Origin of the sequence: Nocardia sp. NPDC047648 (assembly GCF_040642815.1) — a bacterium.
In the GTDB taxonomy this organism is placed as follows: domain Bacteria; phylum Actinomycetota; class Actinomycetes; order Mycobacteriales; family Mycobacteriaceae; genus Nocardia; species Nocardia gamkensis.
Genome location: NZ_JBEYSX010000001.1, coordinates 172,508 through 227,860 on the forward strand (window position 1 = coordinate 172,508; position 55,353 = coordinate 227,860).

At 69.9% G+C, this 55,353-nt stretch carries 59 protein-coding genes (2 of these 59 only partly in view); 30 read left to right on the forward strand and 29 right to left on the reverse strand.

The features are described 5' to 3' along the window. On the forward strand, window positions 1-172 hold the end of the coding sequence (locus ABZ803_RS00670; protein WP_062969107.1) for a metallophosphoesterase. Its footprint begins 548 nt before the window's first position; 172 of the gene's 720 nt are visible here — the last part of the coding sequence; its start codon lies off the left edge, out of view; the stop codon is at window positions 170-172. 13 nt (window positions 173-185) lie between these two features. On the opposite strand, the gene ABZ803_RS00675 is transcribed toward ABZ803_RS00670, so the two are convergent. Further along, window positions 186-605 (reverse strand): CBS domain-containing protein, encoded by a 420-nt coding sequence (locus ABZ803_RS00675; protein WP_357030863.1) that lies wholly within the window; start codon window positions 603-605, stop codon window positions 186-188. 195 nt (window positions 606-800) lie between these two features. Here ABZ803_RS00675 and ABZ803_RS00680 point away from each other — a divergent pair, with 195 nt between their 5' ends. From ABZ803_RS00680 to ABZ803_RS00700, 5 genes are all read left to right on the forward strand, one after another. Further along, window positions 801-1,142: a hypothetical protein gene (locus ABZ803_RS00680; protein ID WP_357030866.1), complete on the forward strand. Its 342-nt coding sequence runs from the start codon at window positions 801-803 to the stop codon at window positions 1,140-1,142. A gap of 86 nt (window positions 1,143-1,228) precedes the next feature. Continuing rightward, on the forward strand, window positions 1,229-1,687 hold the full coding sequence (locus tag ABZ803_RS00685; protein ID WP_357030869.1) for a hypothetical protein: 459 nt from the start codon (window positions 1,229-1,231) through the stop codon (window positions 1,685-1,687). After that, window positions 1,684-2,001 carry a hypothetical protein gene (locus ABZ803_RS00690; protein ID WP_062969099.1) on the forward strand — a complete coding sequence of 106 codons (318 nt, stop codon included), beginning with the start codon at window positions 1,684-1,686 and terminating at the stop codon, window positions 1,999-2,001. Before ABZ803_RS00685 ends, ABZ803_RS00690 begins: the two co-directional genes overlap by 4 nt. 303 nt (window positions 2,002-2,304) lie before the next feature. After that, window positions 2,305-3,240, forward strand: coding sequence for a glycosyltransferase family 9 protein (locus tag ABZ803_RS00695; protein WP_357030873.1), 936 nt, complete (start codon window positions 2,305-2,307; stop codon window positions 3,238-3,240). A gap of 52 nt (window positions 3,241-3,292) precedes the next feature. Further along, window positions 3,293-4,798, forward strand: coding sequence for an FAD-dependent oxidoreductase (locus ABZ803_RS00700; protein WP_357030876.1), 1,506 nt, complete (start codon window positions 3,293-3,295; stop codon window positions 4,796-4,798). Window positions 4,799-4,834: 36 nt separating this feature from the next. Here ABZ803_RS00700 and ABZ803_RS00705 read toward each other — a convergent pair whose 3' ends face one another. The 7 genes from ABZ803_RS00705 to ABZ803_RS00735 all read right to left on the reverse strand — a co-directional run bounded on the left by ABZ803_RS00705 (window position 4,835) and on the right by ABZ803_RS00735 (window position 11,851). Then, the gene (locus ABZ803_RS00705) at window positions 4,835-5,362 is read right to left on the reverse strand and encodes an AAA family ATPase (RefSeq protein ID WP_357030879.1); all 528 of its coding nucleotides are present in this window, start codon (window positions 5,360-5,362) and stop codon (window positions 4,835-4,837) included. A gap of 53 nt (window positions 5,363-5,415) precedes the next feature. Beyond that, window positions 5,416-6,276, reverse strand: coding sequence for an SDR family oxidoreductase (locus ABZ803_RS00710; RefSeq protein WP_357030882.1), 861 nt, complete (start codon window positions 6,274-6,276; stop codon window positions 5,416-5,418). A gap of 35 nt (window positions 6,277-6,311) precedes the next feature. Continuing rightward, window positions 6,312-7,349, reverse strand: coding sequence for a protein phosphatase 2C domain-containing protein (locus ABZ803_RS00715; RefSeq protein WP_357030885.1), 1,038 nt, complete (start codon window positions 7,347-7,349; stop codon window positions 6,312-6,314). A gap of 287 nt (window positions 7,350-7,636) precedes the next feature. Next, window positions 7,637-8,677 (reverse strand): AraC family transcriptional regulator, encoded by a 1,041-nt coding sequence (locus ABZ803_RS00720; protein WP_357030888.1) that lies wholly within the window; start codon window positions 8,675-8,677, stop codon window positions 7,637-7,639. 157 nt (window positions 8,678-8,834) lie between these two features. Then, the gene (locus ABZ803_RS00725; protein WP_357030891.1) at window positions 8,835-9,479 is read right to left on the reverse strand and encodes a pentapeptide repeat-containing protein; all 645 of its coding nucleotides are present in this window, start codon (window positions 9,477-9,479) and stop codon (window positions 8,835-8,837) included. Window positions 9,480-9,593: 114 nt separating this feature from the next. Then, the gene (locus ABZ803_RS00730) at window positions 9,594-11,216 is read right to left on the reverse strand and encodes a carboxylesterase family protein (RefSeq protein ID WP_357030894.1); all 1,623 of its coding nucleotides are present in this window, start codon (window positions 11,214-11,216) and stop codon (window positions 9,594-9,596) included. Between the two features lie 152 nt (window positions 11,217-11,368). Beyond that, window positions 11,369-11,851 carry a MarR family transcriptional regulator gene (locus ABZ803_RS00735; RefSeq protein ID WP_357030897.1) on the reverse strand — a complete coding sequence of 161 codons (483 nt, stop codon included), beginning with the start codon at window positions 11,849-11,851 and terminating at the stop codon, window positions 11,369-11,371. A gap of 109 nt (window positions 11,852-11,960) precedes the next feature. On the opposite strand from ABZ803_RS00735, the gene ABZ803_RS00740 reads away from it, so the two are divergent. The 3 genes from ABZ803_RS00740 to ABZ803_RS00750 all read left to right on the forward strand — a co-directional run bounded on the left by ABZ803_RS00740 (window position 11,961) and on the right by ABZ803_RS00750 (window position 15,324). Further along, window positions 11,961-12,491, forward strand: a complete 531-nt coding sequence (locus ABZ803_RS00740) for a phenolic acid decarboxylase (protein WP_357030900.1) — start codon at window positions 11,961-11,963, stop codon at window positions 12,489-12,491. A gap of 154 nt (window positions 12,492-12,645) precedes the next feature. Next, entirely contained in the window at window positions 12,646-13,980 is a 1,335-nt protein-coding gene (locus tag ABZ803_RS00745) for a lipase family protein (RefSeq protein WP_357030903.1), read from the forward strand. A 180-nt stretch (window positions 13,981-14,160) separates the two neighbouring features. Further along, window positions 14,161-15,324, forward strand: a complete 1,164-nt coding sequence (locus ABZ803_RS00750) for a serine hydrolase domain-containing protein (RefSeq protein ID WP_357030906.1) — start codon at window positions 14,161-14,163, stop codon at window positions 15,322-15,324. Window positions 15,325-15,438: 114 nt separating this feature from the next. On the opposite strand, the gene ABZ803_RS00755 is transcribed toward ABZ803_RS00750, so the two are convergent. Further along, complete coding sequence (locus ABZ803_RS00755; protein WP_357032584.1) at window positions 15,439-18,624, reverse strand: carboxyl transferase domain-containing protein; 3,186 nt, start codon at window positions 18,622-18,624, stop codon at window positions 15,439-15,441. A gap of 47 nt (window positions 18,625-18,671) precedes the next feature. Here ABZ803_RS00755 and ABZ803_RS00760 point away from each other — a divergent pair, with 47 nt between their 5' ends. Beyond that, on the forward strand, window positions 18,672-19,289 hold the full coding sequence (locus ABZ803_RS00760; RefSeq protein ID WP_357030909.1) for a helix-turn-helix domain-containing protein: 618 nt from the start codon (window positions 18,672-18,674) through the stop codon (window positions 19,287-19,289). 7 nt (window positions 19,290-19,296) lie between these two features. Here ABZ803_RS00760 and ABZ803_RS00765 read toward each other — a convergent pair whose 3' ends face one another. After that, the gene (locus tag ABZ803_RS00765) at window positions 19,297-20,805 is read right to left on the reverse strand and encodes an NAD(P)/FAD-dependent oxidoreductase (protein ID WP_357030912.1); all 1,509 of its coding nucleotides are present in this window, start codon (window positions 20,803-20,805) and stop codon (window positions 19,297-19,299) included. Between the two features lie 254 nt (window positions 20,806-21,059). Here ABZ803_RS00765 and ABZ803_RS00770 point away from each other — a divergent pair, with 254 nt between their 5' ends. Then, window positions 21,060-22,205 carry an LLM class flavin-dependent oxidoreductase gene (locus tag ABZ803_RS00770; protein WP_357030915.1) on the forward strand — a complete coding sequence of 382 codons (1,146 nt, stop codon included), beginning with the start codon at window positions 21,060-21,062 and terminating at the stop codon, window positions 22,203-22,205. Between the two features lie 103 nt (window positions 22,206-22,308). Next, window positions 22,309-23,730, forward strand: coding sequence for an amino acid permease (locus tag ABZ803_RS00775; RefSeq protein ID WP_357030918.1), 1,422 nt, complete (start codon window positions 22,309-22,311; stop codon window positions 23,728-23,730). Between the two features lies 1 nt (window position 23,731). Here the strand turns inward: ABZ803_RS00775 and ABZ803_RS00780 are convergent, their stop codons facing one another. The 3 genes from ABZ803_RS00780 to ABZ803_RS00790 all read right to left on the reverse strand — a co-directional run bounded on the left by ABZ803_RS00780 (window position 23,732) and on the right by ABZ803_RS00790 (window position 24,421). Beyond that, window positions 23,732-23,965 (reverse strand): hypothetical protein, encoded by a 234-nt coding sequence (locus tag ABZ803_RS00780; RefSeq protein ID WP_357030921.1) that lies wholly within the window; start codon window positions 23,963-23,965, stop codon window positions 23,732-23,734. A gap of 11 nt (window positions 23,966-23,976) precedes the next feature. Next, window positions 23,977-24,192 carry a hypothetical protein gene (locus ABZ803_RS00785; RefSeq protein WP_357030924.1) on the reverse strand — a complete coding sequence of 72 codons (216 nt, stop codon included), beginning with the start codon at window positions 24,190-24,192 and terminating at the stop codon, window positions 23,977-23,979. Between the two features lie 100 nt (window positions 24,193-24,292). Further along, window positions 24,293-24,421, reverse strand: a complete 129-nt coding sequence (locus ABZ803_RS00790; protein WP_357030927.1) for a hypothetical protein — start codon at window positions 24,419-24,421, stop codon at window positions 24,293-24,295. Between the two features lies 1 nt (window position 24,422). Between ABZ803_RS00790 and ABZ803_RS00795 the strand changes: the two genes are divergently transcribed. The 3 genes from ABZ803_RS00795 to ABZ803_RS00805 all read left to right on the forward strand — a co-directional run bounded on the left by ABZ803_RS00795 (window position 24,423) and on the right by ABZ803_RS00805 (window position 26,513). After that, window positions 24,423-24,683, forward strand: a complete 261-nt coding sequence (locus ABZ803_RS00795) for an Lrp/AsnC ligand binding domain-containing protein (RefSeq protein ID WP_357030930.1) — start codon at window positions 24,423-24,425, stop codon at window positions 24,681-24,683. A gap of 202 nt (window positions 24,684-24,885) precedes the next feature. Then, window positions 24,886-25,503, forward strand: coding sequence for an HAD family hydrolase (locus ABZ803_RS00800; protein WP_357030933.1), 618 nt, complete (start codon window positions 24,886-24,888; stop codon window positions 25,501-25,503). Between the two features lie 152 nt (window positions 25,504-25,655). After that, window positions 25,656-26,513, forward strand: a complete 858-nt coding sequence (locus ABZ803_RS00805) for a helix-turn-helix transcriptional regulator (RefSeq protein WP_357030936.1) — start codon at window positions 25,656-25,658, stop codon at window positions 26,511-26,513. On the opposite strand, the gene ABZ803_RS00810 is transcribed toward ABZ803_RS00805, so the two are convergent. Further along, entirely contained in the window at window positions 26,510-28,795 is a 2,286-nt protein-coding gene (locus ABZ803_RS00810) for an excinuclease ABC subunit UvrA (RefSeq protein ID WP_357030939.1), read from the reverse strand. The two genes, ABZ803_RS00805 and ABZ803_RS00810, sit on opposite strands and share 4 nt — an antisense overlap. Window positions 28,796-29,348: 553 nt before the next feature. Here ABZ803_RS00810 and ABZ803_RS00815 point away from each other — a divergent pair. Further along, window positions 29,349-29,753 carry a hypothetical protein gene (locus ABZ803_RS00815; RefSeq protein WP_357030941.1) on the forward strand — a complete coding sequence of 135 codons (405 nt, stop codon included), beginning with the start codon at window positions 29,349-29,351 and terminating at the stop codon, window positions 29,751-29,753. 15 nt (window positions 29,754-29,768) lie between these two features. On the opposite strand, the gene ABZ803_RS00820 is transcribed toward ABZ803_RS00815, so the two are convergent. From ABZ803_RS00820 to ABZ803_RS00830, 3 genes are read right to left on the reverse strand one after another with little or no spacing between them, the layout of a single operon-like run. Next, on the reverse strand, window positions 29,769-30,653 hold the full coding sequence (locus ABZ803_RS00820) for an LLM class F420-dependent oxidoreductase (RefSeq protein WP_357030943.1): 885 nt from the start codon (window positions 30,651-30,653) through the stop codon (window positions 29,769-29,771). A gap of 48 nt (window positions 30,654-30,701) precedes the next feature. After that, window positions 30,702-30,902: a hypothetical protein gene (locus ABZ803_RS00825; protein ID WP_357030946.1), complete on the reverse strand. Its 201-nt coding sequence runs from the start codon at window positions 30,900-30,902 to the stop codon at window positions 30,702-30,704. A gap of 10 nt (window positions 30,903-30,912) precedes the next feature. Further along, window positions 30,913-31,989: an aldehyde reductase gene (locus ABZ803_RS00830; RefSeq protein WP_357030949.1), complete on the reverse strand. Its 1,077-nt coding sequence runs from the start codon at window positions 31,987-31,989 to the stop codon at window positions 30,913-30,915. A 108-nt stretch (window positions 31,990-32,097) separates the two neighbouring features. On the opposite strand from ABZ803_RS00830, the gene ABZ803_RS00835 reads away from it, so the two are divergent. From ABZ803_RS00835 to ABZ803_RS00850, 4 genes are all read left to right on the forward strand, one after another. Next, entirely contained in the window at window positions 32,098-32,727 is a 630-nt protein-coding gene (locus tag ABZ803_RS00835; protein ID WP_357030952.1) for a TetR/AcrR family transcriptional regulator, read from the forward strand. Window positions 32,728-32,785: 58 nt separating this feature from the next. Then, window positions 32,786-33,097, forward strand: a complete 312-nt coding sequence (locus tag ABZ803_RS00840) for a nuclear transport factor 2 family protein (RefSeq protein WP_357030955.1) — start codon at window positions 32,786-32,788, stop codon at window positions 33,095-33,097. A gap of 43 nt (window positions 33,098-33,140) precedes the next feature. After that, entirely contained in the window at window positions 33,141-34,280 is a 1,140-nt protein-coding gene (locus ABZ803_RS00845) for an alkaline phosphatase family protein (protein ID WP_357030958.1), read from the forward strand. Between the two features lie 79 nt (window positions 34,281-34,359). Then, a complete protein-coding gene (locus ABZ803_RS00850; protein WP_357030961.1) occupies window positions 34,360-34,683 on the forward strand; it encodes a hypothetical protein in 324 nt (107 codons plus the stop codon). 4 nt (window positions 34,684-34,687) lie between these two features. Here the strand turns inward: ABZ803_RS00850 and ABZ803_RS00855 are convergent, their stop codons facing one another. Next, complete coding sequence (locus ABZ803_RS00855) at window positions 34,688-35,110, reverse strand: MmcQ/YjbR family DNA-binding protein (RefSeq protein ID WP_357030964.1); 423 nt, start codon at window positions 35,108-35,110, stop codon at window positions 34,688-34,690. A 142-nt stretch (window positions 35,111-35,252) separates the two neighbouring features. On the opposite strand from ABZ803_RS00855, the gene ABZ803_RS00860 reads away from it, so the two are divergent. Next, the gene (locus ABZ803_RS00860) at window positions 35,253-36,467 is read left to right on the forward strand and encodes a transcriptional regulator (protein ID WP_357030967.1); all 1,215 of its coding nucleotides are present in this window, start codon (window positions 35,253-35,255) and stop codon (window positions 36,465-36,467) included. 158 nt (window positions 36,468-36,625) lie between these two features. Next, window positions 36,626-37,030, forward strand: coding sequence for a DUF779 domain-containing protein (locus tag ABZ803_RS00865; RefSeq protein WP_357030970.1), 405 nt, complete (start codon window positions 36,626-36,628; stop codon window positions 37,028-37,030). A 64-nt stretch (window positions 37,031-37,094) separates the two neighbouring features. Here ABZ803_RS00865 and ABZ803_RS00870 read toward each other — a convergent pair whose 3' ends face one another. After that, on the reverse strand, window positions 37,095-38,648 hold the full coding sequence (locus ABZ803_RS00870) for a succinic semialdehyde dehydrogenase (protein WP_357030973.1): 1,554 nt from the start codon (window positions 38,646-38,648) through the stop codon (window positions 37,095-37,097). Window positions 38,649-38,897: 249 nt separating this feature from the next. Here ABZ803_RS00870 and ABZ803_RS00875 point away from each other — a divergent pair, with 249 nt between their 5' ends. From ABZ803_RS00875 to ABZ803_RS00890, 4 genes are read left to right on the forward strand one after another with little or no spacing between them, the layout of a single operon-like run. After that, window positions 38,898-41,255 (forward strand): nitrate- and nitrite sensing domain-containing protein, encoded by a 2,358-nt coding sequence (locus ABZ803_RS00875; RefSeq protein WP_357030976.1) that lies wholly within the window; start codon window positions 38,898-38,900, stop codon window positions 41,253-41,255. Between the two features lie 2 nt (window positions 41,256-41,257). Next, entirely contained in the window at window positions 41,258-41,671 is a 414-nt protein-coding gene (locus tag ABZ803_RS00880; protein ID WP_040866769.1) for a roadblock/LC7 domain-containing protein, read from the forward strand. Window positions 41,672-41,679: 8 nt separating this feature from the next. Next, window positions 41,680-42,054, forward strand: coding sequence for a DUF742 domain-containing protein (locus ABZ803_RS00885; protein WP_040866768.1), 375 nt, complete (start codon window positions 41,680-41,682; stop codon window positions 42,052-42,054). Next, a complete protein-coding gene (locus ABZ803_RS00890) occupies window positions 42,035-42,634 on the forward strand; it encodes an ATP/GTP-binding protein (RefSeq protein WP_040866767.1) in 600 nt (199 codons plus the stop codon). Before ABZ803_RS00885 ends, ABZ803_RS00890 begins: the two co-directional genes overlap by 20 nt. Before the next feature lie 27 nt (window positions 42,635-42,661). Here ABZ803_RS00890 and ABZ803_RS00895 read toward each other — a convergent pair whose 3' ends face one another. From ABZ803_RS00895 to ABZ803_RS00905, 3 genes are read right to left on the reverse strand one after another with little or no spacing between them, the layout of a single operon-like run. Further along, the gene (locus ABZ803_RS00895) at window positions 42,662-43,159 is read right to left on the reverse strand and encodes a hypothetical protein (protein WP_357030981.1); all 498 of its coding nucleotides are present in this window, start codon (window positions 43,157-43,159) and stop codon (window positions 42,662-42,664) included. A gap of 32 nt (window positions 43,160-43,191) precedes the next feature. Beyond that, window positions 43,192-43,605: an NUDIX domain-containing protein gene (locus tag ABZ803_RS00900; protein WP_357030984.1), complete on the reverse strand. Its 414-nt coding sequence runs from the start codon at window positions 43,603-43,605 to the stop codon at window positions 43,192-43,194. A gap of 52 nt (window positions 43,606-43,657) precedes the next feature. Continuing rightward, a complete protein-coding gene (locus ABZ803_RS00905; protein WP_357030987.1) occupies window positions 43,658-44,128 on the reverse strand; it encodes a helix-turn-helix domain-containing protein in 471 nt (156 codons plus the stop codon). Window positions 44,129-44,182: 54 nt separating this feature from the next. Here ABZ803_RS00905 and ABZ803_RS00910 point away from each other — a divergent pair, with 54 nt between their 5' ends. Then, the gene (locus ABZ803_RS00910) at window positions 44,183-44,983 is read left to right on the forward strand and encodes a thioesterase family protein (RefSeq protein ID WP_357030990.1); all 801 of its coding nucleotides are present in this window, start codon (window positions 44,183-44,185) and stop codon (window positions 44,981-44,983) included. A gap of 13 nt (window positions 44,984-44,996) precedes the next feature. After that, window positions 44,997-46,427: an MFS transporter gene (locus tag ABZ803_RS00915; protein ID WP_357030993.1), complete on the forward strand. Its 1,431-nt coding sequence runs from the start codon at window positions 44,997-44,999 to the stop codon at window positions 46,425-46,427. A 269-nt stretch (window positions 46,428-46,696) separates the two neighbouring features. Here the strand turns inward: ABZ803_RS00915 and ABZ803_RS00920 are convergent, their stop codons facing one another. The 4 genes from ABZ803_RS00920 to ABZ803_RS00935 all read right to left on the reverse strand — a co-directional run bounded on the left by ABZ803_RS00920 (window position 46,697) and on the right by ABZ803_RS00935 (window position 50,000). Then, window positions 46,697-47,806: a crosslink repair DNA glycosylase YcaQ family protein gene (locus ABZ803_RS00920; RefSeq protein ID WP_357030996.1), complete on the reverse strand. Its 1,110-nt coding sequence runs from the start codon at window positions 47,804-47,806 to the stop codon at window positions 46,697-46,699. 16 nt (window positions 47,807-47,822) lie between these two features. Further along, window positions 47,823-48,773 (reverse strand): M56 family metallopeptidase, encoded by a 951-nt coding sequence (locus ABZ803_RS00925; RefSeq protein WP_357030999.1) that lies wholly within the window; start codon window positions 48,771-48,773, stop codon window positions 47,823-47,825. Then, entirely contained in the window at window positions 48,770-49,150 is a 381-nt protein-coding gene (locus ABZ803_RS00930) for a BlaI/MecI/CopY family transcriptional regulator (RefSeq protein WP_040866763.1), read from the reverse strand. The genes ABZ803_RS00925 and ABZ803_RS00930 overlap by 4 nt, the downstream gene beginning before the upstream one ends. Before the next feature lie 139 nt (window positions 49,151-49,289). Beyond that, window positions 49,290-50,000, reverse strand: a complete 711-nt coding sequence (locus ABZ803_RS00935; protein ID WP_357032586.1) for a MerR family transcriptional regulator — start codon at window positions 49,998-50,000, stop codon at window positions 49,290-49,292. Window positions 50,001-50,114: 114 nt separating this feature from the next. On the opposite strand from ABZ803_RS00935, the gene ABZ803_RS00940 reads away from it, so the two are divergent. Both ABZ803_RS00940 and dinB read left to right on the forward strand, forming a co-directional pair. Next, window positions 50,115-51,332, forward strand: a complete 1,218-nt coding sequence (locus ABZ803_RS00940; RefSeq protein ID WP_357031002.1) for an erythromycin esterase family protein — start codon at window positions 50,115-50,117, stop codon at window positions 51,330-51,332. A 98-nt stretch (window positions 51,333-51,430) separates the two neighbouring features. Beyond that, window positions 51,431-52,666, forward strand: a complete 1,236-nt coding sequence (gene dinB / locus ABZ803_RS00945) for a DNA polymerase IV (RefSeq protein WP_357031005.1) — start codon at window positions 51,431-51,433, stop codon at window positions 52,664-52,666. A gap of 43 nt (window positions 52,667-52,709) precedes the next feature. Here dinB and ABZ803_RS00950 read toward each other — a convergent pair whose 3' ends face one another. The 3 genes in view from ABZ803_RS00950 to ABZ803_RS00960 are tightly spaced (at most 15 nt apart) and all read right to left on the reverse strand, a layout consistent with a single transcriptional unit that may run on beyond the window. Next, the gene (locus tag ABZ803_RS00950; RefSeq protein ID WP_357031008.1) at window positions 52,710-53,588 is read right to left on the reverse strand and encodes a phosphoribulokinase; all 879 of its coding nucleotides are present in this window, start codon (window positions 53,586-53,588) and stop codon (window positions 52,710-52,712) included. An 11-nt stretch (window positions 53,589-53,599) separates the two neighbouring features. Then, entirely contained in the window at window positions 53,600-54,688 is a 1,089-nt protein-coding gene (locus tag ABZ803_RS00955) for a class 1 fructose-bisphosphatase (protein WP_357031011.1), read from the reverse strand. Between the two features lie 15 nt (window positions 54,689-54,703). After that, a protein-coding gene (locus tag ABZ803_RS00960; RefSeq protein WP_357031014.1) for an AAA family ATPase crosses the window boundary here: on the reverse strand, window positions 54,704-55,353 show its 3' portion. It continues 355 nt past the right edge of the window; the window shows 650 of its 1,005 coding nt (coding positions 356-1,005); the start codon falls outside the window, past its right edge; the stop codon is at window positions 54,704-54,706.

The window sequence follows — 55,353 nt, forward strand, 5'->3', positions numbered from 1 at the left end:
CCTGCTCGGCGAGGCGATCGATGAACACGGCGCGGACCTGGCGTTGCACGGTCACGCGCACGCCGGGACCGAACGCGGCACCACTCCGGGCGGCATCCGGGTGCGCAATGTCGCCCAGCCGGTGATCCGAGCGGCGTACGCGGTCTACGACATGCACCCGGCCACGGTCTGAGGAAGCGCCGAACTCAGAAGTCGGTCGAGATGGCCTCCACCGTGCTGCCCGATTGCGTGTTGTCGACGGCGGTGGCCACGTCGGCCTGCGCGATGATGCCGACCAGCCGGCCCTGCTCCAGCACCGGTACGCGGCGTACCTGATGCTGCGACATGACCGACATGACCTTGCGCACGTCGTCGTCGGCTTCGACGGTGACCAGCTCCCCGCCGCCGAGTTCGCCCGCGTCGACGCCGAGCGGGTCCTTGCGCTGAGCGATCACTTCGACCACGATGTCGCGGTCGGTGAGCATTCCCTTCAGCTTGCCGTCCTCGCCGCAGATGGGCAGGGCGCCGATATTCAACTCCGCCATGCGCTGCGCGGCGGCGACCACCGTGTCGCTGGATCGGACGCATTCCACATTCGCGGTCATGATGTCCCGTGCTGTTGTCATCGGGATCCCTCCTGGGACTTCTTACCGGTAAGAGCGGCCCGAACCGGGCGGCTCGCTGAGGTCGTACCCCCGTTTCGGATCCGCTAACGCGGGCATCCGACCGGTACGGCCGCTCCGGACGGGCCCGGTTCGACCATTCGAGCCGCGGGCCGCCCATGCACCGAAGACGTTGCCGCTCAGCAGAAAGGACATCCGATGCTGCCAGCACCGAACGAGCCGACCGCGGGATCCGGCGCCGGAGAGCAGCACGCACCCCGGACCCACACGTTCCCGGACGACACCCGCACCAACCGCACACACGCCGGAGAATCCATCGAGGACGCCCGTAACTGGCCGGGGATCATCCTGGTCGCGGTCGGCATCGTGGCCATGGCGCTCACGCTCACCGCCGCCGGGTACGGATTCGCGGGCTGGGCGGTGATCGCGGGTGTCGTCTGCGGCGTCTGCATCATCGCGGGCGTCCTCGTGATCATCGCCGAGCATCGCCGGATCAAGTCGCGAGAAGGCAAGCGGCTGCGGGACGCCGCCGGGCACTGATCGCGAGTCCGCCCGCCCGGCTGAGGCCGTGCGGCCGCCCGTGACGCCGCCCGGAAAACGCGGCTTCGACATCCAGGAGAAACAGAATGACAAACCAGCCCAACCGGCCCTTGGGCCGCTTCGCGCTGCTCATGGGCGCGCTGGCGGCGGGCTCGGTGCTCACCGCGTGTTCGGCCGACGACGGCGATCCGGCCGCGGACACGCCCGCACCCGCGACCGTCTCGATCACCATGCCGGGACCGTCCAGCTCGCAGGTGCCGAATACCGACGAGATCACTCCCGCGGCGGCCGAGCAGCTGTGCGACATGATGCGCGCCGACATCGACACCTGGCGTGGCCAGGGCGCGACGGTCGCCAAAGTGACGTTCAACGGCACCGTGCACAACTGGGCCGCCCGCAACGGCGGTCTCAACGACGTGGTCGTCACCGACCGGGGCACGATCGACACCATCACCACGCAGAATTGCCCCGATGTCCGCGAGCAGGCGGTGCAGGCGCTGAACGTGCCGGACCTGGCCTCGGCTCTGGCGGGGTTCGGCCGATGAGCGCCGCGGGCCGCATGGGCATCGCCGCGCTCGCCGCGCTGGCACTCTGCGCGGGCGGATGCGGCGACGAGCCGAAGAAGATCGTGAACAAGGGCGGTGACACGCCGTGCAACGAATTCGTCGCCCAGGATGACGACAAGCAGCGCATCACCACCGAGAAGTTCCTCGAGCAGGAACGCGAGGGCGACGGCACGCCCGACGCCAGGACCGTCGATGCCTCGATCGCGGCGATCAAGCTGATGTGCGCGGCACAGGCCAATCCGGATACTCCGATCCGCAAGGCCGATCTCACCGGCATCTTCGTGCCGAAATAGCCAGGGTTTCGAATCAGGCAGAACGGGCATCTTCGGATGTAGCAAGGACTGCTCGTCCGATTTCCGAATGCCGCTCCCGCCGTGGGTGTCCAGGCGCCGAACCCCTTCGGGAGCACCGCCGCCATCCGTGCGTTCCCCTCGACAACGGCGTCGAGTACCGCACCACGGCGGCGGGCTTCGAGCCCCGTTTCGCGGCATTCCCGCGAACGACTCGAAGCTATGTGGCACACCCGCCCCGGGCCGCCGACGATGTCGGCCCGGGCGGCGGGGCCGTGCCCTCGGCACCGAAGTGGAGGCTTTTCCGTGACTGTGTTGCTCGCGCTGCGCGCGCACGGGCTGCGGGAGCTGCTGACCGCGGTTCCCGCGCTACGCGCGTTGCACGACGTCCGTCCGCGCCACCGGCTCGTACTCGCCGCCCCTGGATGGCTGCGTCCCGTCGTAGAACTGGCCGATTGCGTCGACGAACTCCATGCGACCCCGATGGCGGGCGGACTGCGCTGGAACGCCCCGCCGCCGTCCTTCGCGGTCAATCTGCACGACGCCGGGGCCGACAGCATACGCGCGCTGCTGGCGACCGATCCCGAACAGACGATCACCTTCCGCCACAAGGACTTTCCGCAGTTGCCGGGTGCGCTGTGCGAGCCGGGCCTGCACGAGACCGTGCGGTGGTGCCGGCTGCTGGAATGGGCGGGAATCGCGGCCGATCCAGCGCGACTGGACCTTACACCGCCGCCGGAGAGCGCGGGTGAGCGCCGCTGGATCGTCGTCTATCCGGGCGGGGCGCCTGCTCGGCGCTGGCCCGCGGAGCGCTTCGCGACGGTGGCGGCGGGCCTGCGCGAATGGGGGTACCCGGTGCGGGTCGTCGGCAGCGCGGCCGACCGTCCGCTCGCGCGCGGCGTGGCCGAAGCGGCCGGATTGCCCGAAAACAGCGTGCTGGCAGGCGAACTCACGCTGCGGCAGCTGGCCGTCACGGTGGCCGACGCCGCCCTCGTGCTCAGCGGCGACACGGGGGTGGGGCATCTGGCCACGGCGTTCGGCACCCCGTCGGTGCTCGTCTTCGGCCCCGATTCGCCCGCGGTGTGGGGACCGCCCCCGGAACGGATGGCCCATGTCGCCTTGTGGGCCGGACACGTCGGCGATTCCCGCTCGGACGCGCCGGCGCCCGGGTTGGCGATGATCAGCGCCGCCGAGGTGCTGGCCGCGGCGGATCGGCAGCTCAGCAGTCAGGTCCGGGTGTGACGAGGAAGCGACGCGGGCGTTTCAGGCCGCCGAGACCGGCTATCTCGGGCTTATGACGTCCCTATGGTTGCACGGCGCGCAGGTTCCGGCGCGGTTGCGGTTGACGCCGGGATCGCACTTCGACACGGTGGTGATCGGCGGCGGGCTCACCGGACTGGTGACCGCCCTGCTGCTGGTGGAGAACGGCGTCGAGGTGGCCGTGGTCGAAGGCAAGCGCGTCGGTGCGGGAACGACCGGGGCGACCACCGGGAAAGTCAGCCTGCTACAGGGGACCCGTGCCCAGCAGATCGCCAAGCACCACTCCGATGACGTCCTGCGCGACTACGTGGCGGCCAATCGCGAAGGCCAGGAATGGCTGCTGCGTTTCTGCGCCGCCCATGACGTCGCCGTCGAGCGGGCCGCGGCATTGACCTACGCGCAGACCGACGACGAGATGTCCGCCGTGCGAGCGGAATACGCCGCGACGCAGAAGGCCGGTCTGCCCACCGAACTACTCTTCGAGCTGGATACCCCCTTCCCGGCGCACGGCGCGGTCCGCCTCGCCGATCAGGCACAACTCGACCCGATGGCGCTGCTGGCGGCCTTGGCGGCCGACGTGGAATCGCACGGCGCGCCGATCTACGAATCCACCTCGGTTCGCGGCGTGCACCACGGCGGCCGCGGCGAGCTGGTCGTCGCCACCGAGCACGGTGACCTCGGCGCGCGGCGGGTGGTGCTGGCCACCGGGACGCCGATCCTCGATCGCGGCGGGTTCTTCGCGCGTCTGACTCCGCAGCGCTCCTACCTGACGGCCCTCCGCCTGGACCGCCCCGCTCCGCGCGACATGTACATCAGCGCGGGCAGCCCGACCAGGTCCCTGCGTCGCGCGCAGGGACCGGACGGCGAGCTGCTGCTGGTCGGCGGCAACGGCCATGTCGTCGGCCGCGGCGGGTCGACCCGCGAGAAAGTGGAGGATCTGGTGAGCTGGGCGCGAACCTGGTTCCCCGGCGCCGAACCGACGCACCGATGGTCCGCTCAGGACTACTCCCCCATCGGTGAACTTCCCTACGTGGGTCCGGTGCTGCCCGGTCAGAACGACATACAGCTGGCCACCGGCTACGCCAAATGGGGTTTGACCAATGGTGTGGCCGCGGCCATCGCGCTGGCCGGACGGCTCACCGGCACGCCGCCCCGGTGGGCGGGCGCCCTGGCGAGCTGGCGTCCGGACGAACTCAAGGCGCTACCGGCGGCCACGAAGATCAACAGTGCTGTGGCGCAGAAGCTCTCCGCGGGCTGGCTGCGGGTCGCGACCCACCACGACGGCGCCGCGCCGGAGGAAGGCTGCGGCACGGTACTGCGTGAGGGCCTGCACCCGACCGCCGTGTGCACGGTGGACGGCGTCACCAACCGGGTCTCGGCGGTGTGCCCGCACCTGTACGGCATCGTCAACTGGAACGACGCCGAACGCACCTGGGACTGCCCGCTGCACGGCTCGCGTTTCGCCGCGGACGGCACGCTGATCGAAGGACCGGCCACCAGTTCGCTCACTCCCCTGCACGTGCCGCGGGACACCCCCTGAGCGGACGGTCCGCCGGATCCGGATCGACCCCCCGAGTCAGTTCGTCAGCGGCTTGGCCTCGGTCAGGATTCGGTCGACCGTCTGCTCGACCGTCGACTCCGAGGTGTCCAGCCAGAGTCCGATCCGGGGCGTACTCTCGCGCAGCAGCGTGTCCAGCTCCGCCACGGTGAATTCGTCGTAGGCGACCTTGCCCCGCCCGGCCTCCCGCGCGGCGACCACCTCCGGGCGCGGTGCGAGCACCACGACATAGAGCGGGCGCGTGACGATGAGATCCGCCAGCCAGGGCAGGAAGTCGCCGAGCACGACGTCTTGCAGGACGGTCGTGAACCCGGATTCGGCGTAGGCGTCGGCCGTCGCGGCGGCCAGCCGGTAGCGCAATCGCAGCTGGGCCAGTGCCTCGGGCGATGGATCGGCGCTCATCTCCACCCGCCCGTGCACGACGAAACGGCGGAACACGTCCCCGCGCACGTGCGCCGAGCGCGGCAGCCGTTCGGCCAATGCCTGGGCCACGGTGGATTTGCCCGCCGCCTGGATTCCGGTGATCAGATAGACAGCCGATGTCATGACGACGATCATGGCGAATCCCGGCTCGACCGCCGGCGGGCGCCCTGCGGTGTTCAGTTGGCGGCGGCGCCTGCCTTCTGTTCGACGTAGCGGTTCATCGCCCAGTTCAACCCGCGCATCGCGACGTTGTATCCGGGCGGGAAGTAACGCTGCGCCCAGAAGCCCACGCGGATGTCCGGTGAGGTGAAGACCAGGTAGCGGTTGCGCTCGACGCCGCGCACGATCGACCGCGCCGCCGCTTCCGGCGTCACCGCGTGCCGCATGAACAGCGCCATTCCCCGCTGCACCGCATCGGCCGTGCGATCGACGCCCGCGATGTCGACGCTGTCCACCATGGGTGTCGCCATCGCCCCCGGACACACCAGGCTCACGCCGATGCGGTGGCGCGCCAAGTCGAAGCGCAGCACCTCCGACACCCCGCGCAGGCCGAACTTGCTCGCGCTGTACGGCGCATGCCAGGGCAGGCCGAACAGCCCCGCCGCCGACGACACGTTCACCAGATGGCCACCGCGCCCGGCCGCGATCATCGGCGGGACGAACGCTTCGATCACGTGGATCGGGCCCATCAGGTCGATGTCGATGGTGCGCCGCCATTGGCTGTGCGTCAGCCGGTCGACAGTGCCCCAGGTGGCGATGCCCGCCACGTTCATGACGATGTCGACGCTGCCCACCGCGTCGTGCACCCGCGCCGCCAGTGCGACGACCTGGTCGTAGTCACTGACATCGGCCGCCTCGGCCAGATGCACCGTGGCGCCCGCGGCACGTGCGTCCGCGGCGGTTCGCGCCAGGCCCTCCTCGGCGATATCGGTCAGCACGAGCGCGGCGCCCTCGGCCGCCGCCGCGAGCGCCGTGCTGCGACCGAGACCGCTGGCCGCCCCGGTGATCAGGCAGATTTTGCCGGCGAACTTCGTCATAGTGGACGACCATACGCAACCATGAACATCGCTGTCTATGGAACTGACGGACGGCTTCCCCACGGAACAGGCGCCAGCGCGACCGTGATGTTGTCCCCGCCGCCGCAGCGCAACGCGAACTCCGCGAGTGCGCGGGCCGCTGCCGCGGGCGACGCGCCCGCCATCTGCTCGGCCAGCGCGGACGGGGAGGGAGCGTAGTTCCACAATCCGTCGGAGCACAGCAGCAGCAGGCCGGGCCCCGAGACACGGACCGTCCGTACGCAGTTGTCCGCCCACGGCTCCGGCGGGCTGTCCGCGCCCAGCCAGCGGATCAACGTGTGCGCCCGGGGGTCGGCCATCGCCGCACGCTCGTCCATCGCGCCCGCGTCGACCAGCGCCTGGGCCCACGAGTCGTCGACGGTCAACCGTCGGGGCTGCTCGTCGGCCGGTCGTCCGTCCCGGCCGGTCGGCAACCAATAAGCGCGACTGTCACCGACATTGGCCACGGTGATCTCGGTTTCCTCGCCGTGGTGGGCGACGACGGCGGAGACGTAGGTGCACGAGGGCGCGGGGCCGTCGGGAACGTCGACGTCGCGGACCGCCTGCACCGCGGCCGTCAGTCCGGCCATGATCGCCTCTGCGACGGGCGCTCCGGTGGCGAGCGCGGCAGCGGTGGCACCGACCCCGGCGCGGACCGCCGCACCCGAAGCCACCTGTGGGCGCGATGAGGTCGACACGCCATCGCTGACCGCGATCACGACGGATGCGGCCGCTCCGGGCGCGGCACCTTCGAGCACCCCGGCAGCGACGGCGTCCTCGTTGCGCGCATGGGCGATGCCACGATCGGTGAGCACCGCGACCGCGCCGAGGTCGGCGTCGAAGCGATCCGGCGCCGTCCGGGCCCGGCCGCAGCGCGCGCAGCGCCCCTCCACGTCGAAGCGGTCTCCCCCGCACTCGACGCACGGCGTCGGATCGTCACCGGGCAGCGCGACGTACCGGTAACCGAGTTCCAGACCGCAGGACGGGCACCGCCGGCCGTCCAATCCGACAGCCGAGCATCCCGCGCAGCGTAGGTCGGCACCTTCATCGCTCACCGGTTCGCTCCCCCGGCCGACGATGCCGCGGATCCGGCATGCTCCCGAAGTCGTTGGCCCAACCGTAACCACAGTGGCTCGTTGCTGGTGCGAACTTCCACACCGTCCTCCTTCATCTCCCCGGCAGGCCGACTCCGATCGCGATAGTACGGGAGCGTCGCGAGCTTCCGTCCCAGTGCTGGAGCGACCGGCCGCTGCCCGGCGGCACGATAGCCGACGGTCTGCCCGCGGCTGCGCGCAGCAGCATGCTCCACCGGATGACCGGCTCGGCGGGGAGCCGCTGACGCTCAGACCAACTCGGGCGCGCGCTGCGGGCGCCGGCCGCGCGAGCGAAACGTCTGCGGCGGACAGCCCTGCCAGCGGCGGAAGGCACGGATGAAAGAGGCCGCCTCCGCGTAGCCGAGCCGTGCGGCGACCTGTTCGGTGGTCATATCGGTGTGTGCGAGCAACACCTCCGACATGGTTCGGCGCACCTCGTCCAGCAGTGCCCGGAACGACGTGCCTTCCTCGTGCAGCCGCCGAGACAGCGTGCGCGAGCTCATATACAGCCCGAGGGCGACCGTCGACTGATCGGGGATCTCACCCGGCGTGCGGACCAGGCGGTCGCGTACCGAAGCCGCGACGCCGGTGCGCGTCCGGTGCCGGTCGAGCAGATCGCGGCACAGTTGCCCGCAGTTGTCCCGCGCGGCGTCGTTCGCCGGGGGCAACGGCCGGTCCAGCACACCGCGGTCGAAGACCACCGCGCTCACCGGCGCACCGAATATCGGCGCGACCCCGAAGATGTCGCGATATCGCCGGATGTCGCGCGGAACAGCATGCCGGAAACTGACCTGCCGTACCGGCACACCCGCGGAGAACAGCTCACGATCGAAGGCGGGCAATCCGGCCAGGCTCGCTTCGGCGAAGAATGCCCGCGTCCCGGGCGGAATGTTCGAATCCTCGAACACCAGCCGCGCTTCGCCGCCCGCTTCCTCGACGGTCAATCGCCCGAACGGCACCGTACGACCGACGCAGCACAACCCGACTTCGATCAGCTCGCGCAGTGTCCGGCTGCCCAGCAGGGCGAGCCCCCACGGCCCGCGCGAGCGCAGCCGGTGCCGGACCGCCGCCGCGAGGCCGAGCCCGGGTTCGTCACCGAAGCGACCGAGCACCGCGTGCACTACCCGCAGTTCGTCGTGCGCGGTGATCTCGGCGGCCGGATCGTCCAGCTCGGCGGGCCCCAGCGCCGTTCCGGCCAGGCACTCGGCAGGCACCATGCCCCGCTCACCGGCGATGTGTACGAGAGCGCGCACGCCCGCGGCACTGCGGAGAGAATCCGGATCGACCATGGCTCGCATCCTCGATGAGCGGTACTACGCGGTATCGGCGCAATGTATCAATCGGGTGTCGCGCGCATCGGTGGTTCGCCGAAATGCCGGGTGCGCCACACCCTGGCGCACAGTATTTTTCGTCGCCCGAACAGCGGAATCCGATGCTCGCACGCGCTCAATCCCGCACGGTGATGCCGATGGAACGCGCGAAAGCGGGCGCCAGGTCGATCAGCTGCAAACCGGTGACCGTCGCCCCCCGCAGGCTGTCGAGCCCCTCGGTGAAGTCGAGGGCGGTCGCGCCGCGCAGATCCACTTTCGCCAGCCGTGTCTTGCGCAACGACAGCCGGACGAGCGCCGAGCCGGGCACCGTGACGTCGGTGAGCGCGGCCTCGGCGAAGTCGCAATCGCGCAGCACACAGTCGACGAAGGACACTTCGCGCAAGTGGGCGCCGCGGAAGTTGACCGAGTCGAATTTGCAGCCTTCGAACCGCACCCGCCGCAGGTTCGCTCCCGCGAAATCGACGCCGGACATCGCACCCGACACCATCTCCCCGTCGAGCCATCCCGTGTCGGCCAGTTCGGTGCCCACCCAGCGGACCTGACGCAGCCACACATCGGTGAACCGGCTGTAGCGCAGGCTTCCCCGGGTGAAAGTGATCGAGGTGAACGCCGACTCGGTGAACCGCGCGTGCCGCACATCGAGATCGTCGAGTTCACCGCCGTCCATCCGCACGCAGTCGTAGTCACCTTCCGCCTCGAGGTCGCCGTCCGGGGCCTCGAGGTACCGCGCGTAGGGCAGGTCGTCGAGTTCGCGCGCCATGCGCTCCTCCAGTTCGTCACGATGATCGGTCGGCGCCGAGTATTCCGGTGACCCACGACAGGTTCGCCGCCGATCCGATCGGAGGGTGCGCTCATCGGGCGACCGAACGTGCCGCTAGCCGATGTGGCCGATGTCCGACCAGAGATCGCACTGGTGTCGACTGGCGAAGGAGTCCGCGACGGTGATGTCGTCGCTGCCGAGTTCGAGGGTTCGGGTCGTGTCCGAGGCCGAGGGCCACGGGGCGAAGGCCGGCGTTTCGGGGTTCCCGGTGTGCGCGAACTGTGCCCAGCTCTGCTGGATCCGCTGGGAGAGACGGTCCGCCGCGGGTGGCAGCGGGATGGGCACGCCCAACAGTCCGGAGAAGACGTAGGGCACTTCGGCGCCGTGAAAGGCTCCGGGCAGGATCGGGTTGTGCCCCAGGGGCGCATCGTTGAACTGGTATTGCCACACCCGAGCACCGCCGCGACGGGCGGCTCGGGTCGTGAACAACGCCGGACAGGCGAAGAAACCGTCGGTGATCACGTGCTGCTTGGCCTCAGCCGGGGACGGGAAGGCCACGACGGGGTATCGCCGCAGCACGCGATCGGCGTTACCGGTGAAGATCTCTCGCGCCCAATCCACGTAGTCCGCCGAGTCCGGCACGGTGGCGTGAGCGAAATCGAGCAGCGCGAGAAACGTCGCCCCTTCGTCGGCGTTGCTGCCGACGACGAGCGGAATATCGCGTGCGGCCCCGTCGTCCAAAGCGTTCTCCGGCGAGGTGGTGACGACGACGTCGTCGCGCACCGGGGTCCAGGTGACGGCCATCGTGTGCAGAGTCGTCGTGGGCGAATCCAGCATCCGGTCGGCCGGTAGCGCGCGCAGGCACGCCAGGCGAGTCGCGGCCTCGGCGCAGCCGAGACCCGCGGCGTAGTCGGCCGAACGCTGATAGGCCTGTTCTTTCGAGGCGGGTGCGAGGGGGCTGCGTGCGCAGGAACCGCTTTCGATGATGGCTTTGGCGTAGAGACCGCGGGCGGTCGGTGAGGCCAGTTGTGTGCAGACGCTCATGCCGCCCGCGGATTCGCCGAACAAGGTGAGGTTCTCCGGGTTTCCACCGAAGGCCGCGGCGTTGTCCCGGATCCATCGCAGTGCTGCCTGCTGGTCGAGGGTGCCGTAGGTTCCGGTCATCCCGCCTTCGGTCGCAGCGAGTTCGGGCAGCGCCAGGAAACCGAACGGGCCGAGTCGGTAGTTGGGTATCGCGACGATGACCTGGCCGTCCCGAACGAGCCGGGCGGGTGAGTCGTACTGGGCGTTGGAACCGAGAACGAACGCACCACCGTAGAACCACACCATGATCGGAAGTTCGGTTCCGGCAGGATGTTCCGGCACGTAGACGTCGATGGAGAGGCAGTCCTCGCTCGCGGGCTGCACCGCCGGGGTCCAGGGCAACGGAGCGGATTGCGGGCATTGCGGGCCGTGCGCGGTGGCCGCGCGAACGCCCGTCCATGACGGCGCGGGCCGCGGCGGCGCGAAACGGTTGACGCCCCCGGTGGAGGCCGCGAACGGGACGCCCAGATACTGGACCACCCCGTCGACGCGCGCACCCCGGATCATCCCACCGGAAACACTCGTGACCGGACCCTCGTCGGCGCCTGCAGGTCCGGCGGCGGGGAAGCCGACCGCCCCGAAGACCAGGACCGCGACAACGATCAACCACCGTCGCGGGCGCACACGCTGGGATATCCCGACGTCGACCGGCATGAGAACACTCCTGCACACCTGAGGTCGGCGCCTGGCGCATCGCCACACCGACCCGGAATCTAATTTTGTGACAAAAGCAACTTACCGGGATGGTGGCACAATCGGAAGGAATTGGACGAATCGGATCGCGGACGGCTGACCGCGGACGGCTACTAGGCGGCGGGACCACTCGCCAGGATGCTCAGCAAGCGCTGCAGCGCGGGAAGCGCGGCGTCGATCGCCGTACGGTCGGCGACGGGCAGGGCGTCGAGGGCTTCGCGCAGCATCGCGGCGCTGGCCTGGTCGTACCGATCGAGCAGATGCCGCGCCCGCAAGGAGGCCACCAGCATCGCGCCGCGCCGGTCGGAAGGCAGCGGCTTGCGATCGACCAGCCCCGCCTCGGCCATCGTCTTGACGAGATTGCTGATCGTCGAGGGCGCCATTCGGAGTTCACTCGCGGCACGGGTGGGCGTCAAGCCACCGGTGGCCACCAGCAACCGGAGCAATTCGATCTGCGGTTCCGGCAAGTCCGGCAACCCCTCGGCGGCGCGCGTACGGTTGAGCACCGCACGCCGCAGCGGCCCCAGCAGAGCGCTGAGCCGAGCCTCGACATCGGGCTCCGATATCGCTCGGGCCCGGACGGTGATGGCATCCACGACCTCATTGTGCACTTGCGGCGCACGGCACCCGCTATTACTTTTGCAACAAAATCATTAGCCGCACGGGCGCGTACCGCCCCGGCCACCCCGCACAGGAGCCTTTCCGATGAGCGTCCCACGTCGCACCGAGGACAGCGAGCCGCCGATGGCCGAGTTGACCGGCCTCGTTGGGCATCGATTCCTCTACCGCTACGACAACGGGTGGCGGTACGAGATGTACGTGAAGAACAGCCACACCATCGACTACCGGATCCACTCGGGCATGGTCGGTGGACGCTGGGTCAAAGATCAGCACGTCGACGCCGTCCGGATCACCACCGGCCACTTCAAGGTCTCCTGGACCGAACCGACCGGCACCAGCGTCGCCGTGGACATCCTGCCCGCGCGGCGACTTCTGCACGGGGTCATCTTCTTCCCGCGCTGGGTACACGAGCACCCCGAGCGAACAGTGCTGTTCCAGAACGAGTTCCTCGACCGGATGGCTTCCTATCGCGACCAGGGCCCGACCTACCCGATCCATGTGGTCAGCGAGTTCGCCACCATCACGTGGTATGAACATGTCGGCGAGAACGACGACGCCGTCATCGCCTGTGCACCGGACGAATTGCCGTCCGGATACGCGGACCGAGTCAACTGATGCCGAACGCGAGCGACCCCCATTCACGCCGATTCCTGCGGTCGGCGCGGGGAAATGCCCACTCGCCCGGGGACATACGGTGTGCCGCTCCGTTCGCACCGTCGCCGAGCGCGTGGCTCCGGCGATCCTCCGCCGGAAGAAACAAGAGGCCGTGATGAGAAGGCGTTCGACTATCGGTGGCCGGCGGAAGGCCGAGCACAACCCACTCCTGCCCGCACAGGATCCCTTCTACCGACCACCGGCCGATCTGGCCGCGCACAGGCCGGGCGCGATCGTGCGAAGCCGTCCCGTCGAGGTGGCGCTGTTCGCGGTTGTGCCGCAACAGGTTTCGGCGTGGCAACTGCTGTATCGCAGCAGCGATCTGCACGGCCGGGCGGAGGCCGCGGTCACTACCGTGGTCCTGCCCGCGGGGGCCGTACCCGACCCCGATCGGCCGTTGCTGGCGTTCCAATCGGCGATCGACGCCGTCACCGAGCGCTGCGACCCCTCCTATGTCCTGCAGCGCGGCGCGCGGGCCCGCGGGTCCATCACGCAGGCGGAATGGTTGCTGGTCGCCGGCGCCCTGCGGCGCGGCTGGGCGGTGAGCATCGCCGACCACGGCGGCCGCGCAGGCAATTTCGGCGCCCCACGCGAACCCGGCTACCGCGCCTTGGACGGCGTCCGGGCCGCCCTGCAGTTCGGGCCACTACATCTGCGCGCCGACACCATGGTCGGCGTCTGGGGTTATTCCGGTGGCGGCATGGCCAGCTCCTGGCTCGTCGAGATGGCGCCGACCTATGCCCCCGAACTCGACATCGTGGGTGCCGTCCTCGGCTCCCCCGTCGGCGATCCCGGGCAGGTGTTCATCCGGCTCAACGGCGGCCGCTACGCCGGCTTCCCCGCCATCGTCATCGCCGCGCTCCGGCCGCTGTACCCGATCCTCGATCGCGTCATCGAGGCCAACCTCACTCCGGAAGGTCACCGCCTACTGGATCGCGCGCGCAGCCTGCCGCCCATCACGGCGCTGCTGCGGCTGGCCAACCAGAAATTCGACGACTACCTGCACAAGCCCTTGGAAGAAATCATGGCCGAACCGGAACTGCGGGGCATGCTGGACGATCTGCGGCTCGGCGGATCCGCTCCACGGTGCCCGCTGCTGGTCGTCCAGCCCGTGCGCGACAAGATCGTGCACATCGAGGGAATCGACGCTCAAGTCGACAGTTACCGCCGCGCGGGCGTCCACGTCACCTACCTGCGCGACCGGTGCAGCGACCACTTCACCCTCCTGCCACTCTCGACGCCGATCAGCCTGCGATGGCTCGCCGACCGATTCGCAGGCAAACAGTTGCCGCCCGCAGGCACCCGGACGGTACGTTCGGTCGCGACCATGGCGCCCGGGGTGTGCGGCTTGCTCGTCATGGCCGGGACGGCACTGCGCGTGGCGTTCGGCCGGCCCCTGACCGCAGGCCGCCGGCCGCATCGGCACACCGACCGCACCATCGCCGCGTAACCGGCCGACCACCGTAGGCCGGATACCGGGGCGGCTCGCCCGAACGTTCACCGAGCGGGTGACCGAACACACTGGATCGATTCCGAGCGATGCCCCGGGCATGCTTCCGGGCGCCGGGAGCGGCCCGCCGCGAGATCGGGCCGGGTGCCCGCTCTGCCGCGTCGTGACATGCTGTGGCGCATGACAGTCGAAGGAACCGTCGCCGCCGGTTACCAGGCCGTGCGGGAGGCGTTCGCGGCGAACTTCACCGAACACGGCGAGGTCGGCGGCGCGGTCTGTGTGTACCGAGACGGGCAGCCGGTGGTCGATCTGTGGGGCGGATCGGCCGATCCCGACGCCGGGCGGCCGTGGCAGCGCGACACGCTGCAGTTGGTCTACTCGGCGACGAAAGGCGTCGTCGCGACGATCGCGCACCTGCTGGCGCAACGCGGCGAACTCGACCTCGACGCTCCTGTCACGCGCTACTGGCCGGAGTTCGCGGCGGCAGGCAAAGCACGCATCCCGGTGCGGTGGCTGCTCACCCACCAGGCGGGCCTGGCGGCGCTGGACGAGCCCGTTCCGCTGGACGACGCCCTGGCCTGGACGCCGATGGTCGAGGCGCTGGCCGCGCAGGCGCCGAACTGGCAGCCCGGGACCGCCTTCGGCTATCACGGGCGCACCTACGGCTGGCTGATCGGCGAAGTGATTCGCCGCGTGTCCGGTCGCACGCCGGGCCGGTTTCTGGCCGAGGAGATCGCGGGTCCACTCGATATCGACTTCTTCATCGGGCTCCCACCGGCGGCACAGCATCGGGTGAGCCGATTGGTGTTCGCTCCGGCGCCCGACCTGTCCGAGGTGCCCGAGGAAAACGTTCCCGAGTCGCTGCGTCCACTGCTCGCCGCGATGCGCGACCCGCGGGCGCTGGTCAATCGGGCCTTCCAGATCACCGACCCCGCGGATATCGACTTCGATTCCCCGACCGTCCAGGCCGCGGAGCTGCCCGCCAGCAACGGCATCGGCACCGCCCGCGGCCTGGCTCGGCTGTACGCGGCGCTCGTCGGCGAGGTCGACGGCCTGCGCCTGCTCACCGACGACACCCTCGCGGCGGCCACGCGCGAACAGGTGGCGGGCACCGATCGGGTGCTGATGCTGCCCGGCCGGTACGCCTCCGGGTACATGCTGCCCACCCCGGAGCTTCCGCTCGGCGGTGGCGCTTCGTTCGGCCATCCGGGCCGTGGCGGCAGTCTCGCCTTCGCCGACCCCGATCGTCGCCTCGCCTTCGCCTACGTCACCAACCACATCGTCGAAGGCGCGCTGGACCTGCGCGCCCGCAACCTGGTCGACGCGCTGAGCGGGGTGCGCTGACGGCTCCGCCTTCGCATAGAGCGGGCCGGCTGTCGAGCCGTGGGCGCGGACCCGGCGGCTCGGCTGTGCGTACCCGGTCCGGCGTTGGCCCCCGAGCCCCACGCCCGCCGCACATCAGCGCAACGTGCGGAGCCAGCGGCGGGTGTCGGCGGGGTCGATGACGTCGTCGACCTCCAGCACGGTGGCGGCGGTGAGTGCCTTCCCGTTGGCGTAGGCGAGCTGGACCAGATTGTCGAAAGCCTCCTGACGCTGGACCGGATCATCGATCGCGGCCAGTTCCTTGGCGAACCCGAGGCGGACCGCGCCCTCGAGGCCCATGCCGCCGATCTCCCCGGTCGGCCACGCGACGACGAACCGGGGCGCACGGAACGAGCCGGCAGCCATGGCCTGAGCGCCCAGACCGTAACCCTTGCGGACGATTACGGTGCCCAGCGGCACCGAGAGCGCGGCGGAGTCGATGAACAGGCGGCTGAACTTCGTCACCGTGGCGTCCTTCTCCGCGTCCGGGCCCACCATGAAACCCGGTGTGTCGCACAAGGAGACGATCGGCAGGCCGTGGGCGTCGCACAAGCGCAGGAACATGCCGAGCTTGTCCGCGGCGGGAGCGTCGATCGCCCCGCCGTGATGGTGGCAGTTGTTGGCGATCAAGCCGAAGGGCCGTCCCTCGACCCGGATCAACGCGGTGACGATCCCGACCGCCCAGTCGCGCCGCAATTCCAGCACCGACCCCACGTCCGCGACGGCTTCGATGGCGGCGCGGATATCGAACGCGCGCAGGCGATTCTCCGGGACCACGTGCCGCGCCAGGCGCGGGTCCGGCGCAGTCCAGTCCGCGGTGTCGCCCTGGAAGTAGGCGAGATAGCGACGCGCGGTGGCGACCGCCTCGGCCTCGTCGGCGGCGACGATGTGCACGACGCCGTTGCGGCGCTGCACCTCGACCGGCCCGATGTCCTCCGGTGCGTACACGCCCAGTCCGCCGCCCTCGATCATGGCCGGACCGCCCATGCCGATATTCGCGTCGGGGGTGGCGATCACGACGTCGCACATGCCGAGCAGGGCAGCGTTGCCCGCGAAGCAGCGCCCGGACACGACCCCGATCAGCGGCACGCGGCCGGAGAGCGCGCCCATCGCGCGGAAGGTGGTGACGTCCAGGCCGGAGATACCGGGGTAGTCGGTATCACCTGGTCTGCCGCCACCGCCCTCGGTGAAGAAGACCACCGGAAGCCGTTGCTCGCGAGCGAGTTCCAGCATGCGGTCGGTCTTGACGTGGTTGCGCATCCCCTGGGTGCCCGCCAGCACCGTGTAGTCGTAGGACAGCACCACCACGCGGGAGCGATCGGGGCCGAATCGCTCGGCGCCGACGGTGGCGACGCCCGCGACCAGACCGTCGGCGGGTGTGTTCGCGATCAGGTCCTCCTGGCTCCGACGCAGGCGCTGCGCGGCGACCGCGAGCGCGCCGTATTCCACGAAGCTGTCCGCGTCGACCAGGTCGGCGATGTTCTCCCGGGCGGTGCGCCGCCCGAGTCGATGGCGTTTCGCGACCGCCTCCGGGCGGGCCTCGTCGAGGCCGACGCGGTGGCGAGCGTGGACTTCGGCGAGATCGGCGCGCACCGAATCCAGGTCTACCGCACCGTCCTCCACTACCGCGCCGTCGTAGTCGGCGGCGACGAAGGTCAGCAGCGGCGCATGCGGATCGACGACGGCTCCGACCGCCACGACGTGGCGGCACACGCGCAAGTCCTGTTCGGCGCGCACCACGTGCTGCATCTTCATCGCTTCCAATACCGCGACCTCGCCGCCCGCCGCGACGACGGCGCCGGGCCCCGGGAGCGCGACCACCGTGCCGCCCATCGGCGAACGCACCGCTTGCTCGTCACCGGCCAGTGCCACCTCGGCCGAAGCGACCGGCTCTCCGACCGGCGCGACGGGCAAGGCGAGAGCGAAATCCTCGGCACGCCCGACCAACTCACCGATGTGCTGCTCGAACCACATGGTCGAGACGACACGGCCCCGCGACAACTCCGCCAGGACCGCGCGCAGCACGGCGAGATTGGTGTCCACCCCGGTCACGACGGTCTCCGCCAGGGCGTCCGCGCATCGGCGCAGTGCGGCCGGATAGGACGGACCACTCGCGACGATCTTCGCCAGCAGAGAGTCGAAACGCGCGTCCTGCCGCATCCCGGTGAACGCGGCGGTGTCGACCCGCACCGCGCCACCGGTCGGGGGCGCGAACCGGGTCAGTGTGCCCGCGCCGGGCAGCACGTCACCGCCCGAGGTGACGGTCTCGGCGTTCAGGCGCGCCTGTACCGCGAAGCCGCGCGCGCAATCAGGAGCGGGCAGCGCCAGTTCGGCCAGCGTGGCGCCACGGGCCAGATCGCATTGCACCGCGACCAGGTCGATCCCCATGACCGCTTCGGTGACGGTGTGCTCGACCTGCAATCGCGGGTTGACCTCGAGAAACCACGCCTCGTCGCCGCGCACGAGGAACTCGACGGTGAGAACCCCGCGGCAACCGACCGATTCGGCGATCCGGACGGCCCAGCCGTGCAACCGCTCGCGCAACGTGGCGGAGAGGTCGGGCGCAGGCGCCACCTCGAGGAGTTTCTGCTGCCTGCGCTGCACGCTGCAATCGCGATCGCCGACGGCCGCCGCGCCGCGGCCGTCGGCGACGATCTGGACTTCGATGTGGCGGGCGCCGGTGATCAGCGCTTCCGCGTAGATCCCGGAGTCGCCGAACCCGGCCAGCGCCTCCGCGCGGCAGCGTTCGATCACCTGCGGAAGGTGAGCCGCATCCTGCACGGCGCGCATACCACGGCCTCCACCGCCCGCGGCGGCCTTCACCATCACGCCGTCGGGGTGTGCGGCGAGCAGGGACTCGACCGCGGCGATACCGGCGCCGCGATCGGTCGCCGGGATCACCGGGACGCCCGCGCGATCGGCCGCCGCGCGCGCCGTGGTCTTGTCGCCGAAGACCTCGAGCGCTTCGGGCGACGGACCGACGAAGACGAGATCCGCCGCGGCGCACGCGCGCGCGAATTCGGCACTCTCGCTGAGGAATCCGTAGCCCGGGTGCACCAGCGCTCCCGGCCCCGCCTTCCCGGCCGCGGCGATCACCGCCGTCACGTCGAGGTAGGCGGCGGCCCCGGCGCCCGGCAACGACACGGCGTCGTCGGCCAACCGGACATGCAGCGCGTCTTGTTCCTCGGCGGTGTGCACCGCCACGGTCCGCCAGCCCTGTTCCCTGGCGGTGCGCAGCACGCGAACCGCTACTTCTCCCCTGTTGACCACAACGACCTGCATGCCGCCCAGTCTCGTTGACATTGACGTCAACGTCAATATGCGGCACGATGACCGGTGTGACCCAGTCCACCTGGTCGGTGCGCGCAGCGCGGGAGCGTTCGCACACCCCCCGGCACCACGCACTGCTCGACGCCGCCGCCCGGGTGTTCGCCGAGCGCGGCTACGACAACACCACGGTCGCCGCGATCACCGGAGTGGCGGGTGTCTCCCGCGCGACGATGTACGTCTACTTCGCCTCGAAAGAGGAGATCTTCCTCGCGCTGGCCGAACGGGTTCGCGACGACTTCCTCGCCGCCCAGGAGCCGGGCATCGAGGACGACGATCGGCGAATAGTGTTGCGCGCCACCATAGAATCCTTCGCCGCGGCGGTCGCCACGGCCGGACCCCTACTGCGCCTGATCGACGAGCGCGGGGCGGTGGACCCGAAGGTGGCCACACTGGCCGAGGAGATCACCGAGCGCCCGATCCGCCGCTTCACCCGGTATCTCCAGCGACAGCTCGAGGCGGGCCGCATCGCGCCGGTGACGGACCCGCGCGTGATCGCGGAGACCATCGGCTACACCCTCACCGCGGGCGTCCTCGCCCGCCGGACCGCCGACGCGTCCGGCCGCGCCGAGTATTGCGCCGCCATGGGTAGAGTCGCCGAAACCCTGCTGGGGCTATAGGCGGCGCTCAGGCGCTACGCGTGCCTTCCAGCGGACGCGCGGCGGTCGGCGTCTGCTCGGCCCGGCCGAAGGTCAGCACCCCGTCCTCGAGCGCGCCCTTGCGCAGCAGCTTGCGGTCGCGGAAGTAGTTGTTGATCACCTGCCACGGACCGTTGGTGCCCTGGCGCGGCATCACCGCGTCGCCGCGCTGGATGTAGCCGGAGGTCAGCGCGCCGCCCATCACCGAATCGGCACCGCGATCGCCATCGGTGGCCACGGCCTCGACCCGGGTGAAACCGTTGGTCTTCATGTGGTTGAGCACGCGGCAGAAGTACTCGGCGGCCAAGTCCGCCTTCAGCGTCCAGGACGCGTTGGTGTAGCCGAGCACCATCACCGCGTTCGGCACGCCGTCGAGCATGGCGCCCTTGTAGACCACCCGGTCCCGGGTGACCACCGGCTCGCCGTCGACCTCCAGGCTCATGCCGCCCAGCATCTGCACGCTCAGGCCGGTGGCGCTGATCACCAGGTCGGCGGGCAGTTCCTCGCCGGAGACCAGGCGGATACCGGTCTCGGTGAAGGTCTCGATGCGGTCGGTGACGATGGACGCCTTGCCGCTGCGCAGCACCTTGAACAGGTCGCCGTTGGGCACCACGCACAGCCGCTGGTCCCACGGGTTGTAGCTCGGGGTGAAATGCCGCATGTCGATACCCGAGCCGACCTGCATCCGCACGGCGGCCAGCAGCAGCTTCTTGGCCGCCTCCGGGTTGGTGCGGGAGAGTTGGAAGCTCGCGCGCTGCAAGGCGATGTTGCGCGCCCGCCCGATCCGGTAGGCGAGCTTCTCGGGCACCTTGGCGGCTTTCATCCCCACCGCGACCGGGTCGTCGGCGGGCAGCGCGGTGATGTACGTCGGTGAGCGCTGCAACATGGTGACGTGCGCGGCCGCGTCGCTCATGGCCGGGATCAGGGTGATCGCCGTGGCGCCGGAGCCGATCACCACGACCCGCTTGCCGGTGTAGTCGAGATCTTCGGGCCAGTGCTGCGGGTGCACGATCTGCCCGCCGAAGTTCTCCTCGCCGGGGAACGTCGGGCGGTAGCCGTTGTCGTAGTCGTAGTAGCCGGTGCAGCCGACCAGGAAGTTACTGGTGAAGACCTCGGTCTCGCCGGTCTGCTCATCGAGCGCCTCGACCGTCCAGGTGGCCGTCTCGCCGGACCAGCGCGCCGTGGTCACCTTGCGCCCGAACCGGATGTGCTCGGTGACGCCGTACTCGGCGGCGGTCTGCTCGATGTACTGCCGGATGTGCGGACCGTCGGCGAGCACCTTGGTGCCGTTCCACGGACGGAAGCCGTAGCCGAAGGTGTACATGTCGGAATCGGAGCGAATGCCCGGATAACGGAACAGGTCCCACGTGCCGCCGATGGCCGTCCGGCGCTCCAGGATCGCGTAACTGCGTCCCGTCCGCTCCCTGGTGAGATGGCAGGCCATGCCGATTCCGGACAGCCCAGCGCCGATGATCAATACGTCGACATGCCGCGTCATTGAGGTACTCGTTTCGTCCGCTCCGCCTCGCACACCCGAGGGTGCGTGCTGAGGCCAGATTACGTGTTATTCATGGTTACGTCTAGTCACGAATCGTGACACGCGCGGACCCCGGGATTAAAACCGGGCTGGTTCCAAACCGTGACCCGAGCCGGGCGAGCGCCCAGCATGGATCACTGCGGCGCCCCCGGGCGCACCACCTCGATCTGCCCGTTACCGGCTCGGCCGCGGTCTCCGGAAGGAAGTTGGCTCACATGAGTCTGTCGTTCCACTGGTTCCTCCCCACCTACGGCGATTCCCGTGGACTGGTCGCGGGCGGGCACGGCACTTTCATGTCCGGTGACCGCCCTGCCGACCTGCGGTATCTGAACCAGATCGGCGCCGCCGCCGAGGACAACGGCTTCGAGGCGGTGCTCACCCCCACCGGCGCGTGGTGCGAGGACGCCTGGCTGACCACCGCGATGATGGTCGACACCACCGAGACATTGAAATTCCTGGTGGCCTTCCGCCCCGGCCTGGTCAGCCCGACCCTCGCGGCGCAGATGGCGGCCACCTTCCAGCGGCACTCCCGGGGCAGGCTGCTGCTCAACGTGGTGACCGGCGGCGAGCCGCACGAGCAGCGGGCCTACGGCGACTTCCTGGACAAGACCCAGCGCTACGCCCGCACCGGCGAATTCCTGCATGTGGTGCGGGAACTGTGGACCTCCACCGAGCCCGTGACGTTCGACGGCGAACACATCCGGGTCCACCAGGCGTTGCTGAGCAACCGGCCCGATCCGGTGCCGCCGGTGTTCTTCGGCGGTTCCTCCGAACCGGCGGGCCCGATCGCGGCCCGCTACAGCGACGCCTATCTGACCTGGGGCGAGCCGCTGCCCGCGGTGAGCAGGAAGCTGGAGTGGATCCGCGGTCTGGCGGTGGATCACGGACGCGTCCTCGACTACGGCCTGCGCCTCCACGTGATCAGCCGCGACACCTCCGAGCAGGCGTGGGCCGAGGCAGACCGCCTGCTGGCAGGCATCGACCCCGCCGACATCCAGCGGGTGCAGGCCAATCTGGCGCGCAGCGAATCCGAGGGCCAGCGGCGCATGTCGGAACTGCACGGCGGCAGCACCGAGCAGCTGGAGATCGCACCCAACCTCTGGGCGGGAGTCGGCCTGGTCCGCGGCGGTGCGGGCACCGCCCTGGTCGGTTCACACGCCGAAGTGGCCGATCGGCTTGCCGAATACGCGCGGCTCGGCATCAACCACTTCATTCTCTCCGGCTACCCCCACCTGGAGGAGGCGTACTGGTTCGGCGAAGGCGTGCTCCCGATCCTGGAACGCGAGGGCTTGTGGCGGCATCCGCACCGCACCGCCCGCGTCGCCGCCGCCACGCCCTTCGCCGCGTCCTCCGGTAGCTGACCGCGCAACACCCCAGTTATTCCCAGGCGGGGCCGCGCGGCGAGAATGGGCTATCGGTTCGGCACACCGGCCGTGACCGACGGACCGTTCTCGTAAGGGAGTCATGACCACCGCATCCGCCCGGCGATGGCGCCGCCGACTGCCCGACACCACGACCGAGGCGGGCGCTCCCACGCTCGCGCGCAGGCTCGGCCGACTCGATCTCACCGCCATGGGCGTCGGCACCATCGTCGGCGCGGGCATCTTCGTCATCACCGGCGTCGCCGCCGCGGAGAAGGCCGGCCCCGCCATAGTGCTGTCGTTCGTCTTGGCCGGCGCGGTGTGCGCACTGGTGGCGCTGTGCTACAGCGAACTCGCGGCGATGGTGCCGGTCTCCGGCAGCGCGTACACCTACACCTACGCCACCCTCGGCGAAGCGCCGGCGTTCCTGGTCGGTTGGAACCTGCTGCTGGAGTTCGTCATCGCGGGCGCCGCGGTGGCGATCGGCTGGTCCGGGACCACCGTCTCCGCGCTGGAGTCCCTGTTCGGCATCACCATCCCGCACGCACTCGTCTCGGGGCCCGCCGAAGGCGGCGTGGTGAACCTGCCCGCCGTCCTGATCGTCGCCGCCGTCGTCGCGGTGCTGGTCGGCGAGGTGACATTCACCGCGCGCATCACCAAGGCGCTGGTCGGGGTGACCATCGGCGTGCTCGTGCTGGTGGTCGCCGTCGGCGCCCCGCACGCCGGCGTGGACAACTGGACCCCGTTCGCGCCGTTCGGCGTCGGGGGCATCATCGGCGGCGCGGCGATCGCGTTCTTCGCCTTCCTCGGCTTCGACGTGGTCGCCGCGTCGGCGGAGGAGGCCCGCAACCCGCGCCGCGACGTGCCGTTCGCCATCATCGGCACGGTACTCATCGCCACTGTGCTCTACGCGCTGGTCAGCGCCGTGCTCACCGGCATGGTGCCGTTCGCCACGCTGAACAACGGCGCGCCGATCGCCACCGCGTTCGGCGCGGTGCGGATCGGATGGATCGGCGATGTCATCGTGATCGCCTCGATCATCGCACTCACCAAGGGCCTGCTGCTGATCGTCTACGCGCAGGTGCGATTGATGTTCGCGATGTGCCGCGACCGGCTGCTGCCCTATCGCCTCGCGGCCACCGGGAAACGGTCCACTCCGGTGCGGCTGACGCTGCTGCTGGGCGCGCTCGGCGCGGTCATCGCCGGACTGCTGCCGATCGACATCGTGGTCGAACTGGTGAACATCGGCGCGCTGTCGGCGTTCGCGGTGGTGTGCGTGGGCGTGCTGGTGCTGCGCCGGGCGGAGCCCGAGCGCGAGCGCCCGTTCCGCACCCCGCTGGTGCCGGTGGTTCCGTTGCTCGCGCTGTTCGGCTGCGTCCTGCTCGCGACCACCCTGGAGGCGCTGACCTGGGTGCGGTTCGGCGTGTGGGTCCTGGTCGGCATCGCGGTCTACCTCGGATACGGACGCAAGCGCTCCACGCTCGCCGAGCCACACCCCGCCGCCGGCCCACAGGCCGGGGCCTGACTCAGCCCGTCACGAAGAACAGGCCCGCGCCGAACGCATCGCTCGCGGAGACGAAGAAACCCCCGTCCGTCTCCCGAACCGGCACACCCGCGTTCCCGACGATGTCGCGTGCGACGGCCGGATCGCGCACCGCGATGGTCATGGCGGCCAGGTACGACGGCGCGGGCGCCGGTTCGCCCGGCAGCACGGCGGCGGCCTCGGACGCGCGCACCAACTCCAGCCGCCCCTCACCCATCTCCAACACGGTCAGCGGTCCCTTGCGGACGGGGGCAAAGCCAAGATGCGGCTGTAGCGTTCGACGATCGCGTCGAACTCCGCGTCCGCCCCGACGATGAGCACGGCGGCGATGGCGCGGGCGCCGTTCGGGTGCGACAGGTAGCGCGGCTGGTGTACATATTCAAGGGTCAGATGCTGGGCGACACCCAGCAGCGCCTCCGGCGTCGAGAGCGGGTTCACATGCACGGCCCGCGCGCACCACACGAATACCGTCCTCGGTCTCGACCTCGCGCTCCAGGTCGAGCATGCCCGAGGCGGGCACGCTCGCCGCCGCGCCGACTCGGCGTCACCGGTCTCCGAGGTCGAGCAGGCAGAAGCCCTCGTACTCGTCGGCCATCGCCTTGGTGTGCCATGGATCCGGCGCGGATTCGTCCACGATGCCGAGCAGTTCGAGGTAGGCCCCGCCGAACAACACGGTGCAAAACCTGCTCTGGCTCACCGTCACGCCCGCGAACCTGGTCACCGTCGCGACCACGCTGGGCGCCGATCCGGAGGCGGCGTTCGTCGGCGCCACCACCGGCCCGCACAATCTGCTGGTGTGCATCGTCTGCCGCGACACCGATGCCCTGTTCCGCTACACAACCGAGCGGATCGGGACCCTGAGCGGGATAGATCGCATGGAGATCAGCCCGATCAGCGGCTACGCCAAGCGCACCGCGCCACCGATCCGCACCTGACGCAGGTTCGCGCCGGATGCCGAAATATGCGGTCGCACATCCGGTTACGTGACATCGAGTGCATCGGTGGTTCCACGTGAAGCACGGCCGTACCACCACACCGTTCGGGCAGCCGCACCGCCCACACACCAACGTGGGACGGAGTTGTGAATCACAACAGCCCGACCGGCACGCCGCCACGCGGGCGATTAGGGTCGATCAAGTGACCTGGACCGTGGGCTTCGACCTCGACATGACGCTGATCGACTCGCGGCCCGGCGTCGCGCGGGCCATCGACCTGCTCGGCGCGGAGTTCGGCCTGCCGCTGTGTGGGACGACGTTCGCCGATCGGCTCCGCCCACCGCTGGCCACCCTGCTCGTCGAGGCGGGCGCGCCGGAGGAACTCGTCCCAGCGCTGGTCACCCGCTACCGGGCGCTGTATCCGACGCTCGTGTCGACCATTCCTCCGATGCCCGGCGCGCAGTCGGCGCTGGCGGCCGTCGAGGCCCGCAACGGACGGGTACTGGTGGTCACCGGCAAGCATGCGCCGCTGGCACAGCTGCACATCGCGGAACTCGGTTGGCGCATCGACCATCTCGCGGGCGACCTCTGGTCGGCGGGCAAGGCGGCGACACTGCGCGAGCAGGGCGCGGACCTCTTCGTCGGCGACCACGTCGGCGACATGAACGGCGCGCGGGCCGCGGATGTCTTCGCGGTCGGCGTCAGCACCGGACCGTGCTCGGCCGACGAACTGCGGGCGGCGGGCGCGGATGTGGTCCTCACCGATCTCACCGAGTTCCCCGCCTGGCTGGCGAAGGAGTTCGGCGCGGTCACCGCCTAGCGGGGCGTCAACCCCTCCGGCGCGGAAATCCGGTAGCGCCGCACTACGGCGCGGGGCACCGCAGGCAACCGCGGCACCGGTCCGCCAGGGCTGCCACCTCCCGGGAGCAGCGGTCCTACCCCGGCGACCACCGGCTGCGGCATGATCGACATGTGGATCGAACCGAACTGGCCGCGTTGCTCAGGCAGGCGCGCGACCAAGTGTGTCCGGGCGATGTCGGGCTGCCCGCGGGCGCCCGTAGGCAGGTGCGGGGGTTGCGCCGCGAGGAGGTCGCCCAGCTCGCCGGCGTCAGCGTGGACTATGTGGTGCGTCTGGAACAAGGGCGCGGCCCCCGTCCGTCCACCGCGGTGCTGGCCGCGCTCGCCCGCGCGCTGCGGCTCAACGACGAGGACCGCACGCTGCTGTTCCAGCTCGCGGGCGCGGCGCCGCCGCAGGAGGGCCGCATCGACATGGTGGTGCGGCCGAGCGTCTTGCGCCTGCTGGACCGGATGGCGGATCTGCCCGCACTGGTGCTGTCGGCCAAAGCCGACGTGCTGGCCTGGAATCCGATGGCGACCGCGCTGCTCGGTGATTTCTCCGCATGGCCGCCCGCCCAGCGCAACATCATCTGGCAGCGCTTCCTCGGCACCGAGCCGGGACGGGTCGCGATGACGCCCGCCGAGGCCGAGAACGCGGCGTCGTTCTCCGTCGCCAGCCTGCGCAGCGCCCGCGCCCGCTATCCCGACGATCCCGGCCTGCTGCGCTTGGTCTCCGAACTGCGTTCCCGCAGTCCACGCTTCGAGCAGCTGTGGACCGCGCGGCGATCCGGGCAGTCGCGCAGCGCGACCAAGACGATCGAACACCCGGATCTCGGCGCGCTGCGGCTGGACTGCGACACCTTGCTCGTCCCGGACACCGACCAGGCGGTCGTGGTCTACTCGGCGGCGGCCGGCAGCCGGGAGGCCTCGGCACTGGAATTGTTGCGGGTGACCGGGACTCAGCAGTTCACGGTGCCGAAGCCCGCGGGCTAGCTACCCGCCTTGTAGCGGCGCAGGTATTCGCCGGTGAGCGAGGACGGATGCGCGAGCAACTCGGCGGGCGTCCCGGTGAAGACGATCTCGCCGCCGTTCTTGCCGCCATCCGGGCCGAGATCGATCACCCAGTCCGAGTGGGCGACCACGTCGAGATTGTGCTCGATCACCACGACGGTATTGCCGCGCTCGACCAGACCGTCCATCAGCGCGAGCAGCGTGTCCACATCGGACATGTGTAGCCCGGTGGTGGGTTCGTCCAGCACGTAGACGCTGCCGGTGTTCTGCAACTGGGTCGCCAATTTGATCCGCTGCCGCTCTCCGCCGGAGAGCGTGCTCATCGCCTGCCCCAGGCTGAGATAGTCCAGGCCCACCTCGTTCATGGTGCGCAGCTTGGTGTGCAGCGCCTTCTCGGCGAAGAATCCGAGCGCCTCCTCCGCCGACATCTCCAGCACGTCGGCGATGGATTTGCCGCGCAACGTCAGGGCGAGCACCTCATCGGAGAAGCGCCGTCCGTCGCAGGCGTCGCAGTGGGTGGTCACGGGATCCATGTAGGCGATCTCGGTGATGATCACACCGCGGCCCTCGCACTGCTCGCACGCGCCCGCCGAATTGAAACTGAACAGGCCGGCGGACTCCCCCGTCGCCTTGGCGAACAGCTTGCGAATGGGGTCCATCAACCCGAGGTAGGTCGCGGGCGTGGACCGCGACGACGCCGCGATGGGCGACTGGTCCACGAAGATCGCCTCGGGGTACTCCTGGACGAACACGTCCCGGATGAGGCTGCTCTTGCCCGAGCCCGCGACGCCGGTGACGCAGGTCAAGACGCCGGTCGGGATCCCGACCGTCACGTCCTTGAGATTGTGCACCGCCGCACGCTCGATGAGCAGCTCACCGGTGCCCGTGCGGAAGGAGTCCTTCACCCGGAAGGGCCTGCGCAGACCGGCGCCGGTCGGGGTGTCGGCGGTCCGCAGGTCGGCGAAACTGCCCTGGAACACCACTTGCCCGCCGTGCACGCCCGCGCGCGGCCCGACATCGACGACATGGTCGGCGATCTGGATGACATCCGGATCGTGTTCCACCACGATCACCGTGTTCCCCTTGTCCCGCAGCGCTTTCAACAGGTCGTTCAACCGGCCGACATCCCGTGGGTGCAGCCCGACGCTGGGTTCGTCGAAGATGTAGGTCAGTCCGATCAGCGTGCTGGACAGATGCTTGATCATCTTCAGCCGCTGCCCTTCCCCGCCGGAGAGGGTCGAGGTCGGCCGGTCCAGACTCAGATAGCCCAGCCCGATGTCGGCCACCCGCCGCAGCCCGGTGCCGATGGCGCGGGCCAGGCCGACAGCGGCCGGATCGGTGATCTCGTCGAGCACCTCGATCAGATCGGTGACCTGCAAGCGCGCCCAGTCCGCGATGGTGCGCCCGTGGATCTTCGTGGCCAGTGCCGCCTGGTTCAGCCGGGCGCCCGCGCAGGTCGGACAGACGCCCTCGGTGAGGAATTGCCGCATCTGCTCGCGGGTCTTCTCGCTCAGCGTGGAGGTGTCGCGCTGCAACCTGGTCCGCGTGAATTTCGTGGCCAGACCCTCGTAATTCGCCTTCCAGGTGCCTTTGCTGAAGGTCAGCTCGACCTTGCCGCCGGTGCCGTAGAGCAGGTCGTGGAGTTCTTCGCCGGTGTAGTCGGTCAGCTTCTTGTCCGGGTCGAAGCGGCCGGACTTGCCATAGAGTTGCCAATCTCCGCTGCCAACGCCGTACCCCGGCAGCAGTATCGCGCCTTCGTTCAGCGACTTCGTCCGGTCGAGCAGCCGATCGGGGTCGGCGCGCACGGTGACCCCGAGACCGTCGCAGTCCGGGCACATGCCCTGCGGCACATTGAAGGAGTAGTTGTAGACGAATCCGGCCGAGGGCGAACCGAATCGGGCGAACATGGCCCGCACCATCGAGAAGATGTCGGTCATGGTGCCGACCGTGGAGCGCGGGCCACCGCCTACCGGCTGCTGATCGATGATCACCGGCGCGGTGAGATTCTCGATCGCCTCGGCGTGCGGGCGTTCGTAGCGGGGCAGGAAATTGAGGATGAACGCCGGGAACGTGGCGTAGAGCTGGCGCTGCGATTCGACGGCGATGGTGTCGAAGACGATCGAGGATTTGCCCGAGCCGGAGACGCCGGTGAAGACGGTGATCTTGTTCTTCGGGATCTCGAGCGACACGTCACGCAGATTGTGCTCACTGGCTCCTAGGACCCGGATGGCGTCGAGCGTTGCGGTGGATTCGGCGAAAGGCATACCGCACACCTTGCCACTCCGCACTGACAAAATGCCCCGGCAAATGTGATTTAAATCACAATAACTGCCAGTGGTGCGGCCGCGTCCGCCCTCCGAAAGGTGGCGTGCGCAATGACTTTTACGACCCACCGGCGGCACCCCGCGCCCAGGCGCGAATTTCCCGCATCGGGGGGCCGACGGGCGCAGCGTGCGCATTCGCGAATCCACCGATGTACACGCCGAGATCCGCTCGGCCGCAGCGGATCTCCTGATCGCACCACGAATGCGGCGACGGCTCGTGCGACGCCACACCCGCCGGGGCGCAAGCCCGCTCGAGCGTCCTCCCCGGAGGCGCAACGCACGGCTAGAGTCGGGGCATGCCGCCGCTTCGGGAGCACAGACCGCGAAAGGCCACCGTCACGCTGCCCGACGACATCGTCGCGCGGCCGCAACCGGGTGGCCCGTTTGCGCGAGACGTGCACGGCGGCAGGCTTTTCGCGCCGAGAGCCGTCGCCGCACCAGGGCCACCGCCGTTATCCGGCCGGGAGGTGGACGCACCTCAGGCCGGCGCGGCGTGAGGTTGCGAGCCTTCGGCGGCGTGGTCTTCGACGCCGCGGCGGTCGTCGCGTTCACCAACCGCGCCGACTATGCCCAGGCGATCGTCTGGGCGACGGTCGACGCGGGGAACACCATCGTCGTTCCGAGCACCGTGCTCGCGGCGGCGCGCACGCACATCCCGGCCGACCGGCTCGACATCCTCGCCGTGCTGGTCGGCCTGCCGCACACCGTGGTCCCGGCGTTCGACCGAACCGCGAACCCGGCCGGCGAGCCGGGCGGTGCCAGCTCTGCCGCCGACGCCATGGTCGCCGCCGGTCATGTCACCCGCGAGGCGGTCGCACGCACTTGGCCCTGCCTGACCAGCAGGCCGAGAAGACTGCGGCAGATCGACCCGCGCGTCATCGTCGACCGGCTGCCGTGAACCGCGGGCGTCGGATCAGCGCAGCAACGGGATGACGGCGGCGAACTTCTCCATGCTGTCCTCGAGGACGGTGACGTAGCTGATGCCGTAGCGGTCGCGCCGATCGCGCAGGTGGTCGGCCATCTCCTCGGGGGTGCCCATGAGCAGGATCGGGTGCTCCTCCGGGCAGTCGGCGACGTCGGGCGGCAGCGCCGGACCGAAGACCTCCAGGACGCTCGCGCGTTCCTCCGGCGGGACCACCCGCTGCACCAGGATGTTGAACTCGACCTTGTCCAGCCGCGCACCGAGCAGTTCCCGCACGTAGGCGACGCGCTCCTCGATCTCGGCGAGCCCGGCCATCTGCAGCGGTCCGCCGTTGCGCGCGGCCGCGGCCCCGGTGAAGGCGATGATGTCGGCGTGCCGGGCGGCGACGGCGAGCAACCGATCACCCCATCCGCCGATGAGCACGGGCGGACCCGATGGTTGGGCGGGCTGCGGCTGATACTCCGGGTCGGAGAACAGGCGGCGCAACGTGATCACCGTCTGCTCCAGGTGCTCGACGCGCTTGCTCCCGCTTTCGAACGGGATGCCCGCGGCCTCGAATTCCGCCTGCACGTAGCCTGCGCCGAGCCCGAGTTCGACGCGCCCATCGGTGAACTGATCGGCGCCCGCCACGTCGCGGGCCAGCAGCACCGGATTGTAGAACGCGGTGTTGAGCACGAACGTGTTCAACCGCACCCGTTCGGTCGCCTCGGCGGCCAGGATCATCGCGGGGAACGGCGCGGGCAGGCCGAGATGATCGGCGACGCCGACCACGTCGAAGCCGAGTTCTTCTGCCCGGCGGCACTTTTCGATCCAACTCGACCGGGCCTCGGGGACCACCATGTTGACACCGAACCGGAAGGGGCGCTGCGCAGTCACGTGTTCTGTCTAGCGAATCACGCCGGAAGGCCGGACGCCGGGGCCGGTTCAGCACTGGGCCAGTGTGCCCGCCACCACCGCGACGCCGAGCAGTGCGAGCAGGGTGGCGGCCGCCGGCAACGGGCGGCGCCACGCCCGCCGGACCGCGCCGGGGATGCCGCGCCCGGCGGAGTTCCCGCGCGGGGACCGGCGGGCGAACCAGCGCCGCGTCATCGCGACCGTGGTGATGATCAATGTCGCGATCAACATGCCCGCCCCCTCAGACGCGCGCGGCGCGCGGCGCGGCGGCCGGCGCAGCGGACCTGCGCGGCGGCGCCGCGACGATCCCGCGCTGTAGCAGGCTTTCCGCGGTGTCCACCACGGATTCCCGCACCGGACGCATGGTCCAGCCGAGTTCGCGCACGGCCTTGTCGGCGCTGAGCGACTCGGTGCGCCCCAGGCTCGGCAGGGTCAGCCGGACGCCCTTGTCGAACAGCGCGACACAACGCACCACCCAGTTCGGCAGCCGTCTGGTCGGCACGCGGAAGCCACGCGGCCCGTATTCCTCGGCGAGGATGCGCGCCATATCCTCCATCCACAAGTGCTCGCCCGCGCAGATGTAGCGGTTGCCCGCGGCTGCCGGGGTCTCCAGCGCGAGCCGGTGCGCCGCGGCGAGATCACGCACGTCCACCGGCGCCCAGCCGACCCGCGGCGTGCCGGGTACGTCTCCGGCCAGCAACCGCCGCACGGGCTCGTGCGAGGTGCTCGTCGCCGCCGACAGCAATGGTCCGAGCACCATGCCCGGATTGACGACGACAAGCTCGAATCGCTCGGCGGCCGGGAGTCGCGCGACGAAATCCCAGGCCGCCCGCTCGGCGAGCGTCTTGCTCTTCTGATAGGCGGGGCTGCGCTCGACCACCGTCCAGTCGGCCTCGGTGCGCAGGGCGTCGTCGGTGTGACCGTAGGCGATCGCGGCGATCGAGGAGGTGAGCACCACGCGGCGGACAGTGCCCGCGGCGGCACAGGCGCGCAGCACCCGCAGAGTCCCTTCGACCGCCGTGTCGACGAGTTCGCGCTCGTCGTCGGGCGGCGTGGCGGGGAACGGAGAGGCGACGTGCAAGACGCCGACGCTGCCCGCCACGGCGGCCGCCCAGCCCGCGTCGCTGTTCAGATCGGCTTGCGCGAACTCCAGTTCGCCGCCGGTGCGGCGGGCCAGTTCCACCAGGTGTGCGCGTTTGCCGGCGCCTGCGAGGTCGCGGATCGTCGCGCGCACGGCGTAATCGTGTTCCAGCAACTCGGCGATGACGTGGCCTGCGACGAATCCCGTTGCGCCGGTGACCGTTACCCGTGTGCTCATGTGCTCATCCCTCTCGTCGAGTGACTACCGCGGCCGCCATCTGAGCGCCGCTCAGATAATCTAAGCACCGCATAGTTAGGTTGTCCAGGACGCGTCGCATACGCTCGGATGGTGACGCGGACCAGTTACCACCACGGCGCCTTGCGCGACGCGCTGCTGGCCGCCTGCCTGCGATTGATCGAGACGGAAGGACTCGCGGCGGTCAGCCTGCGCCGCGTGGCGCGCGAGGCGGGAGTGAGCACGGCGGCGCCGTACCACCACTTCCCCGACCGGGCCGCCCTGCTCGCGACGCTGTCCACCCAGGGCTTCCAGTTACTCGGAACGCGACTGGCGGCGGCCCGCGCCGAGGCGGAAACGCCGATGGCCGCCCTGACCGCGCTGGCGAACGCCTACGTGCGGTTCTCCCGCGAGCACCCGGCGTACTTCCGCTTGATGTTCCGGCCCGAACTCTCCCAGCCCGACAAGCATCCCGACACCATGGGGGCGGGCGATGCGGCGTTCGGCGTCCTGACCGACGCGATCGCGGAGTGTGTCCGCGCGGGAGCGCTGCCCGCCGACAAGGCCGACACGTTGGCGGTCATGTTCTGGGGGCTCGGCCACGGGCTGGCCTCGCTGTGGCTGGACGGCCAACTGGAGAAACGCGCGGGACAGTTCGGCACGAATGCCGCGGCGTTGGTGGACGATGTCATGCGAACCTTCGCAACTCTGATCGAGCCGAGCACGACGCCGCTGACCTAGAGTAGACGCCAGGCATTTGCTGTCCGATGCTTCCCACCGATCCGAGAGGACGCCACGGATGACCGCGCAGCTGGATCCGACGGTGCAGGAGTTCGTCGACGCGCTCAACGCCAACGATCAGGACCGGTTCTACGCGGTGCTCACCGACGATGCCACCATGTCCGACGACGGTGTGGAGCGCGACCTCAGGCAGTGGACCGGGGCGGAGGTCTTCGACAGCAACGCCCGCATGCGGATCGAGTCCATCGGCGGCAACGGCACCGAACTGGTTGCCGACTACACCAATTCGCGATGGGGCTCGATGCGGACCACCTGGCGATTCGTCCTGCGCGACGGCAAGGTGAGCCGTTTCGAGACCGGACAGGCGTGAATACCCTTGCCAGGCAGCCGCCGACATTGACATTCTGACCTTCGTGTTCGTCGCGCCGCGTTACGGTACCGGTTCCCTGGCCGATGTGTTCCCCTCCGTCCTCGCCGGTCTGGGCGTGCCGGGCGAGGAAGACCGCCTAGGGCTGGGCCTGAACGCCGACCGGGTCTGCGTTCTGCTGGTGGACGGGCTCGGTTACCAGGATCTCGTCGCCGATCCCACTGCGGCGCCATTCCTGTCCGGTCTCGAGCCGGTCCGGCTGACGGCCGGTTTCCCCACGACGACGGCCACCAGCCTCGCCTCGCTCGGGGTGGGCGTTCCGCCGGGCGAGCACGGGATCGTGGGCTATCTGTTCCACGTCCCCGGCTACGACCGGCTGTTCACCCCGCTGTCCTGGCGGCTGCACGGGGTGCCGAAGTCCGACCTGCGGAAAGAATTGATCCCGGCGCAGTTCCAGCCCCGCCCAACCGTTTTCCAGCGCGCCGTCGCCGACGGCATCGCCGTCGCCCAGGTGTCGCCGCGCGATCAGGCCGGATCGGGACTGACCGAGGCGGTGCTGCGCGGTTGCCGGTTCCTGCCCCAGCTGTCGTTCGGCGATCTCGTCGCCGGTGTGAGCGAGGCGTTACGGGCCGGGCCGCGCTCGCTGGTCTACACCTACCACGGCGATCTCGACCTGACCGGACACGTGCGGGGCCCGTCGTCGCGGGCCTGGGAATTGGAACTGGCCAACGCCGACCGGCTCGCCGCCGCGCTCGCCGCCGAGCTGCCCCCGGGCGCGGCGCTGCTGGTCACCGCCGACCACGGCATGGTGCAGATGGACGAGAGCATCGATTTCGACACCACCCCGGTCCTGCGAGAAGGCGTCCGGGCGCTCGGCGGGGAAGCGCGGGCCCGGCACGTCTACACCGTGCCGGGCGCCGAATCCGACGTCGCGGCGGCCTGGCAGGCCACGCTCGGCCCGGACTTCGAGGTGCTCGGCAAGGAGGAGACCGTGGCCCGAGGCTGGTTCGGCCCCACCGTCGACCCCGCGATCGCCCAGCGCATCGGCGATCTGGTCGTGCTCGCGCGAGGGCGGCGTGGTGTCATCCGCAGCGGCGTCGAACCATTGCAGTCGTCGCTGGTCGGGCAGCACGGTTCGCTCACTCCGGCGGAAGTCGAGGTGCCCCTGTGCGTCTTCCGTGCCTAGCGCCCGTCGTCGGTGAACAGCGCTCTAGTCTGGAGTCCGATCGCGGCGGGTGTCGCCGCCGACCCTTCAGGAGGAGCCCATGAACGCCACGCTGTCACGGACCGGTCGGACCGGCCTCGGGTTCGCGATGGTCGCCATGGCCCTCGCCGGCTGCACCGACATCGAACGCGCCCTCAACCGCGGTGGCGACACCCCGTGCAGCGAGTACGTCAAACAGGATCAGGACACCAAGCGCACCACGATCACCAAGTTCGTCAAGCAGCAGAGCCAGGACGACCGCGAGCCCGCGGGGACCGCGGTAGACGCGACGATGGTGTCGGTCGACCTGCTGTGCGGCGCCCAGGCCAACACCGACACCCCGATCAAGAACGCCGACGTGGCCGGGATCTTCATCCGCAAGTGACCGCTCAGCGCGGCGGATGGGCGGCCAGCCAGTCCGCCGCGCGCTTGCGCGAGGCCCGCGACAGCCAGGCGTCCTGGACGACCTCGGTGAGTTCTCGACGGCTCAGTTCGCCGAGGTGGGCGGCGCGCACCAGCACCGAGGGATGGCCGTCGAAATGCGGCGTGGTGAAGAACGGCGAGTCCGGGTCCTGCACCAGCGCCTGTTTATCGGACTCCGACGGCACCCAGATCACGATCACATCGGCGTAGCGCTGGCCGGTCACCGCGTCCACGGCATCCGGACGGGGAGTGCGGAAGAACACGAACGATTTGCCCCCGACCTGATAGACCGGGTTACCGCGAGGCCCGTCGGCGCGTGTCACATGGGGCATGCCCGAGGCCACCTCGTGCACATCGGCGAGGCGTGCCCGCTCGAAACCGGTCGCCATGCCAGCAGCCTAGGGCGTCGTGGCCCACTTCGCTCGAAAGCGCCGGCGACCGGCCGGTAGGGCTCAGGGCGCTCGCCACGCCGGTCGGCGTACGCCAGAATGAGAGCGAGCATTCGAGTTCACACGACGACGGGTCTTCCACGTGGCACAGTTCCGCGCCCTCACACAGCAGCGGGTCGAACTGGAAAGAGAATGGGAGCGTTGGGCGACGACTCCACGGGCGGTACCCCGCCCCCGGAACACCGTCCTGCGCAACGACGTAGCACAATCCTGGCGGCGCTCGCTGCACACCGTCGATCCCGGTCGCACGATCGCGCCGGGGATCGACGACATCGGTGATCGCTGGGCCGCGTCGCCACTGCGCGAACCGGTGACGGCACTGGCGGGTGAACTGCGCGCCATCACCGAGGATTCCGGGTATCTGGCGGTGGTCACCGACAGCGCGGGCACCGTGTTGTGGTCCTGCGGTGACCGCACGCTGCGCAGGCAGGCCGAGCAGGTCAACCTCGCGCCGGGGGGATGCTGGGACGAAAGCCATATGGGCACTACCGGCTTGGCACTCGCGCTGCACACCGACCGCCCCGCCTCGGTGTTCTCCGCCGAGCACCTGATCGCCGCGCTGCACGGCTGGGTCTGCTATTCCGCGCCGATCCACGGCCCCGACGGCAGGCAGGTCGGCGCGCTGGATCTGTCGAGTTCCTGGGACCGCTCGCATCCCGCGGTGCTCACCTCGGTGCGCGCGCTGGTGACAGCCGTGGAGACGATGCTGCGCACCGCCGAGCCCGCGCCCGAGCCGGGAATCCGGCTGGAGTGCCTGGGCGCCGCACGGCTGGTACGCGACGGGGTGCCGCTGCTGCTGCCGCCTCGGCAGCTGGAGATCCTCGCCCTGCTGGCGCTACAGCCGGACGGCTTCACCCCGGAGCAATTGCACGCCGCCCTGTACGGCGACCGTTCGGTGTCCAGCAGCACGCTCAAAGCCGATGTCTCGCATCTGCGCCGCGCGATCGGCGGTGCGATCAGCAACCGCCGTTACGCGCTGACCGGTCCGGTGTCCTGCGACGCCGTCGACCTGTTCGCCGCCATCACCGCTGGTGACACCACCTCGGCGGTGTGGCTGTACCGGGGTCCGCTGCTACCCGGATCGGAGGCACCCGGCGTGCTGCAGTGGCGCGACTACCTCGATGTCGGCGTGCGGACCGCCGTGCTCGCCGGTGACCGAGCCGAGCACGCGGTGGCCTTCGGTGAACGCGCGCCCCGTGATGTCGCGGTACACGAGCACGCGCTGCGATTGCTCCCGCCCGACGACGTGCGCCGCGCGGTGGTCGCGGCTCGGCTGCATACGGCGTTGCGCGACTGACGCTTTCACACCAACCTCGCACCAACCTCCGCGGACCATAGTGGATCTGTCCGAGATATCTGCGAGGAATCATGAGCTACACCAGACCGGGGGCGGGACTGCGGCATCGCCGACTACCCGACGCAGCCCGGCCACGTCCTCCACACCGGTCGAACGGCATGGGGACGCATCGAACGCACCGGGTGGACATCACCGAACGCGCCAGGGCGGTCTTGCGCAGCGTGATCGATCAGCACGGAGCCGTGCTGCTGCATCAGTCCGCCGGGCATCGCGACAGCGACTCGCCACGGTGCCTGCCCATCCGGGAGTCCAGGATCGACCGCGCCGACGTCCTGCTGGGAAATCTGCCCTGGCACACCGAAGTGTGGATCAGCGGCGAGCAGTACGAGCACTGGAAGCACACCCACCTCACCGTGGATGTGGCCGAAGCACCCGGCGGCCGTGCTTGCGACGCTCTCGAGGACACGCGTTTCGTCATCAGATCACGACTGCTCACCGACGAGGAAGCAGCGGCGCTGGCGGCCGGAGGGCCGCCGCGCACCGGAGCCGACCGGTTGGCGTGACCCCTGCACGAACCGGCGGGTCGTCCGCCCGGGTGGGCACGACCACCCGGGCGGACGTCGTGTGTCAGCGCCCGGGCAGGAAACGCAGGCTGCGCGCTACGGTCATCAGGAACGGCTGCCACTTGTCCTTCGGGAACAGCTTCGGCGCATCGAGATTCATGAAGCGGGTGACCACGATCGACTGCGGTTCGGTGAACTTGAGCAGGCCGTCGGGCCCGTGGCGGCGCCCAACACCGGAGATGCCCATTCCGCCCATCGGGGCACCGGTGGTGCCCCACGCCGGCGCGTAGCCCTCGTCCACACAGACCGTGCCCGCGTGCAGCCGCGCCGCGATCCGCTCGCCTTCGGATTTGCTCGCCGCCCACACCGAAGCGTTGAGGCCGTAGTCGGTGTCGTTGGCCAGGCGCACCGCCTCCTCGACACTGTCGACCGGATAGATCGACACCAGCGGGCCGAAGGTCTCGTTGCGACCGCATTCCATCTCGTCGGTCACCTCGCCGAGCACGGTCGGCTCGAAGAACAGCGGACCCAGGTCCGGACGGGGCTTGCCGCCGGTGAGCACCTTCGCTCCCTTCGAGGTGGCGTCCGCGACGTGCTTGGACACCGTTTCCAGTTGCGCTTCGGAGATGAGGCTGCCGATGTCGGCCGAATAGTCGTAGGCGGCGCCTAGTTTCGCGGCGTGTACTGCGGCGACGAATTTCTCGGTGAACGCCGCGGCGACCTGCCGCTCGACATAGAGCCGCTCGATGGAGATGCACAGTTGCCCGGCATTGGAGAAGCAGGCGCGCACGGCCGCCTTGGCTGCCTTGTCCAGGTCGGCGCCCGCGGCGACGATCATCGGGTTCTTGCCGCCGAGTTCGGCGGAGAAACCGATCAGCCTGCGGCCGCACTGCTCGGCCAGGGTGCGGCCGGTCGCCGAGGAACCGGTGAACATCAGGTAGTCGCAGTTCTCGACGATCGCGGTGCCGACCACGCCGCCCGGCCCGGGGACGACCGCGAGCAGCTCGCGCGGCAGGCCTGCTCGGTAGAGCAGCTCGGCGCCGGCCAACGTGGAGAACGGGGTCTGGCTGTCGGGCTTGACCACCACGGCGTTGCCCGCGATCAGCGCCGGAATGGAATCGCCGATCGACAGCAGCAGCGGGTAGTTCCACGGGGCGATGACACCGACCACGCCTTTGGGCTGATACCGGACCGAGGCGCGATTGAGCACGGGGAAGGCGCCCGCTACCCGGTGGGTGTCCAGCACGCTCGGGGCGATCTTGGCGAAATAACGGGCCGCGAACATCAGGCCCATGATTTCCTCTTGGGCCGCCCAGCGGGCTTTGCCGGTCTCGGCCTGCACCACGTCCATCAGGAACTCGCGGTGCTCCACCACCAGAGCGCGGTAACGGTCCAGCACGGCGGCGCGTTCGGCGACCGGACGGGCCGCCCAGCGCTGCTGCGCGGCCCTGGCTTTGTCGAAGGCGGCGGTGACGTCGGCCGGCGTGCCGACCGGCACGCTGCCCAGGGAGTTTCCGGTGAACGTCTCTGCGATCGTCCTGCGCGGACGATCCGCGGGCGCCTCGATCGCGGCCAGCGCGCTGAGGCGGTCGAATACATCGGCTTCCGGCGCGGGCATCGGTGCCTCCTACTTGTGAGTAACTTTGAGATACACACAATCTACGCCCGATATCGCCTGTCATGAACCCACTGCGGGCGGAATGCGCGGCACTCGTCCGCGGCCGCCTCGGCGCCGAATACCTTTTCGGTTCGGGCGTGGCCGGGCGACCATCCCCCGTAGCTCACAGTTTTCCCGGTCGAGTCAAATCGAGTCCCACTGGCCGGGACCGGCTGTCCGTATCGCCGGGTCGTGGTTTACGTTATGCCGATGTTCAGAGCGAGGCTCGGGGTCCGCACCCGGATTCTGGCTATCGCGCTCATTCCGAGTCTGACTCTGCTGTTGGCAGGCATGGGCGCCGCCGGCTACCTGGTAGCCGAAGGAACGAAGGCGAAGGACTGGGCTGCGGCGAGCCAGAAGGCCATCGCGGTGACCAGCGAGGTCATGGACGCGATCGAGCAGGAACGCTACCTCACCCTCGCCCAGCTGTCCGGCGACGACACTCTCACCTCCGCGCTCGGTCCCGCGCGCATGCGCGTGGACGCGTCGGTGCGAAACCTGCTCGCGACCTCCGCGAACCTGCGCGACGTCGACGACACGAAGATCACCGAGAAGGACGCCGACCTCGTCATGCTGACGCAGAGCCTGACGACGGTGCGCTCCGCCGCCGACGCCGGCGCGCTGCCGATTCCGGACGCGTACATGTTCTACAACCGGTTGCTCGATCCGATCTCCGCGGGCGCGCAGTCCACCGTGCGGACCGCGCCGGAGAGCGATATCGCCGTGGGCACGGTGGCGGGCATCCGCTTGTTCTACGTGACCGAGGCGATGTCACGCAGCAACGCCCTCGGCGCGGTCTACGTTCACGGCGCCACTCCCCCGCCCATACCGCTCGATGAGTACACCCGCCAGACCGGCTTCTACCACGCCGAGATCGCCATGCTCATCACCGAATTGGACGGCCCGATCAAAGCCCGCCTGCAGGCGCTGTCCACCGGCACGGCGTGGCAACAGCTGACCGCGATGGAGAACGCCATCATCCAGCGCGTCAGCGCCGCGGCGGCTTCCGCCACCACATCGCCCCCCGCGGCGAGCGCGAACACCGGCACACGGCAATCGAGCCCGCCTCCGCTTCCGTTGAGCGCCGACGAATGGCACCGCGCGGCAGCCGAGGTCAGCCACGGATTGCTGGACGCCTGGTCGGTATACAACAGGGATGTCCAGGAGGCCGCCGAAGACAAGGCCGCCGCGGCGGCGACCAGATCCGCCGTGACCGGTGGCGGCATGCTCGTGATCGGCGTTCTGGTGCTCGTCGTCGCGGTCGCCTTGGCCAACCGCGTCATTCGCAGGCTGAAGCGGTTGCGGGGAGAAACGCTCGCGCTGGCCGACGAGCGGCTGCCCGACATGATGCGCAGGTTGCGCGACGGCGAAGCCGTCGATCCCGCCGCGGAGTCCCCGAACCTGGACTACGGCAGCGACGAGATCGGCCAAGTGGCCAAGGCGTTCCAGCACGCCCATTCCGCTGCCGTCTCCGCGGCGGTGGCCGAGGCTCGCACCCGCGAGGGCGTGAAGGCGGTGTTCCTGAACATCGCGCACCGCAGCCAGATCGTGGTGCACCGGCAGCTGGAGATACTCGACGAAGCCGAGCAGCGACAGGAAGACCCGGTCCTGCTCGACACCCTGTTCCGTCTCGACCACCTCGCGACCCGGGAGCGGCGCAACGCCGAGAACCTCACCATCCTCGGCGGCGGCAAGCCGGGCAGGCAGTGGCGCAACCCGGTCCCGCTGGTCGACGTGGTGCGCAGCGCCGTCGGTGAGACCCTCGACTACGCCAGGGTGCGGGTGACCCGGCTGCCCGAAGTCCACGTACTCGGCGCGGTGGTCGCCGACCTCATCCACCTGCTCGCCGAACTGGTGGACAACGCCACCTCTTTCTCGCCGCCGCAGTCGCGTGTCGAGGTGACCGGCAACGTGGTGGGCAAAGGCGTCGTGGTCGAAATCGGCGACCAAGGCATGGGCATGTCCGAAGCCGACCTGGCCAAGATGAACGAGACACTGCGCAATCCACCGGATTTCGGCGTGGCGACCCTGTCGGCCGACTCCCGGTTGGGATTGTTCGTGGTCGCGCAGCTGGCGGCGCGCCACGGTATCGCGGTGCGGCTGTCGGACTCCGATTACGGCGGCATCAAGGCCATCGTGCTCGTGCCGTCCGCCCTCATCGCGGCCGATTCGGGCGTGCCGCAGACACCGGCGGAGCTCACCGATCCCGGCAGTCGCCGCAAGCTCGTCACCACGCCCGCGATCGCGACGGAGACGGCGAATTCCGCGCAGACCCCGTCGTCGTCGGTCGCGACCCTGCCGGTCGAATCTGCCGCGCCCCCGCGCTACGCCCCTCGCCCGTACACCGAGGCTCCGACGCAACCGGGCTCCGACGGTCGCCCGCCGTTGCCGCGGCGCCACCGACAGACCAATCTCGCACCGCAATTGGCGCAGTCGGCCCAGGAGCAGCAAGCCGCCTCCGCACAGGCTCCCCGCTCCCCCGAGCAGGCCCGTGATCTGATGTCCGCCATCGAGAACGGAACCAGGCAGGGCCGCCGCGCCACCATCCCCGACGAACAGGAAGGCTAGGGGTGTCCGCTTCTCCCGCAGGTGATCTCAATTGGCTGCTCGACGATCTCGTCGACCGGCTGGCCGGCGTGCGCCACGCGGTGGTGCTGTCCACCGACGGGCTACTACTCGGCCGCTCCAGCGGTATGAACCGCGAGGACGCCGAACACTTCGGCGCGATGTCCTCGGCGCTCTACGGGCTGGCGCGCAGCGCGGGCAACCGGTTCGACGGCGGCGGCGTCCGCCAGGCGGTCATCGAACTCGACCGCGCGGTGCTGTTCGTGACCTCCGCGGGCGACAACGCCTGCCTGGCACTGCAAGCCGCCGAGTCGGCAAATCTCGGCATGGTGGCCTACGAGATGAATCTGACGGTCCAGCGCGTCGGCAGCTATCTGTCCACGACCGCACGCCAAGACCTCGTCGGACACGTCGAGTAAGACCTGCCATGACCCATCCGCGTGAGCCCTGGTTCGACGAGGCGGCCGGCCCTCTGGTGCGTCCCTACGCGGTCACGCGCGGGCGCACCAGCGGCGCGGGGCCCGAACTGGATATGCTCACCACCGTGATCGCGGACTCCTCCGCGGCCACACTGCGACGCAGCGAACCCGAGTACGCCGATATCCTTCGCTTGTGCCGGGTTTCGCAGACCGTCGCAGAAGTCTCCGCACAGTTGCGTTTGCCGCTGGCGGTGACGAAGATCCTCGTCGGTGATCTGATCGGCGACGGGCAACTGATCTTCCGCGCTCCCGTTCCGACGGAGGCCGGACCCGATGACCTCAACATATTGCGAGCGGTACTGGATGGAATCCGAAAACTTTGACCCGAGCGGCACACCGCAACTGGCCGCGTCGGTCAAGATCCTCGTCGCCGGCGGGTTCGGCGTCGGCAAGACCACCATGGTCTCGGCGATCAGCGAAGTCGCGCCACTGCGCACCGAGGAACTGATCACCGAGGTGAGCACCGGAATCGACGATCTGTCGGGCGTCGAGCAGAAGTCCACGACCACGGTCGCGCTGGACTTCGGCAGGCTTACCATCGACCGCGACCTGGTGCTCTACCTGTTCGGCACACCGGGCCAGGACCGCTTCTGGTTCCTGTGGGACGAACTGGCGCGCGGCGCGCTCGGCGCCGTCGTCCTGGCCGATACCCGCAGGCTCGGCAACTCCTTCGCGTCCGTGGACTTCTTCGAGCGCCGCGGTCTGCCGTTCATGGTGGGCGTCAACTGCTTCGACGGCGCACCGCGCTACACCAACGACGAAGTGCGCGACGCCCTCGACCTCGACTCGGCCACCCCCGTCATGCTCTGCGACGCGCGCGACCGAGGGTCGTGCAAGGATGTCCTGCTCACCCTCGTCGAACACCTCATCCAGCGGGCACAACGCGCACACGCCACCACCTGAGCGCGCGGCGGCTGCGCCGGTGAACCCTCACACCTGCCGCAGCCAGGCCACGAAAAGCAGCGCGCCACCCGCGGCCAGCACCACCGCGGCCGGAGCAGGCCACCACGGCCCGTTCCGGCCGAGCAGGCCGCGGGTGAGCCGCAATTGGAACGCGCCCAGCCCGGCGAGGACCAGCAGCCAGATCGGCAGTAGCCCGACGCCGAGCGCCGCGTGCACCGCCCACGCACCCGCCGAAGTGGGACCGCCCCAGGATCCTTCGAGATTGTCGCTCGCGACGACCGGAAACAGGATCCCGCGGAACGCTGCGACGATCGCCAGGAAGGCCAGAAACCAGGCCGTCAGGCCGACCGCGCCACTGAGCACCGAGTGCGAGACCGACCGGGTGACGGAGAATTTGTGCGGCAGAACGGATTCACCGAGCAGTCGCCGCGGCACGCGCAGCCGGGTCGGAATTCGCCGCACCGCCAGCGGGAGCGCCCAGAGCGCGTAGGCGGCGTAACGCAGGAGTGCCCGAAACCACGACATACCGCCGACGGTAGCGCTGTTCGGCCCGCGATTCACCGTAGCAGGCCCGCGTGCAGCAGATCGTCGAACAGCATCTGGTCGACCGGAGGGACGAGGGCGCGGTCGGCATAGGAGAACCACGCGACCTCTTCGATCTCGCTGCTCGCGGCGAGCGTTCCGCGGTAATCCGCGGTGTAGCAACTCATCCGCACCACCGCCCCGTCCGCCGGACCGTGCGGCGCCTCATAGATGCCGACGTGCGCGGCGGTCTCCGGCAGCAGCGCGACGGTGAGTTCTTCCTCGATCTCGCGCAGCAGCGTCTGCAGATCGGTCTCGGCGCCTTCGCGCTTGCCGCCCGGGATGTAGAAGACGTCCTTGCCGCGCGGTCTGGCACACAGGATCCGTCCTTCCTCGATGCGCACCCATGCCACCGTGTCGATCAACTGCCGCACTCGCCCGTCCGCCACCGCCGCAGCCTATCGCCGCGCGACGGCGAACGCGGAATGGGCAGCGCACGCCTCACCCGGGAATGAGGGAAGCGTCCTTGGCGCCAGGGCCGAGAACGGGACGCAGGTCGCGTAACGCGATGCGCTCACCGCACTCCGAGCACACCGGCTCGACGGTCGCTAGGTTCCCGCACGCGACGTGCGTCGTCTGCACCGGCGGGCCGTCCGGCGCGGCCCATTCGTCACCCCACTGCCGCATCGCGGTGACGACCAGCCACAGCGAGCGGCCTTTCGTGGTGAGCCGGTAGTCGTAGCGAACCGGATTGTCCTGATAGGGCTCTCTGGTCAGCACGCCGTGCTCCATCAGATGCTCGAGACGCTGGGTGAGGACATTGCGGGCGATGCCGAGCCGGGCGTGGAAGTCGTCGAAACGCGTCACGCCGAACAGGGCGTCGCGCACGATCAACAGCGTCCACCACTCGCCCACCACCTCGAGGCACTGGGCCAGCGAACAGTTCATGTCCTCGAAGCTCGTCCTGCGCATATCCGTCAGCATACTCAGTTGCTTGACAGAACTCACTATCCTAATGTTCGTTGCATGAAGCAACTCACTACGCGGACGCTCACCGAGGAGTTCGCGCTCACCGACACCGGCGCGGGCCGGTGGCAGGCGCGGGTCGACCGGTCCTGGCGAGGATGGACCGGACCGCACGGCGGCGTGATCGCGGCTCTGCTCATCGAGGTGGCTCGGGCGGCTGCTGCCGAACCTTTGCCGGTGCGGACCGTTGACCTGCGGTTCCTGGGCCGTCCCACCGAGGACGTACTGACCTTTCGCGCGACCGAGCACACGGTCGGTCGCAGCACCGTAGTGCTGGACGTGCACGCCGAGCAGGACGGCAGCCCGGTCGCGGCGGCGTCCGTCACGCTCGGTCGCACCGTGGACTCGGGCATCGCGACGTACATGGGCGCACCGGCGCCGCGGGTGCCCGATGCCGAATCCTGTGCGCGGTTCGCCCTTCCTCCGGAACTCGTCCCTGCGAGCGCGCACTTCGACATCCGCCCCGCGGCGGGACCGCTGCCACTCACCGGCGCGGACGAACCGATGATGATCGCCTGGATCGCACTCCGCCCCGATCTGCCCGCGGACGCGGCGGCCCTCGCGATCCTCGCCGACGCCCTGCCGCCCGCCATATTTCCCACGCTGCGCGCGCCGGTCGCGATCCCCACGGTGGCGCTGTCGATGCACGTGCACGGCGCGCCCACCGGTGGCCTGCCGGTGCTGGTTCGCACGGTGAACGCCTCTACCGGTGGTGGTTGGTCGGTAGACGACACCTCGATCTGGGACCGGAGCGGCCTGCTGCTCGCCTCTGCCCGCCAGACCCGCCGCGTGCTCGGCTGAAACGGAGAAGATCATGCCATCCCCTACCGCGGCGCCGAACCGGGCCGCCGCCGACTTCCGGACCGTGCTCGCCGTCGTCTCGATCGGCGTACTGCTGTCGAGCCTGGATCTGTTCATCGTCAACGTCGCCCTTCCGGACATGTCCGCCGATCTCGGCGGAGCGCGGATCTCGGGGCTGTCCTGGGTGCTCAACGCCTATGCGATCGTGTTCGCCGCACTGCTGGTCCCGGCAGGACGACTCGGCGACCGCCGCAGCATTCGAACTACCTTCCTGCTGGGGTTGGTGATATTCGTCGTCGGGTCGGCACTGTGCGCGACCGCGTGGGACGTCGGGTCGCTGGTGCTGTTCCGCGTTCTGCAGGCCGTCGGCGGGGCGCTGCTGACGCCCGCCTCGCTCGGCTTGGTGCTCGCGGCCGCGCCGCCGCAGCGCCGCGCGGCGGCGGTGCGGCTGTGGGTCGCCTTCGGCGGCCTCGGCGCGGCGCTCGGCCCGGTGCTGGGCGGGCTGCTCGTCGAATTCGGCTGGCGCTGGGTATTTCTGGTCAACGTGCCGTTCGGCTTGATCGCGGTGGTCCTCGGCGTGCGGATCCTGCCCGATCCCGAAGGCGACGGCGGGCGGATGCCCGACCTCTTCGGCGCGGCGCTGCTGGTCGGCGCGATCGCCGGGCTGGTGCTCGGACTGGTGAAGGGTACGGACTGGGGGTGGTCGTCGGCGGGCGTGCTGGCCGCGTTCGCCGTGGCGGCGCTGTTGACGGTGGCGTTCGTCGTCTCCTCGGCCCGGCACCACAGCCCGGTGGTGGATCCGGCACTGCTGCGCGCGCCCAACTTCGCCTGGATGACCGGCAACGCCGTCTTCTTCAACGTCGCCTTCGGCGCGATGCTGCTGTCGGTGGTGCTGTGGGCGCAGAACGTGTGGGGCTGGTCGGCGATACGCACCGGTCTGGCCGTCGCGCCCGGCCCGCTGATGGTGCCGGTGATCGCGATCCTGGCGGGGCGGCTGATCGGGCGGATCGGCGCCGGGCCGGTCATCGCGGCGGGCGGGATCATCTTCGGAGCGGGCATGCTGTGGTGGGCGCGGGCGATCACCTTGACGCCGGACTACGTCGGCGGCTTGCTCGGCGGCATGGTGGTCAGCGGCATCGGTGTCGGCCTGACCCTGCCGACCGCCTTCGCGGCCGGCACCAGCGGACTGCCGCCGCAGCGGTTCGCCACCGGGTCGGCCGTGCTGAGCATGGCGCGCCAGATCGGTCTCGCGGTCGGGGTCGCGGTGCTGGTCGCGGTGCTCGGCTCACCCGCCGATCCGGAAGCGACACTGGAGGCGTTCCGGCGCGGCTGGTACGTGACGGCCGCGGTCGCGGTCATCGCCGGTGTGGTCGGCCTAGCCGCCCGCATGCCGAAACCCGCCGCCGTACAACCGGAATCGGCCACCGAGTCGGCCGTCGCCTGATCCGCCGCCTGATCCGCCGGGTCTGCGTGAGGCGACGGATCAGCGGCCGAGGCGCTGGAATCGCCGGTCCGCGAGCGGCAAGGAATTCCGCGGTGATGAGCAGCGGCCGCACCACGGCCATCGGCGACGAGTGCTGCTCCAGCCAGGAATCGTCCGCCGCGGACCGGACAGCTCTTGGGTTCGCCGCCACGGTCCACGTCGCGATGAAGCCCAGTCGGTCCGGCATCAACTGGGGCACGACCAAGATCTCTGCGGCCCCCGCTGCCTCGCTACCCGGCCCGCACCGTAAGGCTTTCGCGCCCAGCGGTGAGCGCCACGTGCGCGACAGCGGCGTCCAGCCCCCGCTTCGGCAACGGCGCATCGTCGAACATGGTGATCTCGACGGCGTCCTCGGTGAGTTCCCAAGTGCCCGCGATACGTCCGCCCACCACGACGATCGGCGAGATCCAGCCCGCGGTCCGGCTCACCTTCGCACGGTGGGCGGCGGGCAGCGCGACGGTGTCACCGGTGCCCGGTCCCAGCACGTACTGGTCGAAGGCGCCGAGCAGATGCACCGTCGCGCTCGGCGCGGTGGCGGCCAGCGCGTCGACCTGGTCGGTCGGCAGGAAGCCGCGGCGGCCCTCCACGTCGACTTCGGTGAGCAGGTCACCCAACTCGGCGAACCAGCGCCGCACCGTGGATTTGCGCAGACTGTTGCGGCTGAGCCAGGCGTCGAAGGTCTCCGGCGTCGCCGGGCCGTAGGCGCCGAGATAGCCGAGGATCGCCGCAGGCGCCGCGGCATCCGGCTCGGGCAGGCCGGGCCAGTCGCGCACCAGCTGGGCGGGACGGGCGAACGTCACCTTGGCACCCCGCGACGGACCGTGGCAGAGCACCCCCTGCCAGGCCAGGGGTTTGAGCAGCGCGCCCCAGCCGGAGCGCAATTCCTCGCCGAGCCGGTGGAAGCCCGGCTCGGACACCAGCGCCTCGACCAGTTCCTCGCGGGTGAGCACCGCGCCGTCGAGCACCTCGGCGACCGCCTCGGCCAGCGCGGCCACCTCCGCGGGCGAGGCGCCGAAGTTCTTCTGCCAGGCGGGCTTCTCCCAGGTGCGTGCCGAGCCGATGAGCGCGAGGCAGGCGGCGGCCAGATCCGGAGTGAGCGCGTGCAATGTGCCGCGCATCGCCCAGGTCTTCATCAGCGCGCCGTCCCCGAGCGCGCGAACCAGCCCGCCCGGTTCCGGTTTCGTGCTGCGCAGCCCGACCGCCAGTTCCGCCGCGGAGGCGACTTGGGCCTGCACGCCGCACAAACGCCCGGCGATGGCTACCGCACCCTCGTCCGCACGGGACCGGACATACTGACGATCCAGCCGCCAGGCGAAAACCTGATCCCAGGTGGCTCGCACGCGCGCTCCTTCCCACTCAGCTCAGCAGCGCGCCGACACCGGCCACCGTCGCGGCCGCCAGCGCCGACCCGGTCACTGTCATCGCGATCACGCCGAGCAGGGCGGTGCGGGTGGTCGCTCGCCGGATCGCGCCGACCGGGTCGGCCAGCCGCTCGGCGCGGGCCAGTACCGCCGTGCCCGCCGCGGCCAGCGCACCCGGGGGCGCGGGCTCGACGACGCCGACGATCGCCAGCAGCCCGCCCAGTAACGGCAGCGAACCGTGCTCGTCGGCGGCCTTGTCGTCGGCACACATCTCCAGCAGCCGGGCGATCTCCGTCGCACCGACGGTGAACAAGCGCAGTCCCGGCAGCGTGGTGGCCACCGCGCGCAGCACCGCCGACAACGCCGCGTGCCTGCCGGACAGGTGCGCGCGCTCGTGCGCGAGCACCGCGGCCAGCTGGTCGTCGTCCAGCACGTCCAGCGCGGCGGTGGTGACCACGATGGTGTCTGGCCGTCCCGGCACGCAATACACCTGCCGCTCCGGCGAATCGAGCACGACCGCACCGATGCCCGGCACCGGCCTGCCGACCAGGCGGACGGCCCTGGCGTGGACGCTGGTGCGCCTGCGCATGTCCACCACGACACCCACCGCGCGCGCGATGAGCGCCACCGTGCCGGTGGCCACCAGCGCCGCCACGGCGAATGTTGCCGCCCGGGTGGCCGCGGCGCCGTGCACATGCATGGGCGTCCACAGGAACGACACGCAGGAACGCAGCGCGTCCTTCGGATGTCCCCAGTAGGTGGCGAACTCGATGGTCACCACCGTCGCGGCGATCCCCCAGGCGCTCAGGGCGCCGACGATCGCGACGACCCAGGCGATCACGCCCAGCCGCGGCGCGATGCCGCGATGGGTCAGACTGCGCAGCACGGGCGGACCGAAAGTCGCCACGACGCTGCCGTACAACGTCAGAGCGATGGCCAGGTTCACGGGACTTCTGGTGACTTGCGCGCCGCGAGTCTGCGCAGCGCGGCACGCAGCCCGGCCGACTCCTCGGCGCTGATCCGATCCACGAAATGACTGAGCACCAGATCGGAGCGTCCGCCGGACCCCAGCGCTTCTAGCATGAGCCGGGCGCTGTGCTCCTCCCTGGTGAGCGTCGGCCAATATCGATAGGCCTTACCCGCGCGTTCGCGTGCGAGCCAGCCCTTGCGATGCAGGTTGTCCATGGTCGACATCACCGTCGTATAGGCGATGTCGCGCTGAGCCGACAGGTCGTCGAAGATCTCGCGCACCGTTGTGTCCTCTGCGTCCTGATCCCAGATGCGGTCCATGATCACCGCCTCCAGATCCCCGAATCCACGCACCGTACCGACTCCCTCATCCGAGCTGTGCCCCGTCGTGGGAACAGGGTACCGGTTACGGCCGGTTACTACGGAGGCAACCAGTAGATCCGTCTGCGCCGACCAGGGCCGCGGGATGCCTTGCACGCCTGGGGCCGTGCCCTCACGCCGTGTCGCGCGGCGTCCGATCGAGCATGGCGAGGTAGGTATCGAGCTGGGCCGCGCCGGTGAGAAGGTTGCGGCTGCGCATGGTCAACCGGTCCTGCCAGGAGTCGAGGAAGGCGCTCAACGCGTCCGCCCCGCCCGCCGCGCGCAGCGACTCGACGAACCGCGCGACCTGGGACAGCCGGTAGCCGCCCCGGCGCAGCTGTCGTGCGATCTCGGCGTCGCGTACGCCGTCCGGTCCGTAGTGGCGGTAACCCGTCGCCCGGTCACGGTCGGGGCGCAGGATGCCATGGGACTCCCACATGCGCAGTGTCGCCGCGTGCACGCCGAGCCGGCGCGCGAGTTCGCCGACGGTCAGCGGTCGGCCGTGGACCTCGGTGGGCATCGCGCGGGCCAGGCCGCCCAGGGCCGTCGCGACCTCGGTGCGGGTGTCGCGTTCGGTGAGCAGCGCGACGTGCGCGGCGTCGATGAGCCGGTAGGCGGACTCGGAGTCGCCGCGGTTGGTCGCGCGCATGATGTCCGTCGCCTGCCGGTGGCCGTGGCCCGCTCGCAACGCGAGGAAGGCGCGCAGCGCCTGCGCGTGCAGGGCCGTGTAGCGCCGGTAGCCGGCCGCGCTGCGCTCGGCGGGCGGAAGGATGCCCGCGTCGTCGTAGTTGCGGATCGCCTGTGCGGACAAACCGTGTTCCCGGGCGAGGTCGATCGGCCGCAGCTCACACCTCCGATTGAGGCTTTGATCCCTGAATGCCAGGGATCAGTCGCGAAAGTTTCACTCGAATGTTCAACGATACTGTCGAGGGCAGTTCCTTCTGGAAAGGGGTTGTTCATGTCCACTGCCGCAGCACTGCGCGCCTTCGGCCGCCAACTCGACGACCGTGCAAGCCTGGGCCGTGCCCTCGACGAATTGCTCGGCGCGCGGACCGAGCCGACGGCCCTGCTGGCCCTCGGCGAGCCGACGCACGGGGTCGAGGCGTTCCCGTTGTTACGCAACGAGATCCTCTGTCACCTCGTCGAACGGGGGTACCGGTCGATCGTGCTGGAGACCGATGTCTTCGCCGCGTCCGTTGTCGACGACTACGTGGCGGGGGCCACCGCGAACCTCGACACGGTGCTCGCGACCGGGTTCAGCCACGGGTTCGGCGCGGTGCCGGGCAACCGCGAACTCGTCGAATGGCTCCGCACGCACAACGCCACCCGCGCGCCGTCGGACCGGGTTCGCTTCCACGGCTTCGACGCTCCGGTGGAGCACTCCGGTGCGCCGAGTCCGCGACGCGCACTGTGCTCGGTCGCCGACTATCTGCCCGCGGCGCTGCGGCCCGGATCGGTCCGCGACCTGGACGCACTGCTCGGCGAGGACGCGGACTGGACGAACGAGGCGGCCATGTACGACCCGGCTGCGTCCATCGGAGACTCGGACCGCGCCCGTGCCCTGCGCGTCGTCGCGGACGATCTCGCCTGCGCGCTGCACCGCGCGGCACCCGGCCTGCGTCGCGCCGACCCGACCGGCTACGAGCACGCCGTGGCGCACGCGCGCGCCGCCCAGGGCCTGCTGCGCTATCACGCGGCCATGGCCGGTTCCGCACCCGATCGCATCGCGACCCTGCTCAGCGTGCGCGCCGAGATGATGGCCGAGAACCTGCTCGCGATCGTCGCGCAGGAGCGGCGACGCGGACCGAGCCTGGTGTTCGCGCACAACGCGCACTTGCAGCGCGTGCAGTCCCACACGCCGATCGGCCGGGGCGAGGCGAACTGGGGCAGCGCCGGCGCGCTCGCCGAACTCACCCTCGGCGAGCGCTACGTGTTCGTGGCAACCGACGCAAGTCCCGACAGTGAGCCGGGCACCCTCCAGCGCGTATTGGCCGAGGCGACCTCCCGCCGTGCCCTGTTCCCGGCCCAGGACCTGCGCGCCGCGCTCGCGCCGTCGATCGGCACGAGTGCACCTTTCGTGCCCGGCCACATTCCGCTCACCCCGGCGGACCTGGACGGCGCCGATGCGGTCATCTTCGTCGCCGACACCGACGGAAAGCGGCATCAGTACTGGTAGCCTTCGCCTCCACCTCTGCTGCCGGCTCGCGGGTGTCTCGGCGGCACTCCGAACGGCCCGGGGAGTTCGACACGCCGGACGGAGGCTTATGCGAACATATGTTCGTGTCCGATGCGCCCGTCCCCCGCAGGCCCCGGATACTCGCGCGGCCGGAGGCATCGATCCTGCATGCCGACCTCGACTCGTTCTACGCCTCGGTCGAGCAGCGTGACGACCCGCGGCTGCGCGGCAGGCCGGTGATCGTCGGCGGCGGTGTGGTCCTGGCGGCGAGCTATGAGGCGAAGGCGTTCGGGGTGCGCACCCCGATGAACGGCGGGCAGGCGCGCCGGTTGTGCCCGCACGCGATCGTGGTGCCGCCGCGGATGTCGGCCTACGCCGAGGCGAGCAAGGCCGTCTTCGAGATCTTCCGCGACACCACGCCCGTGGTGGAGGGCATCTCCATCGATGAGGCCTTTCTCGACGTCGGCGGCCTGCGCCGGATCGCGGGCGAGCCGGTCGCCATCGCGACGCGGCTGCGCGCGCAAGTCCGCGACCTGGTCGGCTTGCCCATCTCGGTGGGCATCGCCCGCACCAAGTTCCTCGCCAAGGTGGCCAGCGCCGTCGCCAAGCCCGACGGGTTGCGGCTGGTCCCGCCGGACGGCGAACTGGAGTTCCTGCATCCGCTGCCGGTGGAGAGACTCTGGGGTGTCGGCGACGTCACCGCGCGCACGTTGCACGAACACGGCATCACCCGTGTCGGTCAGCTGGCCGAACTCGGTGAGCGCCCGCTGCGGGCGATACTCGGTCCCGCCGCCGCCCGCCACCTCTATGCCCTGTCCTGGGCGCGGGATCCGCGTCGCGTCGAGACCGGCAGGCGGCGGCGTTCGATCGGCGCCCAGCGCGCCCTCGGGCGCAAGCGCCGTCCTCCCGACGAGATCGAGGCCTACCTGCACGGGCTCACCGATCGGCTGGGCAGGCGGCTGCGCGCCGCCGACCGGGTGTGCCGAACGGTGGTGCTGCGGCTGCGTTTCGACGATTTCACCCGGGCCACCCGCTCGCACACCCTCGCCCAGGCCACCGACCACACCGAGACGATCCTGTTCGCGGCCCGCGCTCTGCTCACCGGCGCGATGCCGCTCATCCAGGAACGCGGCCTCACCCTGATCGGCTTGGCGCTGACCAATCTCGACGACGCCGACACCGTCCAGCTCTCGCTGCCCTTCGAGGCCCGCGCCACCGGCACCCTCGACGCGACCCTCGACGACTTGCGCGCGCGCTTCGGCTCCGCCGCCGTCACCCGCGCGACCCTCCTGCACCGGGGCGAGGGCCTCTCGGTCCCGCTCCTCCCCGACTGACGCCGACGGCGCTCGCGGTACCGGGCAGCGTCCGCACCATCACTCAGTACGTCCGTTTCGGCCGCTTGTCCATCAATCGCAGGATCAGCGGCGTGAAGATCAGCTGCATGGCCAGCTCCATCTTGCCGCCGGGGACGACGATGCAGTTCGACCGCGACATGAACGAGTCGTGCAGCATCGACAGTAGATAGGGGAAGTCGATCACCTTCGGGTCGGCGAACCGGATCACCACGAAACTCTCGTCGGCCGTCGGAATGGTGCGCGCGATGAACGGATTGGACGTGTCCACCGTCGGCACGCGCTGGAAGTTGACGTAGGTGCGGGAGAATTGCGGGCAGATGTAGGTGACGTAGTCCGGCATCCGCCGCAGGATCGTGTCGATCACGGCCTCGCTGGAGTAGCCGCGCTCGGTCTTGTCCCGGATCACCTTCTGAATCCACTCCAGATTGATGATCGGCACGACGCCGACCAGCAGATCGGTGTACCGGGCCACATCGACCGTGGAGGTGACCGCCGCGCCGTGCAGGCCCTCGTAGAACAGCAGATCGCTGCCCGGCGTCAATTCCTCCCACGGCGTGAAGGTCCCCGGCGACTGGCCGTAGGGCTTGGCCTCGGTCTCGTCGTGCAGGTATCGGCGCACGGTCCCGACGCCGGTCTCGCCGTAGTCGCGGAACAGCGTCTCCAGTTCTTTCAGCAGGTTGGCTTCCTCACCGAAATGCGAGAACCGCAGATTGCGGGTCTGCTCGGCCTCCGCCATGGCCAGTTTCATCTCGTTGCGGTCGTAGCGGTGGAACGCGTCGCCCTCCACAACGGCCGCGGTGATCCCCTCGCGGCGGAAGATCTCCTGGAAGGTCCGGGTCACGCTGGAGGTCCCCGCCCCGGAGGATCCGGTGATCGCGACGACCGGGTGCTTGACCGACATGGTTCTCCTCTTCAGCGCTGGGCCGGACGAAACAGCGACCGCCTGCCGAACAGCGAACTGTCGAAACTGGGCCCCTCGTCGGGTTCACGGTGATACCGCTCGATGCGCTCCACTTCGTTGCGGGAGCCGAAGATCAGCGGCACCCGCTGGTGGACCTCCCCGGGCAGCACTTCCAGCACCCGCTCGCTGCCGGTGGTCGCCGCGCCGCCGGCCTGTTCGACGATGAACGCGATCGGGTTGGCGCCGTAGAGCAACGCCACCCGCCCCGGACGCGCGGGCGGGCGGGTGTCGCGCGGATACAGGTACACCCCGCCCCGCGTGAGGATGTGGAAGGTGTCGGCGACCAGCGATGCCACCCAGCGCATGTTGAAATCCCGCTCGCGCGGTCCGTCCACGCCGTCCAGGCACTCGTGCACGTAGCGGCGCACGGGTCGCTCCCAGAAGCGCTCGTTGGCCGCGTTGATCGCGAAACCGGAGGTGTCCTCGGGAATGCGCATCCGCGGGTGGGTCAGCACGAACGCGCCGATCTCCCGGTCCAGGGTGAACCCGTCCACGCCGCTGCCGGTGGTCAGCACCAGCATGGTCGCGGGCCCGTACAGCGTGAACCCCGCGCACACCTGCTCGACACCGGACTGCAGGAAGTCGTCCGCGGCCGGACCGTCCTGCGACCCCGTCTCCCGCGCGGGCGCGCGCAGCACGCTGAAGATCGTGCCCACCGGAAGGTTCACGTCGATGTTCGACGAACCGTCCAGGGGATCGAACGCGAGCAGGTATTTCCCGCGCCGATGCGTGGCGGGCACCGGATGGATCTCGCTGATCTGTTCGGAGAGCAACGCCGAAAGATGGCCGGTCCACTGGGTTTCGGCGACCATGATGTCGTTGGCGATCGCGTCCAGCTCGCGATGCACCGTCGGCGGGGGGTTGCCCGGCCCCGAGGGGCCGAGCGATCCGACGATCGCGCCGCGGGTGACCTGGTTGGCGACGATCTTCGTCGCGGTCGCGATCACGTTCACCAGGGCGGAGAACTCACCGGACGAGCCGGGATGGCGATGCTCCTGCTCGATGGTGTAGCGGGTGAGGGTCTTCAGTCCTTCTGGCATAGCGCCTCGATCTCGTCACCGGGGGGCTCGTGCGGTGGGCCCGGGGTCGGTGAACACGCTGCTGCCGTACACATCCTGATCGGTGAGCGTGATCAAATCGGTCTTGGTCAGTGGTCTGCGCAGCTCGACGAGCCGCTTGGCCTGCCGCAACCGGCAGCGGTCCAGCGCGTTGCGGACGCTGCGCGCGTTGGAGAAGCGCGGACGGGCCATCCGGCGTTCCAGGTACTCCCCGAAAGCGCTGCGCGCCGCGTCGTCGAAATGGAAGTTCTCCCCGGTCACCATGAGTCCGGCGATGTCCAGCAGCTCGGCGTGGGTGTAGTCGGCGAACTCCAAGTGGTGGGCCACCCGCGAGGACAGGCCGGGGTTGGCGGAGAAGAAGCGATCCATCCGGTCCGGGTATCCGGCGAAGATCACCACCAGACTGGCGCGCTCGTTCTCCATCTCCTGCAACAGGATCTCGATCACCTCCTGCCCGTAATCGCGTTCGTTCTCCGGCCGGAACAGGTAGTAGGCCTCATCGATGAACAGCACGCCGCCCGCCGCCTTGGCCAGCGCCTCCTTCGTCTTGGGGGCGGTGTGCCCGATGAACTGGCCCACCAGGTCGTCACGAGTGACGGTGTGCACTTTGGGTTTGCGGATGTAGCCGAGCGCGTGCAGCATCTGCG

Coding starts and splice junctions, on each gene's coding strand:
- ABZ803_RS00675 (WP_357030863.1), bottom strand. CDS start 605: ATGACAACAGCACGGGACATCATGACCGCGAATGTGGAATGCGTCCGA.
- ABZ803_RS00725 (WP_357030891.1), bottom strand. CDS start 9,479: ATGGCGCGCGAACTCGACGACCTGCCCTACGCGCGGTACCTCGAGGCC.
- ABZ803_RS00875 (WP_357030976.1), top strand. CDS start 38,898: ATGTTCAGAGCGAGGCTCGGGGTCCGCACCCGGATTCTGGCTATCGCG.
- ABZ803_RS00775 (WP_357030918.1), top strand. CDS start 22,309: ATGACCACCGCATCCGCCCGGCGATGGCGCCGCCGACTGCCCGACACC.
- ABZ803_RS00710 (WP_357030882.1), bottom strand. CDS start 6,276: ATGACGAAGTTCGCCGGCAAAATCTGCCTGATCACCGGGGCGGCCAGC.
- ABZ803_RS00940 (WP_357031002.1), top strand. CDS start 50,115: ATGTCCACTGCCGCAGCACTGCGCGCCTTCGGCCGCCAACTCGACGAC.
- ABZ803_RS00765 (WP_357030912.1), bottom strand. CDS start 20,805: ATGACGCGGCATGTCGACGTATTGATCATCGGCGCTGGGCTGTCCGGA.
- ABZ803_RS00835 (WP_357030952.1), top strand. CDS start 32,098: ATGGTGACGCGGACCAGTTACCACCACGGCGCCTTGCGCGACGCGCTG.
- ABZ803_RS00730 (WP_357030894.1), bottom strand. CDS start 11,216: ATGCCGGTCGACGTCGGGATATCCCAGCGTGTGCGCCCGCGACGGTGG.
- ABZ803_RS00865 (WP_357030970.1), top strand. CDS start 36,626: ATGGGGACGCATCGAACGCACCGGGTGGACATCACCGAACGCGCCAGG.
- ABZ803_RS00810 (WP_357030939.1), bottom strand. CDS start 28,795: ATGCCTTTCGCCGAATCCACCGCAACGCTCGACGCCATCCGGGTCCTA.
- ABZ803_RS00755 (WP_357032584.1), bottom strand. CDS start 18,624: ATGCAGGTCGTTGTGGTCAACAGGGGAGAAGTAGCGGTTCGCGTGCTG.
- ABZ803_RS00910 (WP_357030990.1), top strand. CDS start 44,183: ATGAAGCAACTCACTACGCGGACGCTCACCGAGGAGTTCGCGCTCACC.
- ABZ803_RS00850 (WP_357030961.1), top strand. CDS start 34,360: ATGAACGCCACGCTGTCACGGACCGGTCGGACCGGCCTCGGGTTCGCG.
- ABZ803_RS00745 (WP_357030903.1), top strand. CDS start 12,646: ATGAGAAGGCGTTCGACTATCGGTGGCCGGCGGAAGGCCGAGCACAAC.
- ABZ803_RS00720 (WP_357030888.1), bottom strand. CDS start 8,677: ATGGTCGATCCGGATTCTCTCCGCAGTGCCGCGGGCGTGCGCGCTCTC.
- ABZ803_RS00760 (WP_357030909.1), top strand. CDS start 18,672: ATGACCGGTGTGACCCAGTCCACCTGGTCGGTGCGCGCAGCGCGGGAG.
- ABZ803_RS00890 (WP_040866767.1), top strand. CDS start 42,035: ATGGAATCCGAAAACTTTGACCCGAGCGGCACACCGCAACTGGCCGCG.
- ABZ803_RS00750 (WP_357030906.1), top strand. CDS start 14,161: ATGACAGTCGAAGGAACCGTCGCCGCCGGTTACCAGGCCGTGCGGGAG.
- ABZ803_RS00690 (WP_062969099.1), top strand. CDS start 1,684: ATGAGCGCCGCGGGCCGCATGGGCATCGCCGCGCTCGCCGCGCTGGCA.
- ABZ803_RS00855 (WP_357030964.1), bottom strand. CDS start 35,110: ATGGCGACCGGTTTCGAGCGGGCACGCCTCGCCGATGTGCACGAGGTG.
- ABZ803_RS00950 (WP_357031008.1), bottom strand. CDS start 53,588: ATGTCGGTCAAGCACCCGGTCGTCGCGATCACCGGATCCTCCGGGGCG.
- ABZ803_RS00780 (WP_357030921.1), bottom strand. CDS start 23,965: ATGGGTGAGGGGCGGCTGGAGTTGGTGCGCGCGTCCGAGGCCGCCGCC.
- ABZ803_RS00905 (WP_357030987.1), bottom strand. CDS start 44,128: ATGCGCAGGACGAGCTTCGAGGACATGAACTGTTCGCTGGCCCAGTGC.
- ABZ803_RS00840 (WP_357030955.1), top strand. CDS start 32,786: ATGACCGCGCAGCTGGATCCGACGGTGCAGGAGTTCGTCGACGCGCTC.
- ABZ803_RS00825 (WP_357030946.1), bottom strand. CDS start 30,902: ATGTTGATCGCGACATTGATCATCACCACGGTCGCGATGACGCGGCGC.
- ABZ803_RS00740 (WP_357030900.1), top strand. CDS start 11,961: ATGAGCGTCCCACGTCGCACCGAGGACAGCGAGCCGCCGATGGCCGAG.
- ABZ803_RS00830 (WP_357030949.1), bottom strand. CDS start 31,989: ATGAGCACACGGGTAACGGTCACCGGCGCAACGGGATTCGTCGCAGGC.
- ABZ803_RS00870 (WP_357030973.1), bottom strand. CDS start 38,648: ATGCCCGCGCCGGAAGCCGATGTATTCGACCGCCTCAGCGCGCTGGCC.
- dinB (WP_357031005.1), top strand. CDS start 51,431: ATGTTCGTGTCCGATGCGCCCGTCCCCCGCAGGCCCCGGATACTCGCG.
- ABZ803_RS00680 (WP_357030866.1), top strand. CDS start 801: ATGCTGCCAGCACCGAACGAGCCGACCGCGGGATCCGGCGCCGGAGAG.
- ABZ803_RS00700 (WP_357030876.1), top strand. CDS start 3,293: ATGACGTCCCTATGGTTGCACGGCGCGCAGGTTCCGGCGCGGTTGCGG.
- ABZ803_RS00705 (WP_357030879.1), bottom strand. CDS start 5,362: ATGACATCGGCTGTCTATCTGATCACCGGAATCCAGGCGGCGGGCAAA.
- ABZ803_RS00770 (WP_357030915.1), top strand. CDS start 21,060: ATGAGTCTGTCGTTCCACTGGTTCCTCCCCACCTACGGCGATTCCCGT.
- ABZ803_RS00885 (WP_040866768.1), top strand. CDS start 41,680: ATGACCCATCCGCGTGAGCCCTGGTTCGACGAGGCGGCCGGCCCTCTG.
- ABZ803_RS00685 (WP_357030869.1), top strand. CDS start 1,229: ATGACAAACCAGCCCAACCGGCCCTTGGGCCGCTTCGCGCTGCTCATG.
- ABZ803_RS00955 (WP_357031011.1), bottom strand. CDS start 54,688: ATGCCAGAAGGACTGAAGACCCTCACCCGCTACACCATCGAGCAGGAG.
- ABZ803_RS00915 (WP_357030993.1), top strand. CDS start 44,997: ATGCCATCCCCTACCGCGGCGCCGAACCGGGCCGCCGCCGACTTCCGG.
- ABZ803_RS00895 (WP_357030981.1), bottom strand. CDS start 43,159: ATGTCGTGGTTTCGGGCACTCCTGCGTTACGCCGCCTACGCGCTCTGG.